The following is a 57671-nucleotide window of genomic DNA, read 5'->3' as shown; positions in this document are numbered from 1 at the left end:
GATGTTCGCAAGCATTGAGCCTGCGTCGACGAGATTATTCAGAAAACTGCCTACCGCATTTGAATCGGCAGTAACCTCTCCGGTTGCCTGCGTCACTGCCTCATCGACTATGTGGCGTACCCCCCACTGGCGATCAATCGAAGAGAAAAAATCTGAATTCAGAAATTGATCGAACTCATGGGGAAAGTCGCTAATAAACTGCACAGTTTGGTTGGCGATTTTAGGAACAACCCAAGAAACTAAGCCCACGACGGCCAGGGCAAATATCGAAACGACGAGAGCAACACCGGCAATGCGAGGTAAGCCCATTTTTTCCAGACGTCGCACCGCCGGATCAAGACCCAGAGCAATGAAAAGTGCGCCAACAATCCACCCGGAGAGAGCCCCCACATTGGTCAGAATATACCAACCCAGCAGAGCAAGACCCACACCGACCGTCAGCATAAAACCTGCAAGAACCGGGTTGCTGAGAGAATAATGTTGAACCGGCTGAGCAGAGAGGCGAGCTTCGTGCTCGGCAGAGTTGCCAGAGAAAGCAAAGTCAGATTCTGCACGTACCGAAGAGTTGGTCGGTGGATCAAACCGCGGCCTAGGCTGGGCACCGGGAATCTGCGGTAGCTTTTGATATTTCTTACGCTGCGCTGCCGCAAGGTGTCTCAGATGGCTCATAAAATTTGAAGCATCAGTTTTTAGCTGGGGCATGGGGCTCATCTCATCGAAAAATATTAGTCTGACATCTACTGTAGCTTTTGAGATTCAGCCCATCGCAAGAATTGATTCTTTTAGCCCATAAAAGAGGGCGGATTTGGCAGGATAACTGAAGAAAGTTCATTCTAAGAGCTCAGATAAGATAGATGAGTTCGTGAGAACTATAAGGAGAATATGATGTCTGAATCACCGCACGAAGCTAACCAAAATATTGACCTCCCCGCCTCTGTACGAAACGCCCCGGATCTCTCAGAATTTTCAACCGCACCAGCAGTTGAAGAAACATCTCAATCTGCAGGCGATGAACCTACCTGGCGATTTGAAGTTGAATCCGGTGAGGATTTTCAAAAATTTGTCCAGCTATCATCGCAGGGCGCAGTAGTCTTCGCAATGTATGCCGAGCATTCTCCGGCGTCGTTAGAGACCGTAGAAAACATGGAAAAGTTGGTGAACTCGGCGCAGGGCAATTTGTTGCTTGCAACCGTTGATATCACCAAGCAACCGGAAATCGGTCAAGCATTTCAGATTCAGGGCGTGCCCGCTGCTGTCGCTGTCATTGCCGGGCAGCCTGCCCCGATGTTTAACTCGCAAGTCACCCTAGAACAACTCACCGACGTCCTGCAACAGCTTTTGCAGATTGCCGCACAACAACAGCTTCCCGGCGGATTTGAACCCAACGTTTCCCAAGAGCAAGAAAAACCGCTTCCTCCCTTGCACCAAGAAGCAGTAGAGGCGATTGACCGGGGAGATTTTTCTGCGGCTGAAACCGCCTACCAAAAAGCTCTCAACGAAAATCCCGGCGATACGGATGCAAAGATTGGGCTAGCACAGGTGGGGTTGCTGTCACGTGTTGCCCACCTTAACCTTCAGGAGGAACGCGAGCGCGCCGCTGAAAACCCCCAGGATGTTCAAGCATCCCTCAACGTTGCTGACCTTGATGTAGCGGGTGGGCATGTGGAGGACGCCTTTAGCCGATTGATTACTTTGTTCAAGGCAGTGGACGCCGAACAGAAGAACGTGGTGCGCGAACGTCTGTTAGAACTGTTTGAAGTAGTGGGCTCTCATGATCCTCGCGTGACTAAGGCGCGCGCCGATTTGATGATGGCTCTGTTCTAAGAAGTACTCCTAGGGGAGGATGCAGTATTCTGCTCAAACTTATACGGTAGAAATATGAGTGAGAACACGCATCTTCCCCGACCATCCATCAGCATGGATGATTCCACTGAACAATCTCTATCCACACCAGTTTCAACCGCTGAGGCGGTGGCTGCTGAAGTTCCTGCAGAAGCCTTACACCGACCCGCACTTGAAATTCAGAATCTTGTGAAGGCTTTCAAAGACAAGATAGCCGTAGACGGTATTAACCTCACTATTCCGAGGGGTTCTTTCTTTGGTCTGGTAGGGCGCAATGGTGCCGGTAAGACGACGTCGTTGTCGATGGCTACTGGCATGCTTCGCCCTACCGCAGGGTCGGTGCTCATCGATGGCATCAATGTGTGGGAGAACCCTCAGAGCGCTAAGAGCAAAATTGGTGTATTACCTGATGGCGTATTTCTTTTTGACAAGCTCACGGGGGAGCAGCTGATTACCTATGCTGGGTTGTTGCACGGACTGGATCGGGCGACTGTAGCTCAGCGCACCGCCGATTTGCTGGCTGCTCTTGATTTGACGGAGGCTGCAGGACGGCGCGTCAGCGACTATTCGGCGGGTATGACTAAAAAGGTGGCTTTGGCTGCCGCTATGATTCATGCCCCATCCTTGTTGGTTCTCGATGAACCGTTCGAGGCGGTGGATCCGGTCTCTGCCTCGAATATTCAGGATATTCTCAGAGCCTACGTACAGGGTGGAGGCACCGTCATATTGTCCTCCCACGTCATGGATCTGGTGCAAAGACTCTGCGACCATGTTGCAATTATGAGCGATGGTCGCATTTTGGCTGCTGGGACAACCGACGAAGTACGCGGTGACTCATCTTTGGAAGACCGCTTCGTAGAACTCGTAGGTGGTCGAAAAATTTCGGAGGGTATTTCATGGTTAAAGTCCTCTTAAATCTGAAATGGCGGTATTTTCTCGCTTCCTTTAAAGGGAATGCCTGGGTGATTGTCGGGACTATTTTCGGTTCTTTGTATCTGCTGGGTGCTCTCGTGGGATGGGGAGTTTTTACCGCGACGCAAGGGGCACACGAAGGTAATGACCCGCAAACAGCTATGTTGCTCGTGGGAGCAGGAGTTCTGCTGGCACTGCTATGGTGGATTCTTCCGATTTTTGCTTCGGGTACCGATGCCACCTTAGATCCCGACCATCTTGCGCCATATCCGCTGAAAACTAAAGATATTCAGCTGGGGCAGTTGCTGGGCGGCTTGATTGGTCTACCCGGTCTTGCGACGGTGCTTTTTAGTGCTGTGACTGCTCTCTTACTCTGGCGGCACCCGGTGTCGCTTGTTGTCTATGTGCTGATGATTCCTCTCGGACTGGCGCTTGTCCTGACTATTTCGCGTATTATTAGCCTTCTCGCCATAGAAATCAGCTCCATTCCAGGGGTAAAACAAGGGCTGATTATCGTAGGGTTCCTACTGATGATGGGCGCTGGTCCCCTGGTTGCGGGGTTAGCTCTGGGGCTAGGCGAAGCCTGGGATGCGCTCCCTTCAGCCATGAAAGTGCTGTCCTGGACCCCACTGGGCGCGCCTTTTGCCGTAGCTAGCGCGGTCTATATGGGGCACTGGGGTAAAGCCCTGCTTTTCCTGGTTCTGAGCCTGATATACCTTGCTTTGTCCTGGGTTATCTGGACGAAACTTCTTAACCGTGCGATGAGCCGCATCGGCGAAATCGGTGGAACCACGGCATCGAAACAAGTTGAGGCCGGAAACACCGGCATCTTCAAACATTTCCCTGCCAGCCCCCGAGGAGCTCTTGCCGCTCGAACCGTGCATATGTTGGTAAAGGATCCGCGCTGTAACCTCAATATCATTATGATTCCAGCGTTCTATGTACTTTTTACTCTCTTTGGACGCGTCTCCATAGGAGAGGAATCAACGGGCAATCCAGTCTTACTCGCGATGGCTGCGGTATTTGTCCCTGCCCTGGCGGGTTACGTGTATTCCTACCTCATTTCTTACGAGAACTCGGCATTTTCCATGAACGTGCTAGCTCCTGTAAGCGGTAAGGACGATCGTTGGGGCAGAGCATGGGGCTTGCTGGTGCTGATGGGGCCGTTAATTATTTTCGGTTCCCTTTTTCTGAGTTGGCGGTTTGATAATTTTGCCTCACTTCCGGCGATTATGGGGTTGGGCGTAGGGCAACTCTTATGCGGTGTCGGGCTGTCTGCCTTTGTCGATATGCTCATCTCAGTTCCCGTACCTCCACCTGGAGGAAGTCCTTTCAAGACCCCCAAACAATCGGATGGCTTTTCTAAAGGTCTGATTCGAGGGTTGATCATGCTGGTGCTCATGGCATTTGCAATTCCCGGCGGAATTCTCTGGATTGTTTATTCTTCAACCTCCAGCCCGTTGTGGATGTGGTTGAGCGGTGCGGTTTCTCTGCTGATTGGCGCCATCGTTTTCTTTATCGGTCTAACCGTGGGAGCTGCACGGTATGACGCTCACTCCGCCGAGACCCTCCAACGCGTGAGCCAATTTCGCTAAGTGAACGTTGTGCCGCGCAGATATTGACCGGCAAGATACAATAGCACCAACACAAACTGAAACCCGTGCGGAAAGAGTTTGCACGGATGACCAGGAGGTCAGCACATGTCATCCATTCCCGGAGTTGAAGATCCGTTCGCTCACGAAACTCAAGGGGGCACCGCCCTCCTTGAACGTGAGGAAACTCAGAACGTAGAACCTGGCGACCACGAACGGTTTAGCCACTACGTTCGTAAAGAAAAAATCATGGAATCCGCGCTGACAGGAAACCCAGTGCGTGCGCTCTGCGGCAAAGTATGGACACCCGGCCGCGATCCTGAGAAGTTCCCCGTGTGCCCGCAGTGCAAGGAAGTTTACGACGGGCTCCGCCCGGGCAAAGACAACGAGGACGATCAATAAACCCTCAGCAGAAACCACCCGAGAATGATGTTATTAATCTTTCATTCTTGGGTGGTTTTTCGTGTATTTGCGCCAGTCGACCGTAACGCCTGTGATATTTCCGGCCTCTGAGCAAAGGAGAAAGTATTAGAATCATCTCTGGTGCGTGGGCAGGAAACGAGTGGCTCACTAGCAAAATCAGAAGGTAGACGACTAAAGGGGAAATGAATGAGTGATTCCGAACAGCCATCGCTTTTTGACGCAGCGCCAACGCCGTCTCCCGATCTTTCTCCTGCCTTCCCTAACCGTGCGGCTTGGGGTACAGCAACCAAACTTCGTGCCTGGCAGGCAGAGGCAATGCACCTCTACTTCACCCAGCGCCCGCGGGATTTTATGGCTGTAGCTACCCCCGGCGCAGGTAAAACCACCTTTGCCCTTACCGTAGCTAAAGAACTTTTTGACCGGGGAGAAGTAAACCGTCTGACGGTTGTCGCCCCTACTGACCACCTGAAGAAGCAGTGGGCAGACGCCGCCGCGCGCGTCGGGCTTTCGATTGACCCTAACTTCAAGAATGCTGACGGTACCCACGGTCGCGAATATCAGGGTGTTGCCCTTACCTACGCCCAGGTAGCGAATAAGCCCATGTTGCACCGTGCTCGCACCGAGAACGCGCGCACCCTGGTGATTATGGACGAAATTCACCACGCTGGTGATGCCCTGTCCTGGGGTGATGGTCTCCGTGAAGCATTTGAACCAGCCCATAAACGTCTGTCTCTGACCGGAACACCGTTTCGTTCAGATGATTCACCGATCCCCTTTGTGACCTATGAGGAGGGTAAAGACGGTATTCGCCGTTCAAAGTCTGACTACTCCTATGGATATGGTCCGGCGCTTAAAGACCATGTGGTGCGCCCGGTTATTTTTATGGCGTACTCCGGGCAGATGCGCTGGCGCACCTCTGCCGGTGAAGAAATGGCGGCAAACCTAGGGGAGGGTTTTACCAAGGACATCACTGCCCAGGCGTGGCGAACTGCTCTTGATCCCAACGGCGAGTGGATTCCCACGGTTCTTTCGGCAGCCGATAAGAGACTCACCGAAGTGCGCCGTACAGTGCCCGACGCCGGTGCGTTGGTCATTGCCACCGACCACCAGGATGCACGTGCCTATGCGGCCCAGCTCGAAAAAATCACGGGGGAAAAACCCACCGTGGTGCTCTCCGATGACAAAACCGCCTCCCGCAAAATTGATGCTTTCTCCGAAGGGGAGCAGCGCTGGATGGTAGCGGTTCGTATGGTGTCTGAAGGCGTGGACGTGCCCCGTCTTGCTGTGGGCGTGTACGCAACATCTACTTCCACACCCCTATTTTTTGCCCAGGCAGTCGGTCGCTTCGTGCGTGCCCGTAAACGAGGAGAAACCGCCTCTGTATTCTTGCCCTCGGTACCGCAGCTCATGCTCCTGGCAAATGAGATGGAAGCCGAACGCGACCATGCCCTCGACCGCAAAGCACCTGGTGATGACATTCCTCAGAATCCCCTTAACGAGGGCCTGGACGATCACCTCATTGAAGAAGCAAACCGTGAGGACCGCGCCTCTGAGGAGCTGACCAAGGGCAAATTTGAGGCGATTGGCTCCCAGGCGTCCTTCCACGGTGTTCTCTTTGATGGCTCAGAATTCGGTGCCGGCGCAGTAGGCATTGGCTCGGAGGAAGAACAAGATTTTTTGGGCATCCCCGGTTTGCTTGATGCCGATCAAGTAGGCACACTATTGCGCGCTCATCAGCAAGAACATGCATCTCGGCGTCCTACCGGTTCCACCCCTCAAGTTGTCGACCACCGCCAACTCAAAGATCTGCGCAATAAATTAGCCAAAAATGTGTCTGCCTACGCGGTGCGCTCGGGCAAACCTCACGGTTCCATCCATAACGAATTGCGGCGCGTATGCGGCGGACCGCCGGTGGCGCAAGCCTCCGCTGAGCAAATTCAAGCCCGACTGGATAAACTCGCGGACTGGTTCGTCGGTCGTAAATAAAAAGAAAGAGGGCGGAAGCTACCGTAGCTTCCGCCCTCACCTGCATTCCCGCGTTATCTGACGACGGTGACGCCGCCGTCCTCCAGTTCCTCCAGAGCGTCTTCGAATCCCTCATCGGAAACAGGCGCGGTGAGCTCTGCCAATACCTGGGTTTCATACCCGGCATCTACAGCATCTAGAGCGGTCGCTTTGACACAGAAATCTGTAGCGATTCCCACGACATCGACTTCGGTGATATCCCGCTCCTGCAACCAATCGTCCAAAGACAGCTTGGGGGTATTGTCTTCAGGATTTTCATGGGCATCGCGCTCGCCGGTCATGACAGTATCCTCCGGCGCCAAAATACCTTCAAAGCCTGAATAAGCGGCCTCGAATTCACCTTTACGGAAGAAAGCCTCGATGTAGTCGGTATCGAGATTCGGGTGAGTTTCCGCCCCGTTCGTCTCTGCTTTGCAGTGTACCGGCCAGGAATTTTTATAGTCGGGGGTTTCTGAGAAATGTGAACCGGGATCTTTATGCCAATCCTGGGTTGCAACAATTGCATCGTAATCAGTGTGGTGCACTTCTACATACTCACTAATTGCTGCGGCGACGTCGGCACCGTTTTCCGTTGCCAGGCTACCACCGGGGCAAAAGTCGTTTTGAACATCGACAATAATCAAAGCTTTAGACATGGTTTTCCTCTACTTTACAGAGAATCGAATTAGATGAATTGGGATGGGATGACAGGCTCGCCTTCAGACAGTCGAGACGCCGCTCGGGGGAGTTCAGCAATCGAACGAGCGTGACGTTCGGCAGCACGACGCACACCTTCAGCCCCGGTGAACCCTTCGAGGATTTTTCCGTCTTTGACGAAATCGACCATCAAGTCGCGATCGTTTGAATCGGAAGGCGCTTTCGCGTCAACCCCAATAACCTCAGCGGTTGCTCTACCCTGTTCATTGATTTTGCGCACCGCATACTTACGACCGCCATAGGACGCTTTACCCGTGGATGCTTTTGCCACAGGTTCCATGACACCCTCATCGTTTTCGCGGGCTACTACTTTGTAGACCATGGACGACGTCGGGGCGCCCGAACCGGTCACCAATTTGGTACCCACACCGTAGGAGTTAACGGGAGCTGCGGCGAGCGAAGCGATAGCATATTCGTCCAGGTCAGAGGTCACAGTAATCTTGGTTTTGGTGTTTCCCAGCTCATCGAGAAGCTGGCGAACCCAGGTAGCCTGAGCAACCAAGTCTCCGGAATCCAAGCGGACGCCCCCTAGCTCGGGACCAGCCAACTCCACCGCGAGGCGCACTGCTTTTTCGACGTCGTAGGTATCCACTAACAAAGTAGTATCCACGCCCAAAGAATCGAGCTGCGCCTGGAAAGCATCGCGCTCAGTATCGTGCAGGAGGGTAAAAGCGTGGGCAGAGGTTCCAATAGTATTCAAACCGTAGCGGCGACCAGCTTCTAGGTTAGAGGTGCCGGTAAAGCCACAAATGATTGCTGCACGTGCTGCCGCTACAGCAGCCTCCTCGTGGGCGCGGCGGCTACCCATCTCTAAACAGGGGCGATTGCCCGCTGCTAGAGACATGCGCGAAGCGGCAGAAGCTACAGCGGAATCGTAATTCAAGATAGAAAGAATGAAAGTTTCAAGTACGCACGCTTCGGCAAAGGTGCTCTCCACCTGCAAGACGGGGGAGTGCGGGAAAAAAACTTCACCCTCGGCATACCCAAAAATGTTGCCGCTGAACGAGAAATTACTCAGATATTCCAGAGTCTCATCGTTCACCACGTGAGTGTTCGCTAAGAAATCTAGTTCTTCTTTTTCGAACTTAAAATTCTTGAGTCCTTCCAGAAACCTGCCGGTTCCGGCTAACACTCCGTACCGGCGTCCGGCAGGGAGCCGACGCGTAAATACTTCAAAGAAGCTATGGCGGTGAGCGGCACCAGACTTCAAAGCGGCCTGGAGCATGGTGAGCTCATAATGATCAGTCAATAATGCTGTTGAGGTAGACACAGGCTATATTTTACGGGTAAAACGCTTAGAGGAATATGTTCAGCGCTTCGTGTGTTGAGAACAGCAGAATAAACTAAACCCTGGCTCAACCGGCAGATGAACAAATAGTGAAAAATAGCTGAGTAAATTCAAGGCAAATTTAGGATAGGCTGAGGGAAAGTGACAGGGTGTGGTCAAAGATGCCCCGCTGAACCAAAGGCTCACGCAAGGGAAAATAAGGAGATTGTTACATGTCAGCTGCACCCCAGGAAGCTCTTGAAGCGGCATTCGCTCAAGAGACAGAATTTGAGGTTGCACCGGGCGTGCCCTGGCAAGTCATTGTTTGGAACGATCCCGTAAATCTGATGAGCTACGTAACCTATGTATTTCGCTCCTATTTTGGATTCAGCAAAGACAAAGCACACCGCCTCATGATGCAGGTGCACGAGCAAGGAAAAACCGTCGTTTTCACCGGTTCCCGCGAAGAAGCTGAAAAGCACACACAAGCAATGCACGGCTGGGGACTCTGGGCAACTTTTGAAAGGGTGAGCGAATAAATGGCGCAAGGATTCAAGAGCGGCCGCAAAGGGCTGACTGCCCGCTTTAATACAGAAGAAGCATCTCTGCTCCAAAAGCTGTTTACCGATGTCGCCACCACCCTCGAACCCGATACTGACGAAGGACAAGACCCGCTAGCGGCGTTGGTAGGTATTTCAGAAAACGTTTCAGCACCTACCGACCCGGCGCTCGCACGAATGCTCCCGGTAGCGAGCGACGACCCAGAAGTTGCCGACGAATACCGCCGTTATACAGAGATTTCACTGCGCCAGGAAAAAATTGGCTACTTGCAACTAGCCGCGATGGATCTAGAAAAACTCGATGTCGTTCTCGACGCTGAGCATGCCCGCGCATGGGCAGCTGCACTCAATGATGTTCGGCTGACACTCGCAGCCCGCCTCAACATCCAGAACGAAAACGATGCTCAGCTCATTGCAGAAAAAACCGACTGGAATGCTGTTGAAGACATCGAAGACTATATGTCGCTAATTTATAACTTTGTCTCTTGGCTTCTCGATACCCTCATGGAAGCCATGTTGGATTCACTGAACTAAATGAATAACACCGTGATATTCGCCCTGAAACATGGGCAAGTAATGCAAATTCCACTGTCTTAGAAATTCTCACTGTATTCTCAGAGATAGCATGTCATACGAAGAAACCGCCACAGTAATGACCCCTTGGGGCTCTCACATTTCCGCGCAGCCTACACCTGCAGCGCCCATCGGCGTTTTTGACTCGGGTGTAGGAGGATTGACCGTAGCTCGCGCAGTGATGGATCAGCTGCCGCACGAAAACATTATTTATGTAGGCGACACAGCCCACGGCCCTTACGGGCCTCTCCCGATAGCTTCGGTGCGCGCTAACGCTCTGCGCATTATGGACGAATTGGTAGATGCCGGAGTGAAAATGCTGGTGATTGCCTGCAATACTGCCTCGGCTGCTGTACTTCGAGACGCCCGAGAACGATACACTCGTGTTTATGGGATTCCCGTCGTCGAGGTAATTCAACCTGCTGCACGCCGGGCAGTATCTGCTACGCGCAATGGAAAAATCGGTGTGATTGCTACCGAAGCAACGGTGACATCACGAGCCTATGAAGACACCTTTACCGTCAGCGGTTATGATATTTTTTCAGTGGCGTGCCCACGCTTTGTGGAGTTCGTAGAACGGGGTATTACCTCCGGCCCAGAGCTTCTAGCCACCGCTGAAGAATATCTGCGTCCCCTCAAAGAGGCTGGAGTAGACACACTGGTGCTCGGGTGTACTCACTACCCGCTTCTCACCGGCGTTATTTCATACATTATGGGTGAATCGGTCACGCTTGTTTCTTCGTCGGAAGAATCTGCAAAAGACGTTTACCGTGCGCTCGTTGCCCATAACATGGAACGCACCGATAACACCCCCACCCATTACGATTTTCTTGCCACCGGGGAAACAGAATCGTTCGAGAAACTAGCACGCCGCTTCTTAGGACCCGAAGTGGCTACCGTGCGTCAAACCGATTCAGTGGCCCAGCAATTCCCCACAGGTTCTTTGGCGACCCTCACCCCAGAGATGTTGAGCAACGCCCAAAAAACCATCGCGCCCGAACTATTTGGCGCACCTGACAATGCCTTGGAACAGGACATAACATGAGATTGACGGTTATCGGATGCTCGGGTTCTTTTCCCAGCTCTATTTCCCCGGCGTCTTGCTATATGATTGCCGCCACGGACGGGTTTGGTCGAACGTGGCGAGTACTAGTTGATATGGGCAATGGTGCCCTCGGCGTACTGCAACGGCATGTTGATCTTTCAGAGATTGATGCCATCTTGATTTCCCATCTTCACCCCGATCACTGCATTGATTTATCTGGTGTACACGTGGCAGTGAAGTGGGATCCACGTGGATGGCCCAAAGGCCCTATCCCGTTGTATGGTCCCACGGATATTCACCAGTACCTTCTTAACACTCATGGGCTGACGATGGAAACCGGTATGCACACCGAGTTTGATTTCCATTCCTGGACCCCCCAGCAAGCCATCAAGATTGGCCCTTTTACGGTAACCCCTTATGAGGTACAGCATCCTGTTAAAGAGCCCTATGCTCTGCGGATTGAATGCGATTCGGAAGAAGGTCACACCGTTCTGACGTATTCGGGCGACACGGATTCCTGCCAGGGGCTGGTGGATGCTGCACGAAACGCAGACCTCTTTCTTTGCGAAGCCGCTTATCAGGAAGGTCGAGATGATCACCTGCGTGGCATCCACCTCAGCGGTAAACGTGCAGGTCTTGCTGCCCAAGAGGCGAACGTCCGCAACCTGTTGCTGACTCACTTACCCATCTGGAATGACCCTGCAGAAATTCTTGCAGAAGCCCAAGAAATGTTCGACGGCGGCATTGGGGTGGCAGAAACCAGCGCCACCTATCAGGTACATCCTCGCCCCGATGACTCGCCGACACAGACCACAACCCTGCAAGTCATCAACAAAACACTTCCCTAAACTTTTCTCGCTTCAATCATTCACAGGAGAATAACCTACTATGGCTCAAGACAACACCACCGTTCAGCGAGCAGACGGACGTGCCACCAATGAACTGCGCCCCATCACCATTACCCGCGGCTGGTCAAAGAACGCCGAGGGGTCGGCGCTCATTGAATTCGGAAACACCCGAGTATTGTGCACCGCTTCCTTCACCGAAGGAGTGCCACGCTGGCTCAAAGGCGAAGGCAAAGGTTGGGTCACCGCTGAATACGCGATGCTTCCTCGGGCAACGAACACCCGCTCCTCCCGAGAATCTGTCAAAGGAAAGATTGGTGGGCGCACTCACGAAATTTCTCGCCTCATCGGCCGCTCGTTGCGCGCCGTCATCGATACCAAAGCGCTTGGTGAGAACACGATTGTGTTGGACTGCGACGTCCTGCAAGCAGATGGAGGAACGCGCACTGCATCCATCACCGGTGCTTATGTAGCGCTTTCGGAAGCAATTCAGTGGGCTAAGAGTCAGGGTATTCTTCGTGCCAAAGCTCAGCCTCTGACCGGCTCAGTTTCCGCTATCTCAGTGGGGATTATCGACGGCGTGCCCATGCTTGATTTGCCCTACGTTGAAGATGTTCGTGCTGAGACCGACATGAACGTGGTGGTGACAGGCGACGGCAAATTCGTGGAGGTGCAGGGAACTGCTGAAGGTGCTCCCTTCGACCGCGAGGAGCTTAACGCGCTCCTCGATCTTGCGCTTGAAGGCACCGCTGAACTCGCTGCCATCCAGCGCCAGGTTCTGGGGGAGTCCTAATGCCTGCCAAAGTTGTTCTTGCCTCGCATAACCAGGGTAAGCTGCGCGAGCTCCGTGACATTTTACGCGGACAAATTCCAGGTCTGAACGTAGATACTGACGTGGTCGATGCCACTGCGGTCAACGCCCCCGACGTAGTTGAGGACGGCGTTACCTTTGCCGAAAACTCCTTCAAAAAGGCGAGGGCAGTATCTGCTGCTACCGGGTTGATTGCTATTGCCGATGATTCTGGGCTTGCAGTTGATGTGCTCGGAGGAGCTCCAGGGATTTTCTCCGCTCGCTGGGCTGGGAACCACGGTGATGATGCGGCAAATATTAATTTGCTCCTGGCACAGCTTTCGGATATTGACGATAGTCACCGCCGGGCAAAATTCTGCTGCGCAGCAACAATGGTGACCCCAGATGGATCCGAAGCTGTGGAATACGGGGAGTTGCCCGGTCGACTCTTGCGCCAGCCCGCAGGTGAAGGCGGCTTCGGTTATGACCCCATTTTGGCTCCATCGGAGCTCACAGGGGAGTATGCTGGAAAATCATGTGCTGAAATACCGGCAGAAGTGAAGAATTCTATGAGCCACCGCGCTCGTGCGTTCACCGCTTTAATCCCGCATCTTCGCCAGGCACTTGAATCGTAAACCGCAAGGTGGCGCCTGACCGGTGCTGCCTGTGGGACTTTCCACAACGTCGTGAGAGTTCTTATTATTTGGGGTTGAGAAAACCATGCATCGAGCTCACCTAGACCAAGCCAATTTTGCGCCTGTGGTGGATGCCGTTATGCGTCAAGCGGGTCTCAACGTTGCCCGCGACCGATGGGACGTGCGCCGAGGAGGGTCAGCCCACTTCGTCATTAACATGGAGGGGCGACTGAGCGTCCGCGTTGCTAAGACTCCTGACACTGGGGCTAAAGTGGCCAGGCGTACGGAAACACTTCGCCGATTACCCACAGGTCTTTCTTTTGCTGTGCCTCATCCGATTACTCGAACCATTACGCGCAATGGAATGACGGCGGTGGGGCTGCACTGGATCAAGGGTGAACCGAAGAATCCGGGCCCGGCTTCGCCGAAAGCTCTATCGCATATGCTTCGAGATTTACACTCGATTGATTACACCGGTATGGAGCCTTACCTGGATCAGCCGCATTGTCACTGGGGTGGTCAGGATTGGGTCGGGACACTCCAAGATGATGTGGTTCCTCAGCTGTTGCGGAGCAACCGCCCATACGCTCACAAGATTATTGAGAACGTTTTAGAGCTGGAGCCAATGAAACCTCGGCTGATTCACAACGATTTAGCCGGTCACAATATCCTGTGGAACGGTGACCGATTGGTGGGCTTGATTGATTGGGATCACGCATGCATAGCTGATCCCGCTTATGACTGGGCTTCGCTGGGAAACTGGTATGGCTGGGATTCGCTCAAGAAATCATTGAGTTCTGTTGAGCTAGAGAGAGCCAAAACTATCTCGCGCAAATTAGCCTTAGAAGCTGTCGCTTATTCTATGCATAATGGCATGGGCGGGGCGATTGTGCGGTTGGCTGTGGAACGAGCCGATAACTGGCTGATGGATCACCGCGAAGAAATCTAAGCTGCTAAGGAACTGGCTCCCACTTGAGCGAAGAAATTCTCCAGTACGCTGTGAATTGCTGGATGGTTGGGCTCTACCTGTTCTGAAGCTGAGAAGGCTTGATTTGGGCGGGCGATGCTGGCGAAGAAAGTCGCCAGCAGACGAGCGCGCACAGTACCAGTGGGAAGAGCTTGAGTGGATTGCTTCGAATCCGGTATTTCAGAGGTACTCAACATAGAAAAAGCCAGGATGATGGATTCCTTCAGTATCGCACCGGCAGTATTGACTGGGGCTGAGCGATCTTGAATCCGAACCTCCGAGGGAGAATTGAGAGCATCTCGCAGAATCTTCTCAATCTCTTCTCCATGGCCAGGGAGCTGGGGAAGCGGCAACCGGACGAACCAATCCGCGGCTGCCTCCAACGCCTGGCTTAGAAGTCCATCTTCGGAGCGCTGCTGACCATCAGTGACACCCGCCAGGAGCGAGCGCACCAGAAGAGCGACTGCAACTGCACTGAATATTTCTTGCTCATGACCGTGGGTCAAGGCCGCTGCGCGAGCGGTCAATACCGCTACGGTGGTGGGATCCTCCACCGGTAGAAAACCCATCATGGCTGAGCGAACGAGCGATCCGCCGTCCTGTGCCTCAGCATTGATGTTCTTCTCCAGGAGCTGCATGTCGTTCTGGTTCAGTGCTTTCATGATGGTCGCATCGATGTGGCCGCTACAGCTGTGCGGAGTCAGGGAGTCGATTGCCCGATCTAAGGCAAAAGGTGCGCCGTCGGGGGAGATACTGTGAACCGTGCGAATCATGCGCAAAAGCGCAAGCCAGATACACGCGGTTTCATCGGCGGCTACGCCCTCGTTGTTCCATTCTAAGACTTCGTTGAGCCCATCTAGCTGATACAGCGCAAACCAGGTTTCATCGGAGGGGATTTTGCTCTGATGCAGCGCCGCATCCGCGCTCGCTAATGCATCAAGCGATGCCGAGCAAGCCTGGGCGAAAGCCGGGTGGGTGATTTGAGGTGCGGGCTGAAAAGTCGAAGTCATGCACCTATCTTATCTTTTTGGCATAGATTAGAACTATGCGTATTTTGCACACCTCTGATTGGCACCTGGGCAGATCTTTTCATGGGCTGTCTCTGCACGACATCAGCGAGAAGTTCTTGATGGAGTTAGTAGAAACCGTGAAAGAGAAAAATATCGATGCGGTCTTGGTGAGCGGTGATGTTTATGATCAGGCGCAACCGCGTACCGAAACCATTGAATTGCTTTCCGCAACCCTGGAAGAATTGAGCGAGCTGGGGTGCGCGGTGGTGCTCAGTAGCGGCAACCATGATTCGGCTGCGCGGCTAGGCTTTGCCTCTAAACTCCTGGCGCGGCAGCGGGTATTTTTTCAAACAGAGGTGGAGCAAAGTAACGAGCCCGTGCTTCTCGAAAAAGGCGGGGTAAGCGTTGCAATTTTTGCCGCTCCCTATCTTGAACCGCGGTCAATGGGCAGACGGCTCGGCGTCGCCCCTACTCACCGCGATGTCCTAGAACATACCTTCAACGCTGCCCGGCAGCGCAAGGAAGAGTTGCCGCAGGATACCGTTAGCATCGCTATGGCTCATTGCTTTACCAGCGGATCTCAACCGACCGAATCGGAACGAAATATCGCCGTCGGAGGTATTGAGACCGTAGATTTTCAGGTGTTCAGGGATTTTGACTACGTTGCTCTAGGCCATATTCATGGTAAGCAAAAGCTAACCGATACTATCCGTTACTCCGGCTCACCTTTGGCTTTCTCTTTCTCTGAGGAAAACCACCGCAAGGGCGCTTGGCTACTCGATATTGAGACCGAGGGCATCGTAGAGATTTCTGAAGTTATCTGGAAAAACAAGCTTTCTCTGAAAACGCTGCGGGGTACGTTGGCTGAGCTATGCACGGAGAAGACCTACACCCCCTTTGAGCAATCCATTTGTCGGATTTATATCACTGACGACGTGCGACCTTTAGGTGCTCTCGAAAAACTTCGGGAACGGTTTGAGACGGTAGCGGAACTATATTTTGATCCGGCGCATCCAGCACAGAGAGATACCCGCGCCTATGCGCAGCGAGTTTCGCAGACCATGAATATCGAAGAAGTCTGTACTGACTTTTTCGGACACGTTCGCGGTAGCGAACTCACACCCGATGAAGTGTCCTATGTACACGACGTGTGCACGGCTGTAGAAGCAGAGGAAGTTTCCGCATGAGAATCCACCACCTGAGGTTGACCGCCTATGGTCCCTTTCCCCATACCGTCGATATTGATTTCGAAGAACTCAATCAGGCTGGAATTTTCTTGCTTAATGGCCCTACCGGTTCGGGAAAATCCTCCATTTTGGATGCCATTTGTTTCGCTCTTTATGGCACTACTTCGCTAGCTCGCCCAGAGCTCAAGAGCCACTTTGCTGCAGATGATGTGGAACCGCGCGTCGAACTTGAATGCACCATCGGTTCAGCTCACCTGCGTATTGAGCGCTCGCCCAAGTGGGAGCGCCCCAAAAAGCGGGGTACAGGAACGCTTACCCAACAGGCCAAAGTGCTTGTGGAGCGTGAAAACCCCGAGCAGCCCGGGCAGTGGGAAACAAAGGCAGAGCGAAACGATGAGGCAGGGAAATACATCACTGAACTCATCGGGTTGAATCGTGAGCAATTTACTCAGGTCATGCTGTTACCCCAAGGCGAATTTGCCCGGTTCCTGACCAGTAAATCGGCTGATCGAGAAGAACTACTCAAACGATTGTTCCCCACTGCTACCTTTGAGCGGGTACAGCAGGAACTTATTCGGCGAGCAAAAGAGAGCGGGTTGAAGGCGGAGAGGGCTCTGCACGATGTAGAGAAAATTGCTGATCGCTCGGAGCAAACCTTAGAGAGCTCTGCCTTAGATGATGTGAAAGAGCGGTTCGAAAGCCAACTGGCGCCGGTAGCGCAGGAACAAGACAAAGCGCGTTTGACAGACTTGCTGTTGGAGAAAATTTCCGCAGAGTACTCTGACCAGGGGCAGAACCCGACGTTGGGGGAGGAGCTGGCTGCATCTGAACACCGAATTAAACAGGCGCTAGATGTGGTGCGCACGGCCCATGGGCTCTCTATAGAAAAGGTGAACACACTTCGCACTGAAGTGCAACGACTCAACGAATCCAAGAGACAGTGGGAAATTTTCGAAGAACTCAGCGCTTCACTCAAACGTCTCAAGAGCCAGGATGAAGGTTTCAAGCAGAAGCGCCATAAGGTGAAACGCGCGCACGCTGCACTGCAGATTTTGCCGCTCTTTGATGCAGCAAACCAAGCAGAGAAGAAGAGAATTCAGGCGGAAAATCATTTCGCACAAGCTCAAGCACCCCTTCTCCACGAAATGCAGCTTAACCCCTGGCTAAAAACGCTTCCCGCGCAGTCAACAGGAGAAAAGCTGCACACGGTAGCAAATGAGGTTTTCACTCCGGATACTTCTGCCGAACTCGAAACGCTCTATGACGATATCAAACAGCGAGCGGGGTTCACCGAACAGCTGATAGAACGGGAAAAGAAGCTTCAACAGGGTGAAGAGCAAGTTCTTCAGCTGCAAGCGCGCCGGAACGACCATGAAAAGCAAGTTCAAGTATTAGAGCAACAAGCAGAACAATCAGCGCAAAAACTTGCCACGACCGAAAAAGAGCAAGAGAGTCTCCATCGGGCAGAAATTGAACTCGCCGAATTCACCGCAGCCTTCGACCGCACTCAAAAAGTAGTAGAACTTTCACGGCAGCTAGACGAGCATCTCAAAAAACTAGAGCGCAAAGTTGTACAAGCCCAAGTCGCCGAACAAAACAGGCAAAAGCTGGCGCACCACGCGGAAGCGCTTCAAAATCTTCGCTACGCACAAGCAGCTCAATCCTTAGCAAACCAACTCGAAGACAACCAACCATGCCCCGTCTGTGGTTCTTGCCAGCACCCACGTCCTGCTGCAGGAGAGGTTACACAAGAACTGGTCGAAGAATCAGAGGTCAAGAATGCCCGAGTCGCGCGAAATGCTGCAGAAGTAGAAGCCCAAGAAACCCAAACTCAACTCACCGCCGCCCGGGCCACAGCAGAAAATCTCCAAGAGGTGGGTGCTATCGACGTCGAACAAGCCCTCGACAACTTCAATAAGGCACAAGCACGTTTAGAAGAACTAAAGCACCGTGCCCACCGTGCTACCGAACTCAAAAACGCAGCAACAAAGCTGAAGGACCAACAAGAGTCCACCGCCCAACAGATGCGACAGAAGGCGCTTGAAATTTCCCGTCTCGAATCAGAAATACAGGTACTCCAAGAACAACATCAGTTAGAACGAACCCACCTTGAAACTCATCGCACCGAATTGTCTTGGGCAAACACTCTGCACAGCCTTCAACGGCTACTGCCTCTGCTCAAAAAATTCCAAAAAACAGGAAATGACTATGTGCACGCTCACCAGGTAGAAGTCGATCAACAAACGCTTTCCCAGGCAAAATTACAGGACTCAATCTTCACAGGGGAGTCAGAAATCCGAGAAAGCGCCCTGCCTGCGGCAACTCTGACCAAGCTCGAAGAAGAAATCACCACCTATAACAACACACTCAGCGGTATCCAAGCACGACTAGATACCCCAGCACAACAAGACATCAAAGAAAACAAAGAAATGGGGATGCAGCCCCCCACCGCTGAAGAATGCGAGCTCCTCACCGAACAACTCGAAAAAACCCAGCACATCGGCGAACAATTCATCCGCTGGGAAACGCAACTCGCCAGTGCCCACCATAGTTTTCAGCAACTGCGGGCAGAACATACACGTATCACGGCCCGCAACGAAAAGCTCATTGAGACCGCTCAGATGCACCGCCGTCTTGCCGATATTGCAGCAGGCAATACAACCGATAACCGTCTTGCTATGTCTCTCACCACCTTTGTGCTGGCAGCGCAACTGGAGGAGGTAGCGCTCGCAGCCACCTTGCATCTGGAAAGCATGACGCATGGCCGCTTCAAGCTGCGCCACACCGATGCCAAAACAGGGCGGGGCAAATCTGGTCTAGAAATCGCCGTTTTCGATAGCTGGCTTGCGAGAGAACGCACTCCCGCTACCCTCTCCGGTGGCGAGACTTTCATGGCCTCATTGGCGCTCGCACTGGGGCTGGCGGACGTCGTCCAACAGCGCAACGGCGGTATCGAAATTGATACGCTATTTGTAGACGAAGGATTCGGTACGCTCGATGAATCCACACTGGAAGAAGTGATGGGTACACTCGATAATTTGCGAGAAGGTGGCCGCGTGATTGGTCTCATTTCGCACGTGGCTGAGATGAAGAATCGAATTCCCTTGCATATTACGCTCAGTACCTCACCGGAAGGATCAACCCTTGAAACACCTCGCCCGTGAGATGACCTCAGATACTCGGCCTGCAGAATCCCCAGCTAATTCCGGCAGTAAAAGACGACGCAGTGAGAAGATTTGGCAAAAGACTCGGGCTATGCGGGAGCAACTGAGGGAGAGCTACCGCCCCGTTGATCGTCAACTTTTGGTCTTTTCTATTTTGATGCGTCTGCCGTCTTTCATGATTGCTCTGTCGGTGCTCCTGGTGATGGCACATCAAACGGGAGAAGTTTCACTGGGTGCCTATGCTGCAGGTTTGGTGGCGCTGAGCTCCGCAGCAACGCAACGAACCTACCGCAATCTCTCTCGCAGGGTCGGGTACCGCCGAGTTCTGATGGTTGCAGCAACACTAAATATTCCAGCCGTGGCTTTCTTGATGATTCAGACCGGCAGGTTTACGACGTCCGGTGCTGGTGGATCAATTATTTTGTTGCTTCTGGCTGCCCTTCTTGCTGGTCTCACGACCGCCCCTCTAGGTTCGATTATGCGTTTGTTTTGGGGTGGTCAGTATAAGGAAGTCAAGTATCGCAACAACCTCATTTATGCTTCAGCGTTTGAATCAATCCTTGACGTGATAGCCCTACCGGTCGCTGCTGCGATTGTGGGTTTGGTGTCCATTTTAGGTGGTGTTCAATCCTCCCTGTTCGCCGTCATCGTCATCAACGTGGTGGGCATGATGTTCGTGTTATGGAAGCCATCAGCGCTGAACCCCCAATCATTAGGTTCTGAAACTTCCGAACCGCGCGTGGAAGATTTAGGAAAAGACAGCCAGCAACTGGGCTGGTTGCCGATGTTGGGGGCAACTTTTCTAGGTATCGCCATCGGGGCAACGCAGTCCGCATTAGTGATTCGGGCAGTACAAACTGAAACCCTAGAAACCGTAGGTATCTATCTGGGGATTATGGGAGTTGCAGGGGCTGTGACCTGCCTTTTCCTGGTGGGAAACCTTCAACGGTTTGCCACATGGGAAGGCTGGTTACTGATTTCCGGCTTATTGGTGATGGCAACTCTGACACTCTCGTTACCGCGTGCGGTTTTCTGGACGATTTTCGTGCTCATCTTCTTTGGCTGCGCTATCGGTGCTGCCCTGATGTGTATGGACACGATTATTACCAGGCTCTCTGCCCGGGGAAACATCGTCTTGTCCCATTCCAGCACTCAATCCACATACATCGGTGGACTATCTCTGGGGTACGTATGGGCAGTGCTGATGAGCAATATGACAGGTCAATCGGCGTCTCTACTGGTTCCACTTGTTGCTGCCACTCTGTTCTTTTGCACCGGGCAACTCTTTGGCTTCCAATGGAGGCGGCGTTATGAAGAGAGACTGCATCTTCTCCAGCTGGAGAGGCCTAAGAATAAATAAGAATAAGCAAGGAGCTCAGCACCATCGTGCTGAGCTCCTTGCTTATTCTCAAAGAAAACGCTGACGGTTAGTGACCGCGCTTGGTCCATTCTTCGACATCGCCGGCTTCTAGTCCGATTCCTGTTTCCTCACCATGACCGGTGAGAACCGCAGTGGAATCAGGTAACACCAGCAATTTTCCCGTAATCGAATTGAGGATAGTGGGGAAATCGCTGAACGAGCGACCAGTTGCTCCGGGACCGCCCTGGAACAGCGTGTCTCCGCTGAAGACGACACCGTCAGAGTTTTCCCAGCTCAAATCTGGCGCGTAAAAACATACCGAGCCAGGGGAGTGACCGGGTGTCTCAAGCACTCGAAGTTCAGTATCACCAATGCTCAGAAGAGTTCCTTCGGCGAGATCTTCGTCAAAATCCCAGCTGGGGTACACCATTTCCCAGAGTTGCCGATCTGCTGAATTGAGGTAGACCGGTGCTTCAAAACGGTCTGCGGCTTCTTTGGCTGAACCAATGTGGTCATCATGGGCGTGGGTAAGCAGAATCTTTTCAACGTTTCGACCGTCCACTGCTTTCGAAATTTTATCGACGTCGTGAGCGGGATCTATGATAATCACCGATTTCTCGTTGCCTACAATCCAGACGTTATTTTCAACGTCCCAGATTCCGCCATCGAGTGAAAAGGTTCCCGTCGTTACAACTTTTTCAATTTTTTCACTCATTGTTGTCTCCTAAAGTTCCACAACCGAACGAAGCACCTTGCCGGTCTTCATGGTCTCAAAGGCATCATTGACATCCTCGAGAGAAATTCGCTCGGTCACGAACTGATCGAGGGGCAAACGACCTAGTTGGTACTGGTCGACGAACATGGGGAAATCACGCGAAGGCAGAGTATCCCCATACCATGCTGATTTGATGGATCCCCCACGGCCGAAGACGTCGTCGAGGGGAATATCCCAGGAGGTACCGGGGGAGGGAACGCCCACCAGTACGACTCGTCCGGCGAGGTCACGGGCATAGAACGCCTGCTGGAAGGTCTCTTTGATGCCGACGGCGTCAATGACCAAGTCAGCGCCATAGCCATCGGTCAGTTCACGAATTTTCTCTACCGGATCGGTTGAGGTTGAGTTGATGGTATGGGTGGCGCCGAGATCCTTGGCGCGGGCGAGCTTAGTGTCGTCCACATCCACAGCGATGATGGTGGTAGCGCCCCCTAGCTTGGCACCGGCAATAGCTGCAACACCGACGCCGCCACAACCAATTACAGCAACCGATTCACCGCGTTTGAGCTCGCCGGTGTTGAGTACCGCCCCCACACCGGCGGTAATACCGCAACCTAGAAGACCAATTGCCGCATAATCTTTTTCGTCAATATCGGCATCAATCTTGGTGCACTGTCCACCAGCAACCAGGGTTTTCTCCGCAAAGGACCCAATTCCTAGAGCTGCTTCTAGTTCAGTGCCATCTTCAAGAGTCATTTTTTGAGTAGCATTATGGGTATTGAAGCAGTACTGCAACTGCCCTTTCTTACAGGCGCGGCATTCGCCGCATACCGCACGCCAGTTGAGGATGACGAGGTCACCGGGTTCTACGTGGGTGACACCTTCGCCCACTGACTCTACAACAGCGGTTGATTCATGGCCCAGCAGGTAGGGAAAGTTGTCTCCTACGCCGCCTTCGATGTAGTGGTGGTCCGTTTGGCAGACGCCGCAGGATTTGACCTGAACGAGTACTTCACCGGGGCCGGGATCTGGAACATTGATTGTGGTAACGGTGGCAGGTTCATTCTTTGCCATAACGACTACTGCTTTAACCTGATGCATTAATCATCCTTTCATGGAGCAAACATAAAGATTTTTTCAATCGTATCTAATCCTCAGCATTCTGATAAGTTCAGTTCACGCGAAGAGGAATGATTTACGGCTCAAATTCTTGAATCCACTGCATCACGGCTTTCTTGAATATGCCGCTGGTGAGCGCATTAATGTGATCCCGTCCGGAGAGAATTTCTCTGCGGTGGGGGACATCAGTTATCTCTAGTGCCTCATACAGCCAATCTCCGTTTCCAGAGACTGTATCTGCTGTGCCACCCACAACAAGGGTCGGGACTTTGGGGTGATGCTGGGCAGGGTCAAATTCGCCTTCGTGGGGTGCTGAGACGAACTGCAATAGCCCCTCGGTGGTAATGGGCGAGTGGTCAATGAGTTCGCGAAAAACGGTGTCAATCGCTTCATGCTGACGTCCGCTGAGGTAATTCTTTAAGTCCTCGATATGGTTTTTTTGGGGGAACCCAGCCACGGTGACAGTTCTGACGTTCTCGGGGTGATTAATGGCAAATTCCCAGGCGATACGAGCCCCTGCTGAGAACCCCACCACATGCAGGGGATGCCCGACTTGTTGACTCAACCGAAAAAGAGCACCTTCAACTGCGGCTGTATACGTTTTACCTTTGGCGGGGAGCGCAGACTTTTCGAAGCCCTGCGCGGTGCTGGCTGACCGCGCGTCGTCCCGCAAAAAGTCCTGCCCATGGTACGGCAAACCCACGGTGATGCAGTGCAAACCCTGAGCTTGTAACTTGCGAATCCAACCGGTCTTGATCCAGACCTGCTCGGCGGTTGCGGCAAATCCGTGAATCAGGACGACAAACGGAGCGCCCTGCTGGGGCAAAGGATAGCTGATGTACTCCACAGGAGGAAACGTAGTCATGTTCCCAACTCTAATAGAAAAGGTGGGCTCCCCGGCTAGGGGGAACCCACCTCATCTGGTTAAAGACCTGATAGAAAAGAACTGTTTACTTTTCAGAATCTTCTAAATCTTTTGCCTTTTGCTCAAAGTCAACACCGTTATTCTCCAACCGGATGGCGCGTGCTTCTTCAACCAGCTTGTCCTGCTTTTCGATGTTCTTCAAAGCCATGGTGTCTGAGCGAGGCTCTAAAGTAAGAGTTTCTTCAGCACGGATACCTGCGCGAAGTTCACGGACACGCTCAATTTCGGCATCAATCTGTGCACCGAAGAGCAAGACATTGTTCATAATCCAGAGGAAGAGTAACAGAACGATGACGCCGCCGATCATTCCGTAGGTGGCATTGTATTTGCCAAAGTTGGTCACGTAGAAAGTGAAGCCAACTCCTGCAATGCCCATGGTAATCAAAGCAATAAGTGCGCCGGGGGAGAGCCAGTGGAACTTAGGCTGCTTGATATTAGGAGTGCCGTAGTAGAGCAACGCAATGAGCGCTACCGCGATGGCGAAGATAACGGGCCAGCGAACCCATAGCCATACCGCTGTAAAGCCCGAAAGATCGACGCCGGGAATGATGTTGTTGAGGAAATCAAGGGCTGATCCGCTGAGTAGCAGAACAAGCATCATGAGAACAACGAGCAGAACTAACCCTGCGGTGACCAGTAGATTCCAGGGGCGAAGTACCCAAATGGGGCGTCCTTCGGTGACTCGGTAGATCTTATTCATCGCACGACCAAAGGCACCCACGTAACCTGACGCGGTCCAGAGGGCACCCACGATACCGATAATTAGAGCAAACCCTGCACCGCTACCGGAGGAGAGGTTTCGAATAGGTTCTTCCACCAGAGGCATGATGTCCTTGGGTGCAAAATCGCCGAGGAACTTAAGAATTGCGTTAGCGGTGGCGTCGCCCTGCCCAAACACACCCAAGGTTGAAACAATAGCCAGTAGCGCAGGGAAAATGGAGAGCACTGCAAAGTAGGTGAGGGCTGCAGCTAGGTCGGTGGAGCCGTCCGCCAAGAACTTATTAAAAGATCGTTTAAAAATGTAGCCCCAGTTTGAAGCTGAGACGCTGGAGAGCTTGTCTGATTTGCTCTGGGTAGATTCGTGATCCGTTTGAGCTCTCTTGACAGTTTGCTCATCAAGGGTTGCCATAAAATCCTCTTCATTAAGTACAGGAGCTGGTGAGTACTAAGTTAGCTTACCCTATGTATTCACCGTGAATTCTGAAGCGCGGGTAGAAGAATATCAATGATTTTATTTGGGAAAGAACAGGTCCGAAACGCTTCAGTGTTTCGGACCTGTCATGATGGGCTCTCAATGGAGTAGGTTCTCCGGCGCTTAGTTGTTGATTCCAAGTACACGAGCAGTGTGGCTCATGATTTCATCGGCAAGTTGGGGGTTATCGTTGAGCTTGGTTCCGAAGGCAGGGACCAATTCTTTAATACGGGGTTCCCAGGTGCTAAAGCGATCAGGGAAGCATTGCTGTACCAAGCGGAGCATGATGGGAACAGCAGTCGAAGCACCGGGGGAAGCACCTAAGAGAGCTGCAATAGAACCATCCGCAGAAGAGATGAGCTCAGTGCCGAACTGGAGCACACCGCCCTTTTGGGCGTCTTTCTTCATGACCTGCACGCGCTGACCGGCGGTGATGAGCTCCCACTCTCCGCCCACTGCCTCGGGGTAATATTCGCGCAGAGAACGCACCCGCGACTCTTGATTCTTCAACAACTCACCGATGAGGTACTTTGTGAGGTCCATGTTATCCAAGCCAGCCTTCATCATGGGGTAGAGGTTATCCAGGCGTAGCGAGCGGGGTAGGTCAAGCAAGGAACCCTGCTTGAGGAAGTTCGTTTTGAAACCGGCGTAGGGGCCGAACAATAGGGAGCGCTTGCCGTTAACGTAGCGGGTGTCGAGGTGCGGTACGGACATGGGAGGTGCGCCCACAGATGCCTGACCGTAGACCTTGGCGTTGTGCAGATCTGCCGTTGTCTCGTTGGTGTTGCGTAGGAAAAGACCGGATACAGGGAACCCGCCAAATCCTTTTCCCTCTTTGATGCCTGACTTCTGAAGTAGATGGAGAGCGCCACCACCGGCACCGAGGAAGAGGAACTTCGCACGAATCGTGGAAGAATCACCTTTACGCAAACGGTTCTGTACGTCGATAGTCCAGGACTTATCGCTTTCCTGGGTGACGTTGGTGACTTCCTGACCGTAGCGCACCTCGATGCCCTGCGATACAAGGTAGTTCACGAGGTTCTGGGTAAGTGCACCGAAATCCACGTCGGTACCCTCGGGTGACCAGCTGGCAGCTACAGAAACAGAAGGGTCGCGACCTTCCATCGTCAGCGGAGCCCACTGGCGAATTTGCTCAGGGTCGGTGGAGAACTGCATACGCTCAAATAACTTTTCTGCTTTAAATGCTTCATTGCGCGCAGCAAGGTACTTTGAGTGAGCATCGCCAAATACTAAGGACATATGCGGAACGGGGTTAATCCACTGTGTGTCTTTGAGTTTTTTCTCTTCAACCAAAGTTGCCCAGAATTGGCGGGATACCTGGAACTGCTCGTTAATGCCCAAGGCTTTGGCTGTGTTGACAGTGCCATCTGTTGCGGCAGGAGCATAGTTCAGCTCGCACAGAGCGGAGTGTCCGGTACCGGCGTTGTTCCAGGGATTAGACGATTCCTGGGCGACCTGATCGAGGCGTTCCAGGAGCACAATATTCCAGGAAGGTTCTAGTTCTTTGAGCAACACACCCAGTGTCGCGCTCATGATGCCGCCACCTACAAGGACGACGTCGGTGGTTTCGTAGTTAGCCACGCTAAACTCCCATAATTTCGTCTGCGGCGCCATCAGGCACCGATGTTGCGTGATTCAGCACGCCTTTATTTTTAGACTAACTCGTTCTATGGCGTGGAGGAAATAAGAGGCAGACTTATGAAGCTCGATTTTGGATATTGTTTAGGATTTGACGTTTGCTAAGGCAAATTCTGAGACCGCGGTAGCACTCAGCGGGTAGTAGTTAACGCGCTGGCCCAAAGCTACTGCGGATACGGGATAGCACAGCGGAAAAGCGGGCATGAGCTGGGCAACCTTCAGATTGATGGCTGTGTAAGCTTCTTTCCGTTCCTGGTCATCAATCAGCTGGTCAGCGTTGCGAATCGCTTCGAGTATTTCGCGGTAGCTCACTACCAGTTCTTCCCGGTCTTTTTCTACTGCTGAGGGTGTGGGTACAGGCAAGGGGCTAGCTTCAACATCGACATCGGGTGCCACTGCTTTAGTCTTCTCTGCCTGAGAAATAATTTCCGACGTCGGAGCCAGTACGCGCGAGAGGAAGGCATTGGGGTCGCGGTAGGAGCCAACAAACCCAGTCAGTGCTAAACCTCGTGTTTCGCTGGGTTTGCTGATGATATCGAGATACCCATCGGTCCACGGCACCGGCTTAGGCGTAATATTGATGCCTGCTTTGACAAGGTCAGCTGAGATAGATGCAAAAATAACTTCGGGTGAAATCATCCACGGCAGAGAAACATCGGTGGGGTAGTAGAACTCAATGGGCTCCCCCTTGTAGCCTGCCTCTTTCAGGCGGTCTGCAGTGATATCGGTTTTATGCGTGTAATACGCCGAGGTGTCTTCGTTCTTCATCATGAACAAGGACGGCAGAAAATCTACTGCAACGTTTGTACCCTGGGGGAAATACTTCTTGACCAAGAAATTTCGGTCGACGGCGTGAGCGATGGCTGAGCGCATTTCCCGGCTAGAGAGAATCTTGTTTTGCAGGTTAAAGCTAATGTAGCAGATGGAGTAGGGGTCTCTTGGCTGGGTGAGTTTGCCGTGGCGGGCTAGTTCCACGTAGTTATCTCCACCTACCAGGTCGTAGCCGTCTACTTCGTCGTTCAGCATTGCCACAAAACGTTTTTCCGCATCGGGAATGGCGGTGAAGATAATACGTTCTACGGTGGGTTTGTCGCCCCTAAATCCGGTGTAGTAGTCGAGCTGGGCGGCGCGGCCATCCCACGAGGTCACGGTATAAGCGCCGGTGCCCACAGGAAATTTTTTGAGCGAGAGATTTTTGGTGAGGGCAGATGGCGCGCAGATGCCGAATGCTGGCTGAGTGAGTGCACGGAGGAAAGAAGCCGATGGGCGGGAAAGAGTGAAGATTACTTTCCCCTCGTGTTCCTGGCAATCGGTGACTAGCGGTGTTTTGCCATCCTTGGAATTGAGAGAGCTCAGTATTTGCAGATATTCGATGTGGGAGTTTGATGCGGTGTCCTGGGAGACAGAGACCCATCGCTGGTAATTTTTGACGACTGCAGCGGCATTGAAATCTGTGCCGTCCTGAAACTTCACTCCAGAGACCAGCGTGAAAGTGTAGGTGCGGTAATCGTCTGAAACAGACCAGTCAGAGGCAAGTGAAGCTTCGGGTTCACCGGTGTTGATGTTCGCACGCACGAGCGGTTCTAAAATTTGCGCGGAAATTCGCGCTGTTTCTAAGGTGCCCGAGGTTCCGACGTCCAGACTGGATGTTTCTGCGGCATTAGCAAAACGGAAGGTTACCGGATGGGCAGATGTAGGGCTATCGGCGGAGGAATTTTCGGAGGAGCAGGCGCTCAAACTGATTCCTGCGGTGAGGAGACCGCTTAGCTGCAACATACGACGCCGCGTAAAATGCTGACCCAACTTTTTCACCTTTCAGGCATGATCGGCTTGGTGCACTGTTCCACCGATGATGAGAGCGGAAAAATCTGCATACTTCATTGTATATAAAGCAAAAGAGCCCATCCGCTCTGGATGGGCTCTTCAAAACTTGGTGCGCAAGGAGGGACTTGAACCCTCACGCCGTAAGGCACAGGAACCTAAATCCTGCGTGTCTGCCAATTTCACCACTCGCGCATTTCTTCGGGCGAAACCGAAGTACCTAAGAGATACTACAGCATAGCTAGAGACTCTTCAAACCCGAAGACGAGATAGTTTGCACATGGTCGAAGAACTGAATCTAGCGTGGATCAATTGCTAAATCTTTGCGCAGCTTAGATACATGACCTTTGGCGCGCACATTGTACTGAGCTAGTTCTATATCACTGTTTTCATCGATGACGAATGTGGATCGGATAAGCCCCACATAAGTCTTACCGTAGTTCTTTTTCTCGCCCCACGCGCCGTATGCTTCGGCAACGCTGTGATCTTCATCGGAAAGTAGCGGGAAATTGAGGTCATTCTCTGTTCGAAATTTTTCCAGGGCTGCGGGGGCATCTGGTGATATGCCTAAAATTTGATAGCCGTGGGATGCTAACGAGGCAATATTATCTCGGAAATCACAGGCTTGAGTGGTGCAGCCGGGAGTGGAAGCTTTGGGGTAAAAATAAAGAATTACCTTCTGTCCCTTGAACTGACTGAGGGTATGAAGTTTGTTTTCGGCATCATAGAGGGAAAAATCGGGGGCGGGAGTGCCTGGGGTTAGGTGCGTCATTAACATTTCTCCATCGAGAACAGGTTGCATATCGAGACTTATTTTATCGATTGATTTCTCGCGCGCCCATATATTTTTTCTCCAGAGCCCCTCTGATTGTCGTGAAAAACATAAATTTTGAATAAAAAAGCTCCGCTTGCTTACTATTTTTAGTTGTGTGTCCTTATAATGTTGCCATGCCTGATATTGGTAATTGGTCAATAAATCGTTTGTTATCTACTGCAGCACGAATGCTGGAGCATAGCTGGAATAACCAGCTGAAAGAACTCGGTCTCACACATGCGGGTGTCACCGCTTTGGGAGTTATTTCCAAGGCAGGGACCATTTCGCAGGTGAATGTGGCGTCTATTGTGGGCGTTCAAGCACAGACAATGGGCAAAACTCTTGCCCGGTTGGAATCTCACGGTCACATTTATCGAACCCGCAATACCGTAGATCGACGGGGTTATCTCTTGGGGATTACTCCCCAGGGTAAGGAGGTCTTGGAACGAGCAGAGAATATCGATACAACGCTGTCGGGGACGGCAGGGCTTGCCGACCCTAAGTTTCGCGAGATGTTGCTCAATATTGTGCACGAGCTGTCGAGGCAGGAAGGCGCGAACGCCATTTTGCGAGACGAGCGCAATACTGCTTTAAAGTCAACCGGTCTTGATTCTGAGGGATCTGAAGTGCAGATGGAACCTAAGGATGGTCCCATCACTGCAGTTCTCGATGTGATTACCCCAGAGATGCTAGCGTCGGCTCGGGCAAGCAACTTTGAAGAATAAACCCGGAAACCTGTGGCCTTGGCAACATGGAATGAGCCTGAGTTGCCAAGACTAAAATACCTGTGTAGAGTATCTATTCGTTGCAAGGCAACAGGCAAGCGCCTCTAGCTCAATTGGCAGAGCAATTGACTCTTAATCAATGGGTTCTCGGTTCAAGTCCGAGGGGGCGCACCACATAAAAAGACCGGTTCGAAAGAACCGGTTTTTTTGTATTTTCTACTCTTTGATGAAGTTAATTCATGTGATGCATCTTGCATGAATTCAATTTGCGCTGTAGCGCATGTTCTCTGTATAGTTTTTATTCGTTGCAAGGCAACAGGTAAGCGCCTCTAGCTCAATTGGCAGAGCAATTGACTCTTAATCAATGGGTTCTCGGTTCAAGTCCGAGGGGGCGCACCACATAAAAAGACCGGTTCGAAAGAACCGGTCTTTTTTATGCAAATTTTCTTTACCCTATGACCGCATTAGTCTTCAAACGGTTCTAGCCATGAAGTTTCGAGAAATTTGAAGAAATCTTCAATGTCGAGGCGCTGGTCGAGGATGCCCGAACCCGCCGACGTCGTAACCTCCATTTTTTCTTGAAAGCGAAGAAAGAACGATGTGCCGTTGGTCGATTCCAGACCTAAGCTGCGGGGCCCAACTGCATAGGCTCGCAACGCATTGGTGTTGTCAATCGACGTGGGGGAGCCTGCTGCAGAGACGGCTGGAAGTTCAACCGGGGCAACAATAACTTCTTGGGGAAGTTCCCGGTAGCCAATGAGGAAATGGTTTTGCTCGGGTTTCTGCCCGGCGGCGATATCTGGATTTCGATAGATAGCCGACCCTGTGGCAAAGACGAGGTTGTAGGCGCCGTAATTGATAATTTGGGTGTCAAAAACGGGGTGGAGGGACTTCCCGACCTCTTCGTTAGTGAGTAATGGCTCGTTCATGGGTGCCAGTCTACCTTTTGGAATAAGAAGCCTAACGACTATTACGCCGCGAGAACATATGACGTCACCTCGTCCTCATATCCTGGCTGCAAAATAAAGTTTACGCAGATCAGAGCAATGACTTTCTGAAAAATGAACATCGGGTGTACTACACCTGGTCAATCTTGAACTGTGAGACACCTTTGACACTTGTGGCGTGCCCCACCAGTATTAAAACTATGAAAATGCTAGTTGCTACTCACCAAATCATTAACCTTCTAGTGATTGCCTAGGGGCGCCTAGAGGTCATTTTTGATGCCAACTTGCGCACCCCTTCGCTCCCCAGAGTAAAGGGGTTTTTTATTATCCAAATAACCGAAGACCCGAGAAACAGTAGAAGAAAACCAAACCTTTGCTATGGGTTCAACGCTCATGGCCAACCCCAGAGGAACGTGTATGACCACGGGAAACTCCACTTCTCCCCACGAATCAAGTTCGTCGCAGCCTAGCAACCAGCAGGAAACCATTACAGCAGGTTCAGCAGATCCCATCCGAATGACAGGTTCGCAGGCGATTGTGCGCTCGCTGGAGCTGTTGGGCGTCACCGATATTTTTGGTCTACCGGGCGGGGCGATTCTTCCTACCTATGATCCACTGTTTGATTCGGAAAAATTGAACCATATTCTCGTACGCCATGAGCAAGGAGCGGGTCACGCCGCCCAGGGATACGCTATTGCAACGGGCAACGTCGGCGTTTGCATAGCGACATCGGGCCCCGGTGCTACAAACCTGTTGACTCCCTTGGCAGATGCCAACATGGACTCTGTTCCGATGGTTGCGATTACGGGACAGGTTGCATCTTCAGTCATCGGTACCGATGCTTTCCAGGAAGCTGACATTGTGGGTATGACTATGCCCATCACCAAACATTCTTTTATGGTGCGCGATGCACAAGAAATCCCACGTTGCATAGCAACTGCCTTCCATATTGCGCGCACCGGACGCCCCGGTCCCGTCTTGGTCGATATCACCAAGGATGCGCAGCAGGGCATGATGGATTTCACCTGGCCGCCGAAGACTGAAGTACGAGGGTATAAGCCCGTTACCCAGGGACATATCAAGCAGATTCGTGAGGCCGCACGTCTGATTGCAGAAGCGCAACGTCCGGTTTTCTACGTGGGCGGCGGTCTGACTAAGGCAAATGCTTCTGAAGAATTGATGAGCTTGGCAGAAACGATTAAGGCTCCAGTCGTTACTACCTTGACGGCCCGAGGTGCTTTCCCCGACTCCCACGAACAAAATCTTGGAATGCCAGGCATGCACGGCACCGTACCTGCAGTAACAGCCCTGCAGAAATCAGATTTGCTGATTACTCTGGGAGCCCGATTTGATGACCGTGTGACCGGCGTCCTAGATTCGTTTGCGCCCGGCGCCAAGGTCATCCACATCGATATTGACCCTGCGGAAATATCCAAGAACCGCTATGCGGACGTGCCCATCGTGGGGGACTTGAAAAACGTCCTGCCAGATTTGGCTGAAATCCTAGCCAAAGATTACAGCAACTCCTTACCCGATCTTTCCGGTTGGTGGACCTATCTCAATAAGATTCGAACGGACTACCCACTGGGCTATGTGAAAACCGAAGATGGGCTGGGTTCACCGCAATACGTTCTGGAAAGAATCTCTGCGTTAACCGGACCGGATGCCATTTATGTCTCCGGCGTGGGGCAGCACCAAATGTGGAGCGCGCACTTCATCAAACATGAGAAACCCCGCCACTTCATCAACTCCGCAGGCCTTGGAACCATGGGGTATTCGGTACCTGCAGCAATGGGAGCCCAGGTAGGAGAACCAGAAAAAGTTGTATGGGCAATTGACGGTGATGGCTGCTTCCAGATGACCAACCAGGAGCTAGCAACCTGCGTACAAAACAACATCCCCATCAAGGTAGCGATTATCAATAACTCCTCGCTTGGAATGGTGCGCCAGTGGCAAAACCTGTTCTATGACGGACGGTACTCCAACACCCACCTGAAAACCGGGCACGGGACCGAACGAATCCCTGATTTCGTCAAACTTGCCGAAGCTTATGGCTGCGCGGCGTTACGTTGCGAATCGGACGACGACGTCGATGACACCATCCGCCAGGCGCTTGAGATCAATGACCGCCCGGTGGTTGTGGACTTCACCGTAAGCCCCGATGCGATGGTATGGCCAATGGTTCCCGCCGGTGTTTCAAACGACCTTATTCAAATTGCCAAGAACACCTCACCCGATTTTGGAGACGCCGCATAATGAACCGACACACTCTTTCAGTTCTGGTAGAAGATAAACCAGGTGTTCTCGCCCGCGTATCTGGTTTGTTCGCACGGCGTATGTTCAACATCGATTCGTTGGCGGTAGGTCCCACTGAAATTTCGGGTATCTCGCGCATCACCATCGTGTTGGACGCCGAGAAGCAGGTTCTTGAGCAGGTCACCAAACAGCTCAACAAGCTAATTCACGTGCTCAAAATAGTCGAACTCCCGGCAGAGACATCAGTTCAACGTGATCACATCATGATTAAGGTGCGAGCCGACGCTCAGGCGCGTTTGCAGGTGACTCAAGCGGCTGATTTGTTCCGCGCGTCCATCGTTGATGTTTCCCCCGAATCGGTGGTGATTGAAGCAACCGGTTCGGCAGAGAAGCTTGGTGCTCTGCTCGATGTACTGGCGCCCTTTGGCATCCGCGAAATTGTGCGTGCGGGAACCCTTGGGCTGTCCCGCGGCCCGCGGTCGATGAGCGAAAAGGCAACCCGCCACTAAAAAGTTTTGAGTGGGTAGAATACTTCACTCGATAAGATCTTCACCTTAAACAGAGGTGAACCGCTTTTCCACAAAAGAAGGAGTAACTGCATCATGGCAGCAACTATTTATTACAACGACGACGCCGATTTGGGCTTGCTCTCCGATCAGACAGTTGCAATCATCGGCTACGGCTCTCAGGGCCACGCCCACGCACTGAACTTGCGCGATTCTGGTATTGATGTTGTTGTAGGTCTCTCTGAAGGCTCAAAGTCCCGTGAAAAGGCCGAAGCCCAGGGTCTGCGCGTTGCAAGTGTTGCTGAAGCAGCTGAAGAAGCAGACATCATCATGATTCTGACACCTGACCAGGTTCAGGCAGAAGTCTTCAAGAATGAGATTGAGCCCCACCTGACCGAAGGTAACGCTCTGTTCTTCGCCCACGGTTTCAATATTCGTTTTGGTTACATCACAGCTCCTTCCGGCGTTGACGTAGCTATGGTTGCCCCCAAGGGCCCCGGCCATACCGTACGCCGTGAATTTGAAGCAGGACGCGGCGTGCCCGCCCTCGTTGCTGTTGAAGTAGACGCTTCGGGCAACGCCAAGAACCGTGCGCTCGCCTACGCAAAGGGCTTGGGCGCTACCCGCGCTGGCGTCATCGAAACCACCTTCACTGAGGAAACCGAATCGGATCTCTTCGGTGAGCAGGCTGTGCTATGCGGCGGTACCTCCCAACTGGTTCAGTACGGCTTTGAAACTCTTACTGAAGCGGGCTACCAGCCTGAAATCGCTTACTTTGAAGTTCTGCACGAGCTGAAGTTAATTGTTGATTTGATGATTGAAGGCGGCATTGCCAAGCAGCGCTGGTCTATTTCAGATACAGCAGAGTTCGGCGACTATGTATCCGGTCCCCGCGTGATTTCCCCAGAGGTCAAGGAGAACATGAAGGCTGTTCTCTCTGATATTCAGGATGGCACTTTTGCTAAGCGATTTATGGAAGATCAGGCTGCAGGTGGCACCGAATTCAAGAAATTGCGTGCCAAGGGCGAAGCTCATCCAATTGAAAAGACCGGTCGTGAACTGCGCAAGCTCTTCTCCTGGAACAAAGCTGAAGATGATTACACCGAAGGCAATGTTGCTCGCTAAATGTGCGTGCGCATAACTGCCGCTCAGCGGTGAGAAAACCGCCTTCGCGCGCATAGCCGAGGGCGGTTTTCATCCTCGCATCCTACTTCAAGACCCCCACCATCTAAGGAAACGTGTCACCGTGACGAACAAGCCTGTAGTACTCATCGCAGAAGAACTCTCACCCGCCACCGTCGAAGCTTTGGGGTCTGACTTCGAGATTAGACACTGCGACGGCGCCAACCGCTCCGAACTACTTCCCGCTTTGGCTGAGGCGGACGCCGTCATGATTCGTTCTGCCACTCAGCTCAATGGAGAAGCCATTGCCGCAGGCACTCGCCTGAAAGTCATTGCTCGCGCTGGGGTAGGGCTAGATAATGTTGATATTAAAGCTGCCACTGCAGCTGGCGTCATGGTGGTCAATGCTCCCACCTCAAACGTGATTTCTGCCGCTGAACTCACGGTAGCCCATATTTTGGGAATCGCTCGCAATGTAGCTCCTGCAGATGCCTCTATGAAACAGGGGGAGTGGAAGCGTTCAAGCTTTACCGGGGTGGAGCTCTATGAAAAGAAAATCGGCATTATCGGCTTGGGCAGAATCGGTGGATTGGTTGCCGAACGCCTCAAAGCCTTTGGCACAGAAATCATTGCTTATGATCCCTTTGTGACTTCCTCTCGTGCGGCATCCTTAGGAGCGAAACTAGTCGAGCTCGATGAGCTGATTTCTGAAGCAGATTTCATAACCATCCACATGCCGCGTACCCCTGAGACCGTGGGGATGATTAACGCCAAATCGTTCAAGAAGATGAAGAACAGTGCCTTTGTAGTGAACGTGGCGCGCGGTGGGTTGATCGATGAAGCTGATTTGGACGCGGCGCTACGCAGCGGCGAGATCGCAGGGGCGGCAATCGACGTCTTCGTCAAAGAGCCGGCAGAGAACGTGCCCTTTATCGAATTACCCAACGTGGTCACCACCCCTCATCTGGGTGCATCCACAGCTGAGGCACAGGAAAAGGCCGGTATTTCGGTAGCCAAATCGGTGCGTTTGGCGTTGAGCGGGGATCTGGTTCCCGATGCCGTCAACGTTGCGGGCGGCGCTATCGATAAGGACGTACGACCTGGCGTTCCGTTAGCAGAAAATCTCGGTCGTATTCTGACCGCAATGACTCAGGGCGAGGCCATGACCCGCATCGAAGTCAAAGTGGTCGGTGAGATAGCTGATAAGGATGTTTGGGCACTCAAACTTTCTGCGCTCAAAGGTGTGTTCACCGATATTGTTTCCGATAAGGTTTCCTACGTCAACGCCCCGGTTTTGGCTGAGCAGCGGGGCATCGACGTCGATTTGGCTACCAGCAGCGAAACGGAATATTTCCGTAACGAGACGATTCTTTCAGCCACGCTCAATAGCGGCAACACGATTTCAGTTGCGGGCACTGTAACCGGCCCCAAGCACATCCAAAAAATTACGAATGTGACTGGGTACGACCTCGAAATCCCCATCACGGACCATCTGCTGATTCTTGAGTACAAAGACAAACCCGGCATGATTGCGGCAATGTCCACGGTACTGGGAACCTCCTCCATCAACATTGCTGGAATGCAGGTATCCCGCCGGGACGATAAGAGCGCAGCCGTCGCCGTCTACGCCCTCGATTCGGCACCGAATGCCGAAGTGGTCGAATCGGTCAAACAAATTGTTGCAGCCGATCGCGCAGCCAGCGTGGATCTCTCTGAATAAACCAATCTGATCCCTCAGCTGAAATCCAGCATCGTCCCTGGCAAAATTCCCCAAAATCCCGCTACCGCGCTAAGGTTATACGTATGACATCAACCCCGTTTTACATCACTACTGCTATCGCGTACCCCAACGGCGACCCCCATATCGGTCACGCCTATGAACACATCGCAACCGATGTTATGGCGCGTTTCAAACGACTAGACGGCTATGACGTACGTTTTATGACCGGTACTGATGAACACGGGCAGAAAATGCAGACCACAGCAGAAAAGCTGGGCATGACGGCGAAGGAACTGGCAGATAAGAACGCTGCCCGATTTCGTGCCATGGACGATGCTCTGGATATCTCTTACGACCGCTACATTCGCACGACCGATGAAGATCATTACGCGGCTTCGCAGGCTATCTGGAAGCGCATGGAAGCTAACGGCGATATCTACCTCGATAAGTACGCCGGTTGGTACTCAGTGCGCGATGAAGCCTACTACGCAGAAGACGAGACCGAAGTTCGAGACGGTCAACGCTTTGCGATTTCCACCGGTACTGAAGTGACCTGGACCGAAGAAGAATCCTACTTCTTCCGCCTCTCTAAATACCAGGATCGCCTGCTTGCCCTCTACGAGCAGGAAGGCTTCCTCTTCCCCGAATCCCGCCGCAACGAAATCGCCTCTTTTGTGCGCGGGGGACTTAACGACCTCTCGATTTCTCGCACCACCTTTGACTGGGGTGTTCCCGTTCCCGGCAATGAGAAGCACGTGATGTACGTGTGGGTGGATGCCCTCACCAACTACATCACCGGTCTAGGTTTCCCCGACACCGACAGCGAGCTGTTCCAGAAGTACTGGCCCGTAGATGTACACATGATCGGTAAAGATATTTCTCGATTCCATGCTATCTACTGGCCCGCTTTCCTCTGGTCAGCAGGTTTGGAATTACCTCAGCGAATCTTTGCCCACGGCTTCCTCCTGGTCGACGGCGAAAAGATGTCCAAGTCGGTAGGCAACGTTGTCGACCCCGAAGATTTGGTGAGCTCCTTCGGACTGGATCCGCTACGTTTCTTCTTGCTTCGTGAAGTCTCTTTCGGGCAGGACGGCTCTTACTCCGCCGAAGGCATCAAAAACCGCATCAATTCAGATTTGGCGAACGACTTGGGCAACCTGGCGCAGCGCTCGCTATCTATGATTGCCAAGAATTGCGGGGGAGTAGTGCCCGAGCACGGCGAATTCACCGCTGAAGATCAAAAGATGCTTGACGACGCCGCAGCTCTGCTGGAACCCGTCCGCGTAGATTTCGATCAGCAAGCATTCCATAAAGCATTAGAGCGCATTTGGCATGTGATTGCAGATTGTAACCGCTACTTCACTGCCCAGGAACCGTGGAAGCTGAAAAAGACTGATGAAGAGCGAATGAAGACCGTTCTCTTTGTGACTGCTGAGACTATCCGCCAGGTGGCGCTGCTGGTTCAGCCGGTGATGCCTTCTTCAATGGGTAAGATGCTCGATTTGCTTGCTGTTGCAGACGATGACCGTCAGTTCTCATCCATGGATAAGACACTGACTCCCGGCACTGAATTACCGCAGCCGGCGCCCGTCTTCCCTCGTTATGAAGAGCCAAAAACGGATTCCTAAAATGTGTAAGGTATAGCCCGGTGGCTTTCCGCTTTGAGCAGGCTACAAAGAAGTGCTCCCTCAACAGAGGGAGCACTTCTTTGTATTAAACGCCGCGGTATTCTTAGACGAACCAGCCTAGTTCGTTAATTTTTGCTTCTAACATGCGGGAGAGCGCTAAATATCCCCAGCCGTTGAGGTGGATGCCGTCTGATGCGTACAGTGTGCGTGGAATCTTGCCATTTTTAGCGTCTTCGGCATCGGTCTTTTTATCCCACACACCGGAACCGGATAAATCGCCATACCTCAGCCAGGTCTGCTGAGTATTTTCAATAATCCACTTCTCAGGATCAATGAATTTATCCCCAAAAGTTTTGGCAGCCCAGGCGTTATAGGAGATGACCTGCTTCGCTCGATCGGAATCAGATGCGTCGTCTTTATATCTAAAGTGGCCCATGACCAGTGATTTCTTCGGAGCCATGTCAAAACACTGTTGCGTGTTCTTACGAATGAGATCCTGCAAATTCAGATTATTTCGACCAATTTGAATAACGTGGTGGGAGGATTTGCTCACCAGATATTGTTGGGAAACAAAATCGGCGGCGCCCGTTTCATGCGGGGCATAGCGTGCTTTGCCCTCTTGGGACCGTGTGAAAGTGTAGTATCCCTCTGAATTCCCCAGGGAGCTAATCACACCGGGAATATCCTGGATAAAACCGGGAAAATAGGTGGCGTTATTCCACGCAATTTTGGGGTTGGTGAGTTTCACCGTGATGGGTTCAGACGAGGCAGGAATAAGGTTCTTGGAAAACCCCAGAACCGTCTCATACCCTGCTACACCTCGACGCGCGGCGATATTGGTGGAGGACTCTCCACCGCGACCGAATTTGAGGACGGGTACCCCCAGATAGGCATTGAGGCGAACATCTAGGCGTGCATCCAAACCAGAGGGAACGTTTTCAGTCACCCGTGCGTCGTCAAAGGAAGAACTGCCCCAAAGCGTCAAGGAAGGTCCGGTAACTTCTGGGTAAGAAAAGTCTGCGGGGAATAGGGAAGCTGATTCTGCTTGGGCAGAGGCAACAGCTATGGCACTGAGCCCTGCCGCCGATCCAACTGCCGCCATGCGCATGAGGGAACGACGGGACGTACCGGTGAGAGGGTGTGGTTCTGGCATTCTCATCTTTCACGGTATGGGTTTGTCCACAGTTATGTAGATTATTTTCCTCCCACTATAGTTGAGACAAACCCTTCAGAGAACCACCGGAGCGTTAGTGTGAACCACACCCACCTTAGATCCCTATGTTTGGGGAGCAGTCTCTTGCTGTTATTGGGGGTGACAGCGTGCGCCCCCGCAGAAAATTTCGATAATCTTGAGTCCGAAAAAGCGTCTTCAAAACATCTTGACCAGCTTCAATCGTGGGCTCTACCCTCAACCGAAGCTGAGGACGCTCGTCGTGCCTTTGTGAGCCGCTGTGTGAGCGCACGAGGCGGCAAATATAGCGAAGCGCAGAAGGACTATTCGCTTCAAACATCGTTGCGCAACGGGGTAGATACAGACCAGCTCAAAGAACATGGTTATCTTCCTGCTCCCACCAAGGAGAAAAAGACCCCTACCTATGATGCTCGCGGTCTCAAAGCGTACACGGGGAATCCTGCCCACGGTACAAAATCTGTGCATTTTATGGAACTTGATTCGGGTGAAATAGCAGTCGATGGTTGCTTTGCTGAAAGCCTGCAATATATCTACGGTTCGGTGGAAGACGGACTCAAAGTGGCAGTGTTAGCACCCCAAATACTGCAGTCGGTGGGTGAAAATGTTCGAGAAGACCCGGCATACAAAGAGGTAGAGAATTCTTGGGGCACCTGCATGAAAGACCACCTAGATACCGACTTCACCACTTTCGAATCGGCGTCTGATTACGCGCTTACCCTTCCGCAATCGCAAAGAGTAAAGGTTGCCCAAACCGACGCTGAATGCCGCGAATCTAATAATGTTGATTCACACGTGCATGATATTGAAAACACCTATTTCGAGGCTGTTTATCAAAGAGTCAAGCGTTTTGCAGATGACTTTGAGAAGATTCAACAGCGATCTCAAGAAAACGTGGTGAAAGATCGCGAAAATCCACAAAAATCATCCCCTGTGGAACAAGCTCAGCCGACAGATGCCACATCGACTTCTTAGGTGCTGGCAGAGGGATAAAGCCCACATGGTGGGCGCAGATGCCCCTTCACCCCGACACAGGATAACCTAGGACTATGCAATACATCTCCACGCGCGATTCCTCGCAAACTCCGTTTTCTTTCTGCGATATTCTTCTTGCTGGTCTAGCTGCGGACGGCGGACTTTACCTGCCCGTTGAATACCCGGTGCTCAATGATGCACAACTGACGAAGTGGCGTTCTGTTCTGGAGCAGGAGGGCTATCACGCTCTTGCCGCTGAGGTATTGGAATTGTTCGTGGATGATATTCCCAAGAACGATCTCAAGGGTATTTGTGCGCGAGCCTATAACACGCCCAAATTTGCGCATGAAGATATTGTTCCGGTGAGCCAGCTGGAAGAGGGTATCTTTATTGCTCATCTTTCGGAAGGCCCCACCGCTGCGTTCAAAGATATGGCGATGCAGCTTTTGGGCGAGCTTTTTGAATATGAGCTTGAACGCCGCCAAGACACGCTGACCATTGTGGGCGCGACATCGGGTGATACGGGATCCTCTGCCGAATACGCGATGCGCGGTCGCGACGGAATTCGAGTCTTTATGCTGACTCCAAAAGACCGCATGACTCCTTTCCAGCAAGCTCAGATGTTTGGTCTGGACGATCCCAACATTTTCAATATTGCGCTCGATGGTATGTTCGATGATTGCCAGGACGTCGTCAAAGCGATTTCAGCAGATGCAGACTTCAAACGGGAGCACCGCATTGGTGCCGTCAATTCCATCAACTGGGCGAGACTGATGGCGCAGGTGGTCTACTACATTTCAACTTGGATTCGTACGACTGACTCGAACGAGGAAAAAGTATCTTTCTGCGTTCCGACCGGCAATTTTGGCGATATTTGTGCAGGACATATTGCCCGGCAAATGGGTCTCCCGATTGACCGGCTGATTGTGGCAACCAATGAGAATGACGTGTTGGACGAATTCTTCAAGACGGGCGATTACCGGGTACGTAGCTCGGCGGATACTTTCGTGACGTCCAGCCCGTCGATGGATATTTCCCGCGCGTCCAACTTTGAACGCTTTGTTTTCGATGCACTGGGTCGCGACGCCGACCGCGTGCGCGAACTCTTTGGAGAGAAAGTCAAAACCGGTGGCTTTGACCTATCAGCGGACGACGTTTTCTCCACTCTGGCAGATCGCTACGGTTTCATGTCTGGAAAGTCGACTCATGCGGATCGCGTTCAGACAATTCGCGATTGCTCAGAAAAGAACGGGGTGCTGATTGACCCTCATACTGCTGATGGCGTGAAGGTAGCCCGCGATGTACGTAACCAGGTGGATACGCCCATTGTGTGTTTGGAAACCGCTCTGCCGGTGAAATTCGCTGAGACCATCAACGAAGCTATCGGTAAAGACCCCGAGATCCCCTCTCGTTTTGCAGAGATTATGGATGCCGACCGTTTTGTGGTCGATATGCCCAATGATGCCGAAGCGGTAAAGAAATACATCGCTGAAAACGCAACCGAATAAACAAGTAAGAGCCGGCCCCCGCAAACGCGGGGGCCGGCTCTTTGGTGTTTAGCGGGTATGCTGTAGGGCTTCTATGGGTGAAATTTTTGCGGCTTGTTGTGCGGGTGTAAGGGCTGCCAACCAGCTCAGCAAAATTGCAGTACATATCATTGCAAGAATCTCTATCCAGGGGAAAGAATACTTCACCGCTAAATCTTCAACCGCTAAGATTTGCAATCCCATCGCACAGATAGAGACCCCCACCAGCGATCCAAGTACTGCCGCAACAAGAGAAATCATCAGGATTTCTGTTGAGATGAGTTGTTGAAGTCTTTGACTGGGCATTCCAATGGTTCGGAACAGAGCGTTATCTTGAGATCGTTGGATAGTGCTGAGAGTGGTTGAGTTTGCTACTCCTGCGCAGGAGATAAGAATGGTTGCAGCGAGCAAGATAAAGCATGCCATCAAGACTTTATTGAGGTTTTCTTCCATAGAATTCCTTTCGAGTGCACCACCACTGAGGGCTTGAAAAGGAATCCCCAAAGTCTGGGCGATGACATTCATATCTTCCTGAATCGCAGAGAATCCTGCGCCGGGCGTTGTCTTGAAGAAAACCGTAGGATAAACATTATTCTTTGAAAATAATTCTTGTGTGGGATGACCTAGCTCCTGCTGGGTTTTCGAAGAAATGAGTGGAAATGGGATGTTTGCAGAGGTAAACCTCACCGTGAAATTTGCATTCGATTCTGTTCCTTGCACCGAGATCTTTTCGCCATCGTGAACGTTATTTGCCTCAGCAAAATCCTTATTAATGACGATTGTATGAGTGTCTTGAAGTAACTCACTGACAACCGGTACGGTTTGTTGCAAGTGAGTCCAGTCAGCCGCGTACGCCACTGGTAAGAAACCAGGTTGAGCTGGGGAATCTAATAGTAATGTACCTGCGGGGCTAACGACCTGGGCTGATTCAACCGTGGGAAGATTCTCTAACTGAATCACCTTTTGGGAAAGGTTTTGTACTTCCTTGCTGACTGAAGAGTAGGTGAGTGAGGGGGTTGTTCTATCTGGGCTCATGGTGGCTGTTAGCGAAACAGGTGACCATTCATCCAGCGCAGTGAAAATTGTAGTTTTCATGGAGGAATACCCCATCAGCACCGCTCCTATCAGCACTGTGGATAAAAATATCATGCGCCCGGTAGCTGCAGTGCGTGTTGCCGAATGCACAGCGTTCTGAGAAGCCAAAGCACGATTTGAAAAGGGAGATGCTCCCCACTTGAAAGTCTGAATAATCCAGCGAAGGATGAGAGGGAAGAGCAACACCCATCCCAGCATCAGGGAAAAACAGCCTGCGAGAATCAATAGTGTTTGGTCGCTGGTATTTCCTCCTACAAATAACCCGGTTCCTAATATGCTGAGTAGCAATCCTAAGAGTGCCACGCGAGGCGAGATAGCTCGTTCAGAACTGCGAGCACTGACGGAAGTAAACATCGCCAGGGGAGAGATCTTGAAGACTTTCCAGGTGGGCAGCAAATTTGCTAGAAGCGTCATCGAAACCCCTACCAAAAATCCGATGAGTCCAGCACTGGCAGAGAAATCAATGGTGAAATCTTGAAAAATCTTGCTGAGGCAAAACGCTAAAACATATGCCAGTAAAACCCCTACTGCTGAGAACACTGCACCTAATATCAGACTTTCAAGCATGAGAAGCCAAAATACAGTGGTGCTGGATGCCCCCAACGTACGGAGTAGAGCTAGCTGAGGAACTCGTTGAGCTGCCAGAGCATGAAAAGTATTGGCAATTACAAAGGCAGACATCAATAAAGCTAATCCACCAAAGACGAGCAACACATACAGTTGGACGTTGACGCCCTGGCTCTGGTTGCGTACTGCTTGTTGGATTTGAGCCTCAACTGATGAAAGTACCGGACGTTGCTTAGACTCAATATTTGCCCATAAGGAGTTAAGTACTTCGGCAGATTTATCGTGTGGATCCTGTAGCTCAAGAAGAACCTGACGAGTTCCAGAGGCATCTCTTGCCCCAGCACTATCAAGAGCCAATTTATCTAGATTCTTTTGGAAAGCTGAACCGCCTTCGAATACTGACCGAGCCGCAGAGGAATTAGGTTGCTTTACCTGAAAGATACCCACGATTGTTCGTTCTGAATCTTTCACTTCCCCTGTTTCAGAATTGAGCGCAAGGTCAGTCATTGGAAAATGATTGCCTACCTTCAGCCCGTATTCTTCAGCGGTTTGAGAGGAAATCAAAACCTCATTGGAAGCAGTAGGCGCACGTCCATCAATAGACCAGGGAAATATTGAGGAATCTTCAGGAAAATTGGAACGCGTCATGATTGCAGTCTTATTTTCTACCAGTTGCAGGCTTTCTTCTCGTTTATAGAGAGGCCAACTTGATTTCACCACTGGTGAATCAGCAATATCTCGGAGTACTTGCTCCGACAGAAAATCCTCGCCTTTATCAGTGTCCCCATAAAAACTTCCCGGCGCTTGAGCTACATAATCGGAATTTTTATAGAGAGAAGTTGCATCTTCTTCAAGAGCTGCAGTTGTAGATTGATTGACAATAAAAATCCCCGTCAGAAAAAGAACAGCCAGAGTAATGCCTAACGCGGTCAAAGATAGTTTCGAGCGCTCGCTGACGAGCTGCGATACAGCTACGGTTCTCAATGAAGTAACTTGTGATTTCACTGTTCTTCTCCCAACTCGGTAAGAGCGTCCAGCACGGATTCTCGGGTGGGATTATCAACCTGGTTGACCAGCGCGCCGTCCTTCATCAGCACTACACAATCTGCGTAGGAGGCAGCCTGAGGGTCATGGGTCACCATGAGAATGGTTTGCCCATATTTCTGACTAGCTTCTCGGAGAAGTTCAAGCACTTCTCGGCTTGAATGAGTATCAAGATTTCCTGTGGGTTCGTCTGCAAAGACAACGGCAGGGCGGGTAAGTAGTGCTCTGCAGATAGCAACGCGCTGCTGTTGTCCACCTGATAATTCTGCAGGTTTATGGGCGAGTCGCTCACTGAGCCCCAGCGAACGAATGAGTTGATTCTTCCAGAGAGTGTCAACGCTTTGTCCAGATAATCCTGCTGGCAACTCGATATTCTGCTCAGCGGTCAGAGTGGGAATGAGATTGAATGCCTGAAAAATGAAGCCAATCTTTTCGCTACGAAACCGGGACAGTTCCGCATCTTTCTTACCGTACAGTTCGTTGCCATCAATCATTATTGATGTTTTGGTATCTTCATCAGCAGTATCAAGGGTGGAAAGCACATGAAGGAGGGTAGATTTACCTGAACCAGAAGCTCCCATGATGGCGGTAAATTGCCCTTGTGGGAAGGCAACATCGAGATTGTTGAGAACCCGAACGTTATTTCCGCTAGCTCCATAGGTTTTACTGAGATTCTTTGCCACCACGGAATATTCAACGGACTGAGGAATTGAACTAGGGGGACGAGAGGAGAAGTCTGAAGATGAGTGAGCTGTCATACTTTTAATAATGAACTAGCTGGTCAGGGAACACATCGCACTCTAGTCTGAAGCTTAAGGTTTAAATATTTTTTGAAAGTCATTCTCTAGTATGATGACGGCCTCTCTCTGGCTAGTTTTTCATCAGCCCAGCTTCATACGCCATAACCACAGCTTGTACTCTGTCCCGAGCTCCCAGCTTGGCAAGGATATGTGAAACATGTGTTTTAACGGTTGCTTCACTCAGAAACAGAAATTCACAGAGCTCCTTATTTGTCATGCCCCGTGCCATGAGTAGCAGAAGCTCATGTTCTCGACCGGTGAGTGAAGCAATACGCTCCAGATGAGGGGTCGTGGTGCTATCTGACGGCTTGGTTATTAGGGGTACCATTTTCTCCATGAGCCGTTTGGTTGCGGATGGGGCAATGACGCCGTCGCCCCGGTGAACTGTGCGTATAGCGGTGAGTAGTTCTTCCGGTGGAGCATCCTTGAGGAGAAAACCACTTGCTCCCAGACGGATCGCCTCAAAGACATAGTCGTCTATATCAAAAGTAGTCAGCATAATAATTCTGGCGCGGGTTGAGCTCCGGAGAATATGCGCGGTAGCTTCCAGCCCATTCATCTGGGGCATTCGAACGTCCATCATTACAATGTGGGGCTCACGATTCTCCTGCTGTAATTGGAGAAACTGAGAAAGGGCATCCTCGCCGTCGGAAGCTTCAGCTACAACGTGGAAATCCGGTTGAGAATTAATGAGCATGCTAAGCCCATTTCGTACCAAGAACTGGTCATCAACGAGCATAATTTTCAAGGAATCATTCATGGGTGAACCTCTTTGCCTTTAATAAAATCAGTTTCTTCATTACCGAATGAGAGTTGGAATAGTTGCCTCCAAGACGAATCCGCCGTCTGCGAGCTCACCGTAATGCAGGGTGCCCTGATACAAATTGATTCTCTCTCGCATGCCCAAGAGACCCCGGCGGGATCCTGGTAGCGATTCATCGGTTTGGGCTGGAGGTGAATTTTTAATACGTATTGTCAACGACTCATGGTAAGCGGAGAGCGTCACCTCAACTTTGTCTGCTGATGCCGCATGTTTTCTGATATTCGTCAATGATTCTTGAACCACTCGGTAGGCAACCAATTCGGCTCCTGAGGGGAGAAGGTCAGCAATTTCTGATTCACTGATGGTATCGCTAAATGCCACGTTGAATCCGGCAGCTCGCATCTGTTCTATTAATTGGGGAATATTTCTCAGGGCTGGCAATGGCTCCAATCTCGTTCCCTCAGTGGTTCTCAGAACTCCAAGAAGTTGACGCATTTGCCCCAATGATTCTCGAGCCGTGGAAGAAATCGTTTCAAGGGCGCGGATCTCTACGGATTCGGTCGGCGGATAGGATGAAATCTTCTGAGTTTCTTCTGAGTTGGAAGAAGTCGTGGATTCAGCCTGAGCTGCGTATCGTGCTCCATCTGCCTGGGTAATAATGCTCGATAACGAGTGCGCTACGATATCGTGCATTTCGCGTGCGATGCGAGCACGTTCGTCTTGCGCTGCCAACTGTCTTTCTTGTTCTCGCTCGTACTCCAGCTGTCTGGTTCTTTCTTCTAGCTGCAGTTGCCGTATTTCGCTCAGTCGCAAAGTATTTCCTACCAGCCAGGGGATGAGTACTAATGCCAGACAAACAAAAGTTCCTACTGCGGTAAAGAGAATGTGCTCTAGCGGCGTCCATCCATAGCCGTTGACGAGTTTCAAGAGGGTTAGACCGCCCAGGAATGAAGCAAGAATTGCTCCCGCTAAAATAAGACGGCGTTGCTTGAGTCGACCATGTCTGGCGAAATGGTAGACCATGACGGGCGCTGGCCACCAGGTCGTAAAAACGGGATAGGCGAGAAACATCGAGAATGCCATGGAAAACACCACTGCTATGAGCGCGAGTTTAGCCCTGCTGTACCGGAAATATAAGGCAGTAGTTGCAACGAAAAATAGGGCAACGCCCCACACCGTTTGGTTGGTAGAAGCGACGATGGCAAATGCCGGGGGCATGGTAAGACACTGCATGACAGCGATGAACACTGCATTCAGGGCAGTACGATGGCGGTAGAAAAAATCAGAGCGAAGGGCAGGACTCGACACCTCTCTAGTCTAGGAAAACGCTTAAGGTGAAAAGACGGGACACTACGCCAAATACAAAAAGTTCATACTCGGGTATGAATATTCATATGGTGAGACGCCTCTGCTCGGAAGTGTCAACGCTAATCGACCGCGTAATAATGTGGAAACATGACTGACTCTCGAACACTCAATCTTGCGATTATTCCCGGTGATGGTATTGGTCCCGAAGTTGTGGCTGAAGCCGTCAAGGTGCTGGACGCCGTCGCCTCTCGGCAGGGATTCAGCATCCAGAAAAAACACTATGCCTTGGGGGCAGAACACTGGCTGGAAGCGGGGGAGACCCTCAGCGACGAAGTGCTCAATCAGCTGAAAGACCACGATGCAATCCTCTTTGGTGCGGTAGGAGCTGACCCTCGCTCATCCACCATTCCTTCTGGTTTGATTGAGCGTGAAATTTTGCTGAAGCTTCGTTTTGCTTTCGATCACTTCATCAATCTACGCCCCTCCCGGCTTTTCCCCGGCGCTGTTTCTCCTCTAAGCAACCCCGGTGATATCGATTTCGTGGTCGTCCGTGAAGGCACCGAAGGCCCCTATGCAGGTAACGGGGGAGTGCTGCGCCAGGGCACGGAAGTAGAAATCGCCACCGAAGTTTCGGTCAACACCGCTTATGGCGTGGAGCGTCTCATCCGCTACGCCTTCGAACTGGCGAATTCGCGGGCGCGAAAGAAGCTCACCCTGATTCATAAGATCAATGTGTTGACCAATTCAGGTCAGCTTTATACCCGCATCTTCGATCGGGTGGCCGCAGAGTATCCCGAGGTCAGCACCGATTATTGCCATATTGATGCGGCGACCATCTACCTGACTACCGAGCCTTCCCGCTTTGACGTTATCGTGACCGATAATCTGTTTGGGGACATCCTGACCGATCAGGCAGGTGCTGTCACCGGAGGAATAGGTCTCGCTGCCTGCGGCAATATCAATGCCAGCCGCCAATTTCCCTCCATGTTTGAGCCGGTTCACGGGTCAGCACCCGATATCGCGGGTCAAGAGAAAGCGAACCCCACTGCCTCCATCCTTGCCTCTGCCATGTTGTTGCGCCATGTTGGTGAAGAAGAGAGCGCGCAGATAATTGAAGCTGCCGTGGAAAAAGATCTGAAAGAAAACGCTACTCACGAGCGAACCACCGGCGATATCGGCTCAAGCATCGTTACATTGGTAGAGAACGCCTAAGAGGAGATTGAATATGACTCACGAATTTACTATCACCAAAAACCCCAATCCGGCATCAGAAGAGAAGCTGGCAGAAATTTTTGCGAATCCAGGTTTCGGCAACCACTTTACTGACCACATGATTACTATCGAGTGGAATGGCAATTATGAGGACGGCGGTGAATGGTCGAACGCTCAGGTGGTGCCCTATGGTCCACTTTCGCTGGATCCCGCGGCTGCAGTTTTCCATTACGGCCAGGAAATTTTTGAGGGTATCAAAGCGTACCGTCACAGCGACGGGAGCGTCTATACCTTCCGTGCCGAGGAGAACGCACGACGTCTAAACCAGTCCGCTCGTCGTCTAGCTCTGCCTGAACTGCCCGAAGAACTCTTTGTAGAGGCACTCAAACAGCTGGTAGCTATTGACGAGCGTTGGGTTCCTAACGGTGAAGGCGAGGCACTCTACCTTCGCCCCTTTATGATCGCTACCGAAGCGTACCTGGGTGTGCGCCCGGCGCATCAGGTAAAGTTCCTCGTTATTGCTTCACCTGCGGGTAACTATTTTGGTTCCCCCGAGCCAGTTGATATTTGGCTCTCCACCAAGTATGCGCGTGCTGGCGTGGGCGGAACCGGTTTCGCAAAGTGCGGTGGTAACTATGCCGCTGCGATGATGGGTCAAATTGAAGCTGAAGAACACGGTTGCAAGCAAGTAATCTTCAAAGATCCCAACCGCGACGACGCCATTGAGGAGCTGGGCGGAATGAACGTTTTCTTTGTCTTCGGCAAAGAAAACAAGATTGTGACTCCTGAGCTCACCGGTACGATTCTCAGCGGCATCACCCGTAAGTCTCTGTTGCAGCTGGCTAAGGATCGCGGGCTCACCGTGGAGGAGCGTAAATTTACGCTGGCGGAGTGGAAGGACGCCGCAGCATCCGGTGATCTGACCGAAGTTGCCGCGTGCGGTACTGCCGCAGTGGTGGCGCCTTTTGGCACTTTGAAGGCTGAAGATTTCGAGATTCCCGCTGTGTCCGAGGGCTTCGGTGAGATTTCTAAATCTCTCCGTGACGAGTTGGTGGGAATTCAAACCGGCGCTGTGGAAGATCCGCACGGCTGGCTGACTAAGCTGGTCTAATTTTTCTCGAAAACGGGGGAGGGGCGCGTGTGCCTTCTTCCCCGTTTTTTGCACTGTGGCATCATGGGAGGAAAAACCAGCGTGTGAATTTGCATCGATTCGGGGAGCTGTTGAGCATTCCACGGTGCACCCTCACGCTTCACGCGGTAGCCTAGTGGTATGCGAATTGCTCGATTTACTGTAGAAGATCAACTTCATTTTGGCCTGGTTGAAGGCGGGGACGGCGAAGAGACGCTGACCGTTCTTGCTGGCGACCCTTTTTATATGGGGGTTCAACAGACTGAAAAAACATATAAGTTGGACGAAGTCCGTTTGCTTTCACCGATTATTCCTCGCTCCAAGGTGATTGGTGTAGCCCGCAACTGGAGCGATCACGCTTCTGAGCTGGGCAATGAGGCACCGACTAGCCCGCAGTACTTTATCAAGCCCAACACCTCGGTGGTTGGTCCCGGCGATCCTATTAGCTTGCCTGAATGGTCCGAGGAAGTTTCCTTCGAGGGCGAGCTCGCGGTGGTGATTGGTCGGATTGCTAAGTCTGTGCCTGTTGAGCGCGTGGATGAAATCATCTTCGGCTACACGGTGGCCAACGATTTGACTGCCCGCGACGCGCAGAGAACCGACTTGCAGTGGACTCGCGCCAAGGGCTTTGACGGTGCGTGCCCGCTGGGTCCGTGGATTCAGACTGAACTGGATACCGATGATTTGGAAATCAAAACCTGGGTGGACGGTGACCTCAAGCAAGATGGCACTACCTCAGACATGATTTTCTCTGTAGCTGAGCTGGTAGCGGCAATCTCCGAAGGCTTCACCCTTCTGCCCGGCGACGTCATTCTGACCGGCACTCCCGCAGGCGTTGGGCTGCTCAAACCCGGTAACGAGGTGGAGATCGAGGTCGAGGGAATCGGCGCTCTGGTCAACACCATTCGCGGCTAAGTCCGCCCCTTCAAATTTTTATTCAACCTAAAGAAAGAGTCGTGATTTTTCGGTATGACCGATAAGACTGTAGAGCTCACTGATCCGAGCCAGACCCGCGTTCGTTTCTGCCCTTCACCTACCGGTACCCCTCACGTGGGTATGGTGCGTACCGCCCTGTTTAACTGGGCTTACGCTCGTCACACCGGTGGCAAACTGATTTTCCGTATCGAGGATACCGACGCTGCTCGTGACTCCGAAGAGTCCTTCCAGCAGGTTTTGGATTCTTTGCATTGGTTGGGCATTGAGTGGGACGAAGGCGTGGGCGTTGGTGGCCCTCATGAGCCTTACCGCCAGTCGCAGCGCGGCGATAAATACCAGGACGTTATCGAAAAGCTGGTTGCCGGCGGCTATGTGTATGAAGATTTCTCTACCCCCGCTGAGGTGGAGGAGCGTCATAAGGCTAAGGGCGAGGACCCCAAGCTGGGTTATGACAACTTCGACCGCGATCTCACTGAGGAGCAGAAAGAAGCGTTCCGCGCTGAGGGTCGTGAGCCTGTTCTTCGTTTGCGTATGCCTGATGAAGACATCACTTTTACCGACCTGGTACGTGGGGAAATCACGTTCAAGGCTGGTAGTGTTCCAGACTTCGTCGTCGTTCGTGCCAACGGTAAGCCGCTGTACACGCTGGTTAACCCTGTAGACGATGCTCTCATGGGCATTACCCACGTTCTGCGCGGTGAGGACTTGCTGTCTTCAACTCCCCGTCAGATTGCGCTGTACCGCGCGCTGGTTGAGGTGGGCGTGGCTGAGTTTATCCCTCAGTTCGGCCACCTGCCATACGTGATGGGCCAGGGTAATAAGAAGCTTTCGAAGCGTGACCCTGAGTCGAATCTCTTCCTACTTCAAGAAGCTGGTTTCATCAAGGAAGGTTTGCTCAACTACCTTTCCTTGCTCGGTTGGTCGCTGTCCCATGACCAGGATATTTTCTCCATTAATGATTTGGTGGAGCACTTTGATGTCAAGGACGTTCTGGCGAACCCCGCGCGTTTTGACGTGAAGAAGGCTGAGGCTATCAACGGCACTCACATCCGCATGCTGGAGGCTGAGGATTTCCGCAACCGCCTGGTTCACTATTTGAAGGCTGCTGAGCTGGTTTCTGCTGAGACTTTTGACGAGTTGACCGCGCGTGAGCAGGAAATTCTGACCGAAGCTGCCCCCTTGGTGCAAGAACGTATGCAGTTGCTGGGCGAAGCCCCGGGACTATTGGGATTCTTGTTCAAGGAAGATTCAGAGATCGTCATTGCCGACGACGCGCGGAAGCAGCTCAAGGAGTCTGCCCCGCAGGTTCTGCAGGCAGCTCTTGATGTTCTTGAGCCCTTGGATGATTTCACCGCTGAGCTGATTCAGAATGCGCTTCGCGAGGCAATCGTTGAGGGTCTTGAAATCAAGCCCCGCCTGGCGTTTGGTCCGATTCGTACGGCGATGTCCGGTGCTAAGGTGAGCCCGCCGCTCTTTGAGTCCATGGAGATTCTGGGCAAGGAGTCTTCACTCAACCGGTTGAAGAGCCTTCTGGTTGATTTACAGAGCTAATCAGTAGGGGAGAGGCGCGCCGCTTGCATGAAGAGCCGGTGCGCCCTTCCGCTCTCTTTTACCCACTGTGATGCACCTCTACCTCTTTCGATTTGCACACGACTCAATCCTCGTATAGAGTTATTACTCGTTGCACAGGTCAAAGAAGAAAAATCTGAAGCCTAAACAACACATTGGGATATGGTGTAATTGGCAACACTACGGTTTCTGGTACCGTCATTCTAGGTTCGAGTCCTGGTATCCCAGCGAACATCTTTTGAAGATGTTTATGGCCCCATCGTATAGCGGCCTAGTACTCCGCCCTCTCACGGCGGCAACACCGGTTCAAATCCGGTTGGGGTCACAGGCTAAAATCCCTCGCAGAAATGCGGGGGATTTTTTTGTTTAATGATGTTGAATGAATGCATCAATTACTTGGGTTCAAACTCCGTAACTTTGGGTGGCGGATATTCTGCCGACACGCCGACACTAACTGCGATAAGTCTTGCGTTGTGCCCAACTATGGAAAACTGAAAGAAAAGTGATTCATTTTACAGTTGATGAGAAATGGCGATGGACGTGAAATTGAGTTTGCGGGTGGGAGCTGGGGTTTTGGTAGGTGCTCTGGCGTTGACGGGTTGTTCTCACAGTGATGTTGATGTTGCTGGTGGTACGGCTAGTTCATCAACGCTGGCAGCGGATTCACCTGCTGAGGTTAATCAGGATTTTGAGCAGGCGGTATTGGGTACAGTTGAAGCATCAGATATGCCGGTTGACGAGTGGAGATATGCGGGAGGAAAGCAATTTGATTCTGAATATTTTCACCGCCGTGTTCCGCAAATGAGTACTTATTGCGGGAAAAAAGAAGATGGTACAGAGCTGTACAACAAAGATTTGCGCCTTGAAGCAGAGCATCGCTTCACAAAGGAAGATTATCTCAAGAAGAGTAGTGAGATGCGGGCGTATTGGGAGTCTCAGGGGTTCAAACCTTTTGTGGTGGGTGCAGACGAGGAATCAAAGAAAATTGCTTATAAGACTGAAGGCGGTGCTCTGATTCAGTTTGATGCTGGTGAGAATGGGCTGATGATTTTTGCGGATTCTGCGTGTGTTTTGCCGGGTGAGGCTGATCCCTTGGCATCTTGATCTACACATATATGAAAGGTCTTGTGGTGCGGAAATCCGTAATTGGGTGGCTAGTCCTGGGCATGATGGTGTGTTCTGGGTGTTCTATGCAGTTCGAAGATGGCGCGGTGAGTTCGGTTTCGGAGTCTGAAACGAAGGTTGAAGCTGTGCAGGATGATTTTCGCACTGCGGTTCAAGAGACAGTCAATGCGACGGAATTAGGATCCGACCGTTTTGAATGGAATGAGCGGAAACCATATTCTCAAGTTTCTTTTGAACCAGGGCAGTATCGAGCTACTAGGTGTGGCGGTAACGCTAAAGACGGGTTTGAGTATCATTATGCTGCTGTTATCGAGGGAGACAAAAAGTATTCTGCTGATGAGTGGGAGCCTCAGTCTGAGAAGATACGAGCTAAATGGGAATCTTTGGGGTGGGAAGTGAAAAATGTTGCTCCGGGGACCAAAGACGCTCCGGGGATTACGATTGGGGCTTCGACTCCTGCTGGGGTGACTGTTTTGTATTCGGTGAGTGAGGGCGGAGTAGATTATGTTCGTGTGTCTTCGCCGTGTTCTGGTGAGATTCCTGTGCCGTCGTCCTCTGCTTCAGCCTCATAGTTATTTGTTTTTCTGGGTTTTCGGGGAAAGGTTTTTTGATGTTTTTCTCTTCTGAGTCCCGTCGTTTGTTGAGTGTTCGCGCGGCTGTGTTCGTGGCGGTGTTGGTGTTGTCCGGATGTGGTTCTGTTGAGCCGAGTGCTAATGAGGTTTTTAAGGATTATTATTCTGCGTTGACGGGGACGATGTCTGCTAGCGTGCATCGGGACGATTTTCAGTGGCGTGATGGTTATGAGAAGTTTCCTTATCCTAATGAAGCTAAATGGACTGATTTCAATCTCTATATAACTAACTGTAATAATGAGGATATTGCCCGATTGGACGGTATGTACGATACCTATAAGCTGAATTTGGGCTATAAGAATCCTCAGGAGGCAACCGATAAGGTTGCTGCGTATTGGGAGTCTCAGGGGTGGGAAGTGAAAGATATTACCAGTGAGAAAGAGCCCGATATGCGTCAAATTCTCACGGTGACTGATACCGATGTCAATTTGTTGTATACCGCAAGTTCTCGTGGTGAGGCTATTGAGGCTACCTCCAAGTGTATTTCTGAGTTCTATCACGAGGATTCTCCTGCGGAGGACCCGGTAGTTTATTCAGCTCAAAAATAGTTCCGATGTTTCATTCTCTCTTTTTGATATTTTTCTCGGTGCCCCCTCGTTTTTTCAATATCTCTATGGCATTAGCAATGGGTATGCTCGTGCTTACAGGATGCGGTTCTGTGGATCAGAAGAATGAGGCTGTTGAGCCTGGTGCTAATGAGATTTTTAAAGAGATGTACTCTGCGGTGACTGTTGCTACTAGTGCTAATGGGAATGACAAATAGCTAATGAATCATAAGATTTAGGGCGACAAATACCGGTCCCAATGTACTGCTCGCGAGCAAATCTTGGATGCGAAATTATTCTGGTTCCTTTAAGTAGTGCTTTTGTTCCTGCAAGCATTCTTAGATGAGAGCTTCAAAAATAAAGCCCAGGATGTAGATGATAAAGGGCAGAAAAAATACCAGATCAAGGAAGATGACCACTATCGCCATGTCACCTCCTAAGCGGTTATATACCGTCGTCGACTTCCGTTCAGCTCTACTGAGTTTATAAGCCTTAAAAGCCAAGAATAAACTTGTTACCCATAAGAGAGGAGCAGCAACCCCAAAGAGAGTTATCAGTAAAATAGAAAAACTCGCAGTACTATTTGAAGCAAAACCCCCTATGAACAGTACTGGAGTAGCAATTATCATAATGAGAGCAATTGCTGGGCCACATAACGCTGCTTTGTTAGCCAAATCCTTAGACGGGGCATTCTCAATCATTTTATCTTCCATAGTTAGATGATAAACACAGCCCACTCATAAAACCGGTGTTCAAAAACACAAGCCCCCACCTTGTTCGGGCATATAAACCTGGGGTAAGCTAAATCTCGTTGTCTTCGCGGCAATAGTGACGGCCCCATCGTATAGCGGCCTAGTACTCCGCCCTCTCACGGCGGCAACACCGGTTCAAATCCGGTTGGGGTCACAACCCAAAAATGCTCTTCACAATGAAGAGCATTTTTTGTTTAAAAATAGATTGCGCCGCAGGGATAAAACCCATAGATATGCAAGAATACAGACTGTGGACGAACAAACAACACCTCTGGCACCCCAACCCATCGAAATTGACGCTGAACTGCGCACCGTGCAAACAGCTCGCTCAACCATCAACGCGGTTACTCTCCCTCTAGAAACAGCAGAGGTCGAAGAGTCACGGACCACGGTTGCACGCACGCTCACGCAGCTCGATGACTACGTGCTACCCCGCCTTGCCTCGCTCGACGCGCCGCTCACCGTCGTCGTCGGCGGCTCCACTGGCGCCGGTAAATCAACCCTGGTCAACACCTTACTGGGGGAGCCCATTACCCGCTCGGGCGCGATTCGCCCCACCACCCGGCAGCCCGTGCTTTTGCACCGCCCTGAAGATATTGATGCGTTATCACCTGCGCGTATTCTGCCCCACTTAGAACGCATCAAGCACGAAGGTAAAGGTCCGCTCGTCGGTGCCGAATTTGGCTCGACCGACCAGCTCATTACAGTAGCTACTGACTCCATTCCCGCAGGCATTGCACTTATTGATGCCCCAGACGTCGACTCGGTCAGCGAAGATAACCGCCGCCTCGCCAAACAACTGCTCGAAGCCGCTGATCTCTGGCTCTTCGTCACCACCGCAAACCGCTATGCCGATGCCGTGCCGTGGGAACTCCTGCACCAAGCTGCCCGCCGCGACATCACAGTAGCCGTGGTCCTCAACCGCGTACCAGAGGGCTCAGAAGAAGAAATCGAAGATGATCTCCGCCGTATGCTCTACGAGGCAGGAATTGACCCCGCCCTGCTACTCACCGTCACCGAACAAGAGACCGACGAGCGCGGAATGCTGCCCTCGGTTGCTCTTGTTCCGCTCGTTTTTTGGCTCAGAGAACTGGGTGCTAACACCGATGAACGCTCGCGCATCGCCCGCCAAACGCTAGAAGGTTCAATTCGCTCCGTTGCAGACAGAATTGAGCAAATCTCACGGGCACAAGAAACCCAGTACGCAACCTTCGACCGGTTGGCATCGGCAGTTGATAGTTCCTACAACCGCGCTGCCCACAACATCATCGACTCTACCCAAGACGGCTCCTTGCTCCGCGGCGAAGTTCTCTCCCGTTGGCAGGATTTCGTGGGAACAGGCGAATTTTTCCGCTCCATTGAAACGGGCATTGGCCGCCTTCGCGACCGGGTAGCCGGTTTCTTCAAGGGGCAACCATCGCAGGCAGTCGAAGTCGAACAGGCGCTGGAAGTCGGTTTACACTCGGTCATCGTTGAAGAAGCCGCTAAAGCTGCTGAAAGCACTCAGCGCCAGTGGCTCGACGAACGAGCCGGGCGCACCCTGCTAGCTGGCTTTGATGCCGGTCGTCTCGATGAAGATTTCCCCGCCCGTGTTGCCGAAGGTATTCGTGCCTGGCAAGAAGACGTAATGGATATGATTCGAGAAGAAGGCGCCGATAAGCGCCAGCGCGCTCGTTTCATGTCGCTGGGCGTGAACGCCGCAGCCGTCATCTTGATGGTCGCAGTGTTCTCCATGACCGGCGGTCTCACCGGGCTAGAAGTCGGGATTGCCGGCGGTTCCGGCGTAGTAGGCACCAAACTCCTCGAAGCAGTCTTTGGTGAAGACGCCGTTCGCCGCATGGCTCTCGGTGCACGAACCAACCTAGAAACCCGCATCAAAGAAATGCTAGAAGACCACTCCGCCCTGTTCTACGAGCGTCTGGACGCGATTGATAAAGGCCCTGCACCCGAACTCATTGCCCGCAACGCTCAGGAAGTTTCCGCAATCGCCAGCGCCCTCAAAGGAGGTCACCAGTAATGTCACCAGCTCACCGCAACGCTGAACAGTCGCTGACCCACCTGGCGCAGCGCGTTGACTCCCTCAATACCGCAGTGGAGCTGGGGGAAGGGCGCGTAGATGCTGACTCCATGGACCACGTGCAGAAAATTCTTGAGCGCACCTCCCGCCGGCGGGAACTCTCCGCCGAGCACACCGTCATTGGCTTCTTTGGCGCAACAGGTTCAGGCAAGTCCTCACTGTTCAACGCGGTCATTGGGCAAAAAGTTGCCCAAAGTGCCGCCCGTCGTCCTACCACCTCCAAAGCGCAAGCTGCGGTCTGGGGCAGAGAAGGCAGCGAAGAACTCCTTGACTGGCTCGATGTTGAAAATCGCGTCTATTTTGACGACGACGGCGAAAACGCAGCGCAGTCGCTCAACCGCGCAGAAGTTCCGCAAACCGACGGCATGTGGAACCGCATGAAGAA

51 protein-coding genes and 6 tRNA genes (2 of these 57 running past the window's edge) are annotated in these 57671 nt (G+C 51.9%); 38 read left to right on the top strand and 19 right to left on the bottom strand.

Features of this window, described 5'->3' with window-relative positions:
- Window positions 1-702, bottom strand: partial view of an AI-2E family transporter gene (locus tag A7E48_RS05145; protein WP_233125990.1) — the 5' portion only. It extends 573 nt beyond the left edge of the window; only the first 702 of its 1275 coding nucleotides appear in the window; the start codon lies at window positions 700-702; the stop codon falls past the left edge of the window.
- Between the two features lie 183 nt (window positions 703-885).
- Between A7E48_RS05145 and A7E48_RS05140 the strand changes: the two genes are divergently transcribed.
- The 5 genes from A7E48_RS05140 (at window position 886) to A7E48_RS05120 (ending at window position 6755) form a co-directional block, all read left to right on the top strand.
- Window positions 886-1824, top strand: coding sequence for a tetratricopeptide repeat protein (locus tag A7E48_RS05140; protein ID WP_233125989.1), 939 nt, complete (start codon window positions 886-888; stop codon window positions 1822-1824).
- 93 nt (window positions 1825-1917) lie between these two features.
- Window positions 1918-2757, top strand: a complete 840-nt coding sequence (locus A7E48_RS05135) for an ABC transporter ATP-binding protein (RefSeq protein ID WP_068170331.1) — start codon at window positions 1918-1920, stop codon at window positions 2755-2757.
- Window positions 2758-2804: 47 nt separating this feature from the next.
- A complete protein-coding gene (locus A7E48_RS05130; RefSeq protein WP_068170329.1) occupies window positions 2805-4349 on the top strand; it encodes a hypothetical protein in 1545 nt (514 codons plus the stop codon).
- A 105-nt stretch (window positions 4350-4454) separates the two neighbouring features.
- Window positions 4455-4748: a DUF3039 domain-containing protein gene (locus A7E48_RS05125; protein WP_068170328.1), complete on the top strand. Its 294-nt coding sequence runs from the start codon at window positions 4455-4457 to the stop codon at window positions 4746-4748.
- A gap of 207 nt (window positions 4749-4955) precedes the next feature.
- On the top strand, window positions 4956-6755 hold the full coding sequence (locus A7E48_RS05120) for a DEAD/DEAH box helicase (RefSeq protein ID WP_068170326.1): 1800 nt from the start codon (window positions 4956-4958) through the stop codon (window positions 6753-6755).
- A gap of 53 nt (window positions 6756-6808) precedes the next feature.
- Here A7E48_RS05120 and A7E48_RS05115 read toward each other — a convergent pair whose 3' ends face one another.
- Window positions 6809-7429, bottom strand: a complete 621-nt coding sequence (locus tag A7E48_RS05115; RefSeq protein ID WP_068170324.1) for an isochorismatase family protein — start codon at window positions 7427-7429, stop codon at window positions 6809-6811.
- Window positions 7430-7458: 29 nt separating this feature from the next.
- On the bottom strand, window positions 7459-8760 hold the full coding sequence (locus A7E48_RS05110; RefSeq protein WP_255376900.1) for a nicotinate phosphoribosyltransferase: 1302 nt from the start codon (window positions 8758-8760) through the stop codon (window positions 7459-7461).
- Window positions 8761-8990: 230 nt separating this feature from the next.
- Here A7E48_RS05110 and clpS point away from each other — a divergent pair, with 230 nt between their 5' ends.
- The 7 genes from clpS (at window position 8991) to A7E48_RS05075 (ending at window position 14154) form a co-directional block, all read left to right on the top strand.
- Entirely contained in the window at window positions 8991-9296 is a 306-nt protein-coding gene (gene clpS, locus A7E48_RS05105) for an ATP-dependent Clp protease adapter ClpS (protein ID WP_068170322.1), read from the top strand.
- A complete protein-coding gene (locus A7E48_RS05100; protein WP_068170320.1) occupies window positions 9297-9851 on the top strand; it encodes a DUF2017 domain-containing protein in 555 nt (184 codons plus the stop codon). It abuts the gene before it with no gap.
- A 118-nt stretch (window positions 9852-9969) separates the two neighbouring features.
- Window positions 9970-10935, top strand: coding sequence for a glutamate racemase (gene murI, locus A7E48_RS05095; protein ID WP_198924124.1), 966 nt, complete (start codon window positions 9970-9972; stop codon window positions 10933-10935).
- Complete coding sequence (locus tag A7E48_RS05090) at window positions 10932-11783, top strand: MBL fold metallo-hydrolase (protein ID WP_068170316.1); 852 nt, start codon at window positions 10932-10934, stop codon at window positions 11781-11783. The genes murI and A7E48_RS05090 overlap by 4 nt, the downstream gene beginning before the upstream one ends.
- 40 nt (window positions 11784-11823) lie before the next feature.
- Complete coding sequence (gene rph / locus A7E48_RS05085) at window positions 11824-12573, top strand: ribonuclease PH (RefSeq protein ID WP_068170315.1); 750 nt, start codon at window positions 11824-11826, stop codon at window positions 12571-12573.
- Window positions 12573-13205: a non-canonical purine NTP pyrophosphatase gene (locus A7E48_RS05080; protein WP_068170313.1), complete on the top strand. Its 633-nt coding sequence runs from the start codon at window positions 12573-12575 to the stop codon at window positions 13203-13205. Before rph ends, A7E48_RS05080 begins: the two co-directional genes overlap by 1 nt.
- Window positions 13206-13290: 85 nt before the next feature.
- Complete coding sequence (locus A7E48_RS05075; protein ID WP_068170312.1) at window positions 13291-14154, top strand: phosphotransferase; 864 nt, start codon at window positions 13291-13293, stop codon at window positions 14152-14154.
- Here the strand turns inward: A7E48_RS05075 and A7E48_RS05070 are convergent.
- Window positions 14151-15182 carry an ADP-ribosylglycohydrolase family protein gene (locus A7E48_RS05070; protein WP_068170310.1) on the bottom strand — a complete coding sequence of 344 codons (1032 nt, stop codon included), beginning with the start codon at window positions 15180-15182 and terminating at the stop codon, window positions 14151-14153. The genes A7E48_RS05075 and A7E48_RS05070 overlap by 4 nt on opposite strands.
- A gap of 35 nt (window positions 15183-15217) precedes the next feature.
- On the opposite strand from A7E48_RS05070, the gene A7E48_RS05065 reads away from it, so the two are divergent.
- Genes A7E48_RS05065 through A7E48_RS05055 form a run of 3 tightly spaced genes read left to right on the top strand, consistent with a single transcriptional unit; the run spans window position 15218 to window position 20893 of the window.
- Window positions 15218-16369: an exonuclease subunit SbcD gene (locus tag A7E48_RS05065; protein WP_068170308.1), complete on the top strand. Its 1152-nt coding sequence runs from the start codon at window positions 15218-15220 to the stop codon at window positions 16367-16369.
- Window positions 16366-19533 (top strand): AAA family ATPase, encoded by a 3168-nt coding sequence (locus A7E48_RS05060; RefSeq protein ID WP_068170305.1) that lies wholly within the window; start codon window positions 16366-16368, stop codon window positions 19531-19533. Before A7E48_RS05065 ends, A7E48_RS05060 begins: the two co-directional genes overlap by 4 nt.
- Entirely contained in the window at window positions 19514-20893 is a 1380-nt protein-coding gene (locus tag A7E48_RS05055; RefSeq protein WP_141669378.1) for an MFS transporter, read from the top strand. Before A7E48_RS05060 ends, A7E48_RS05055 begins: the two co-directional genes overlap by 20 nt.
- Before the next feature lie 67 nt (window positions 20894-20960).
- On the opposite strand, the gene A7E48_RS05050 is transcribed toward A7E48_RS05055, so the two are convergent.
- The 8 genes from A7E48_RS05050 to bcp form a co-directional block, all read right to left on the bottom strand.
- Complete coding sequence (locus A7E48_RS05050; protein ID WP_068170293.1) at window positions 20961-21608, bottom strand: MBL fold metallo-hydrolase; 648 nt, start codon at window positions 21606-21608, stop codon at window positions 20961-20963.
- 9 nt (window positions 21609-21617) lie between these two features.
- A complete protein-coding gene (locus A7E48_RS05045; protein ID WP_068170292.1) occupies window positions 21618-22709 on the bottom strand; it encodes an S-(hydroxymethyl)mycothiol dehydrogenase in 1092 nt (363 codons plus the stop codon).
- Between the two features lie 94 nt (window positions 22710-22803).
- Complete coding sequence (locus tag A7E48_RS05040) at window positions 22804-23592, bottom strand: alpha/beta fold hydrolase (protein ID WP_068170291.1); 789 nt, start codon at window positions 23590-23592, stop codon at window positions 22804-22806.
- 85 nt (window positions 23593-23677) lie between these two features.
- Window positions 23678-24781 (bottom strand): YihY/virulence factor BrkB family protein, encoded by a 1104-nt coding sequence (locus A7E48_RS05035; RefSeq protein WP_068170290.1) that lies wholly within the window; start codon window positions 24779-24781, stop codon window positions 23678-23680.
- Between the two features lie 186 nt (window positions 24782-24967).
- Window positions 24968-26479 (bottom strand): malate:quinone oxidoreductase, encoded by a 1512-nt coding sequence (locus tag A7E48_RS05030; protein WP_068170287.1) that lies wholly within the window; start codon window positions 26477-26479, stop codon window positions 24968-24970.
- Between the two features lie 108 nt (window positions 26480-26587).
- Window positions 26588-28306 (bottom strand): ABC transporter substrate-binding protein, encoded by a 1719-nt coding sequence (locus tag A7E48_RS05025; protein WP_141669377.1) that lies wholly within the window; start codon window positions 28304-28306, stop codon window positions 26588-26590.
- 128 nt (window positions 28307-28434) lie between these two features.
- Window positions 28435-28519, bottom strand: a tRNA-Leu gene (locus tag A7E48_RS05020).
- Window positions 28520-28622: 103 nt separating this feature from the next.
- Entirely contained in the window at window positions 28623-29102 is a 480-nt protein-coding gene (gene bcp, locus A7E48_RS05015; RefSeq protein ID WP_068170401.1) for a thioredoxin-dependent thiol peroxidase, read from the bottom strand.
- A 224-nt stretch (window positions 29103-29326) separates the two neighbouring features.
- Between bcp and A7E48_RS05010 the strand changes: the two genes are divergently transcribed.
- The 3 genes from A7E48_RS05010 to A7E48_RS05000 all read left to right on the top strand — a co-directional run bounded on the left by A7E48_RS05010 (window position 29327) and on the right by A7E48_RS05000 (window position 30262).
- Window positions 29327-29863 carry a MarR family winged helix-turn-helix transcriptional regulator gene (locus A7E48_RS05010; protein WP_068170283.1) on the top strand — a complete coding sequence of 179 codons (537 nt, stop codon included), beginning with the start codon at window positions 29327-29329 and terminating at the stop codon, window positions 29861-29863.
- A 98-nt stretch (window positions 29864-29961) separates the two neighbouring features.
- A tRNA-Lys gene (locus A7E48_RS05005) sits at window positions 29962-30037 on the top strand.
- 149 nt (window positions 30038-30186) lie between these two features.
- Window positions 30187-30262, top strand: a tRNA-Lys gene (locus A7E48_RS05000).
- A 65-nt stretch (window positions 30263-30327) separates the two neighbouring features.
- Here the strand turns inward: A7E48_RS05000 and A7E48_RS04995 are convergent.
- Entirely contained in the window at window positions 30328-30792 is a 465-nt protein-coding gene (locus A7E48_RS04995; RefSeq protein WP_068170280.1) for a hypothetical protein, read from the bottom strand.
- A gap of 435 nt (window positions 30793-31227) precedes the next feature.
- On the opposite strand from A7E48_RS04995, the gene A7E48_RS04990 reads away from it, so the two are divergent.
- From A7E48_RS04990 to metG, 5 genes are all read left to right on the top strand, one after another.
- Complete coding sequence (locus A7E48_RS04990) at window positions 31228-33066, top strand: acetolactate synthase large subunit (RefSeq protein ID WP_068170277.1); 1839 nt, start codon at window positions 31228-31230, stop codon at window positions 33064-33066.
- Window positions 33066-33575, top strand: coding sequence for an acetolactate synthase small subunit (ilvN, locus tag A7E48_RS04985; RefSeq protein ID WP_068170274.1), 510 nt, complete (start codon window positions 33066-33068; stop codon window positions 33573-33575). The genes A7E48_RS04990 and ilvN overlap by 1 nt, the downstream gene beginning before the upstream one ends.
- A 93-nt stretch (window positions 33576-33668) precedes the next feature.
- A complete protein-coding gene (gene ilvC / locus A7E48_RS04980) occupies window positions 33669-34697 on the top strand; it encodes a ketol-acid reductoisomerase (RefSeq protein ID WP_068170273.1) in 1029 nt (342 codons plus the stop codon).
- A gap of 121 nt (window positions 34698-34818) precedes the next feature.
- Entirely contained in the window at window positions 34819-36414 is a 1596-nt protein-coding gene (gene serA, locus A7E48_RS04975; protein WP_068170272.1) for a phosphoglycerate dehydrogenase, read from the top strand.
- 83 nt (window positions 36415-36497) lie between these two features.
- Entirely contained in the window at window positions 36498-38042 is a 1545-nt protein-coding gene (gene metG / locus A7E48_RS04970; protein ID WP_068170271.1) for a methionine--tRNA ligase, read from the top strand.
- 103 nt (window positions 38043-38145) lie between these two features.
- On the opposite strand, the gene A7E48_RS04965 is transcribed toward metG, so the two are convergent.
- A complete protein-coding gene (locus tag A7E48_RS04965; RefSeq protein ID WP_068170269.1) occupies window positions 38146-39195 on the bottom strand; it encodes a hypothetical protein in 1050 nt (349 codons plus the stop codon).
- A 144-nt stretch (window positions 39196-39339) separates the two neighbouring features.
- On the opposite strand from A7E48_RS04965, the gene A7E48_RS04960 reads away from it, so the two are divergent.
- Together A7E48_RS04960 and thrC are read left to right on the top strand one after the other, a co-directional pair.
- Complete coding sequence (locus A7E48_RS04960; protein ID WP_068170265.1) at window positions 39340-40206, top strand: hypothetical protein; 867 nt, start codon at window positions 39340-39342, stop codon at window positions 40204-40206.
- Between the two features lie 74 nt (window positions 40207-40280).
- Window positions 40281-41714 carry a threonine synthase gene (gene thrC / locus A7E48_RS04955; protein ID WP_068170262.1) on the top strand — a complete coding sequence of 478 codons (1434 nt, stop codon included), beginning with the start codon at window positions 40281-40283 and terminating at the stop codon, window positions 41712-41714.
- A gap of 48 nt (window positions 41715-41762) precedes the next feature.
- Here thrC and A7E48_RS04950 read toward each other — a convergent pair whose 3' ends face one another.
- From A7E48_RS04950 to A7E48_RS04935, 4 genes are all read right to left on the bottom strand, one after another.
- Window positions 41763-44399: an FtsX-like permease family protein gene (locus A7E48_RS04950; protein WP_068170260.1), complete on the bottom strand. Its 2637-nt coding sequence runs from the start codon at window positions 44397-44399 to the stop codon at window positions 41763-41765.
- Window positions 44396-45196 (bottom strand): ABC transporter ATP-binding protein, encoded by an 801-nt coding sequence (locus A7E48_RS04945; RefSeq protein ID WP_068170259.1) that lies wholly within the window; start codon window positions 45194-45196, stop codon window positions 44396-44398. The genes A7E48_RS04950 and A7E48_RS04945 overlap by 4 nt, the downstream gene beginning before the upstream one ends.
- A gap of 112 nt (window positions 45197-45308) precedes the next feature.
- The gene (locus tag A7E48_RS04940) at window positions 45309-45998 is read right to left on the bottom strand and encodes a response regulator transcription factor (RefSeq protein ID WP_068170258.1); all 690 of its coding nucleotides are present in this window, start codon (window positions 45996-45998) and stop codon (window positions 45309-45311) included.
- A gap of 39 nt (window positions 45999-46037) precedes the next feature.
- The gene (locus A7E48_RS04935) at window positions 46038-47309 is read right to left on the bottom strand and encodes a sensor histidine kinase (RefSeq protein ID WP_083147204.1); all 1272 of its coding nucleotides are present in this window, start codon (window positions 47307-47309) and stop codon (window positions 46038-46040) included.
- A gap of 147 nt (window positions 47310-47456) precedes the next feature.
- Between A7E48_RS04935 and A7E48_RS04930 the strand changes: the two genes are divergently transcribed.
- The 10 genes from A7E48_RS04930 to A7E48_RS11120 all read left to right on the top strand — a co-directional run bounded on the left by A7E48_RS04930 (window position 47457) and on the right by A7E48_RS11120 (window position 54675).
- Complete coding sequence (locus A7E48_RS04930; protein WP_068170257.1) at window positions 47457-48521, top strand: 3-isopropylmalate dehydrogenase; 1065 nt, start codon at window positions 47457-47459, stop codon at window positions 48519-48521.
- A 13-nt stretch (window positions 48522-48534) separates the two neighbouring features.
- Window positions 48535-49632 carry a branched-chain amino acid aminotransferase gene (locus A7E48_RS04925; protein WP_068170256.1) on the top strand — a complete coding sequence of 366 codons (1098 nt, stop codon included), beginning with the start codon at window positions 48535-48537 and terminating at the stop codon, window positions 49630-49632.
- 159 nt (window positions 49633-49791) lie between these two features.
- Window positions 49792-50565 (top strand): fumarylacetoacetate hydrolase family protein, encoded by a 774-nt coding sequence (locus tag A7E48_RS04920; RefSeq protein WP_068170248.1) that lies wholly within the window; start codon window positions 49792-49794, stop codon window positions 50563-50565.
- A 54-nt stretch (window positions 50566-50619) separates the two neighbouring features.
- The gene (gltX, locus tag A7E48_RS04915) at window positions 50620-52137 is read left to right on the top strand and encodes a glutamate--tRNA ligase (protein ID WP_068170246.1); all 1518 of its coding nucleotides are present in this window, start codon (window positions 50620-50622) and stop codon (window positions 52135-52137) included.
- A gap of 174 nt (window positions 52138-52311) precedes the next feature.
- Window positions 52312-52383 (top strand) — tRNA-Gln (locus A7E48_RS04910).
- 24 nt (window positions 52384-52407) lie between these two features.
- A tRNA-Glu gene (locus A7E48_RS04905) sits at window positions 52408-52480 on the top strand.
- 209 nt (window positions 52481-52689) lie between these two features.
- Window positions 52690-53259 carry a hypothetical protein gene (locus A7E48_RS04900; RefSeq protein ID WP_068170244.1) on the top strand — a complete coding sequence of 190 codons (570 nt, stop codon included), beginning with the start codon at window positions 52690-52692 and terminating at the stop codon, window positions 53257-53259.
- A 26-nt stretch (window positions 53260-53285) separates the two neighbouring features.
- On the top strand, window positions 53286-53852 hold the full coding sequence (locus A7E48_RS04895; protein ID WP_141669376.1) for a hypothetical protein: 567 nt from the start codon (window positions 53286-53288) through the stop codon (window positions 53850-53852).
- 38 nt (window positions 53853-53890) lie between these two features.
- Window positions 53891-54460 (top strand): hypothetical protein, encoded by a 570-nt coding sequence (locus tag A7E48_RS04890; RefSeq protein WP_068170237.1) that lies wholly within the window; start codon window positions 53891-53893, stop codon window positions 54458-54460.
- 5 nt (window positions 54461-54465) lie between these two features.
- Window positions 54466-54675 (top strand): hypothetical protein, encoded by a 210-nt coding sequence (locus tag A7E48_RS11120; protein WP_068170235.1) that lies wholly within the window; start codon window positions 54466-54468, stop codon window positions 54673-54675.
- 120 nt (window positions 54676-54795) lie between these two features.
- On the opposite strand, the gene A7E48_RS04880 is transcribed toward A7E48_RS11120, so the two are convergent.
- Window positions 54796-55158 (bottom strand): hypothetical protein, encoded by a 363-nt coding sequence (locus tag A7E48_RS04880; protein WP_068170230.1) that lies wholly within the window; start codon window positions 55156-55158, stop codon window positions 54796-54798.
- Between the two features lie 132 nt (window positions 55159-55290).
- Here A7E48_RS04880 and A7E48_RS04875 point away from each other — a divergent pair.
- From A7E48_RS04875 to A7E48_RS04865, 3 genes are all read left to right on the top strand, one after another.
- Window positions 55291-55363 (top strand) — tRNA-Glu (locus A7E48_RS04875).
- Between the two features lie 96 nt (window positions 55364-55459).
- Window positions 55460-57226, top strand: coding sequence for a dynamin family protein (locus A7E48_RS04870; RefSeq protein ID WP_233125988.1), 1767 nt, complete (start codon window positions 55460-55462; stop codon window positions 57224-57226).
- On the top strand, window positions 57226-57671 hold the beginning of the coding sequence (locus A7E48_RS04865) for a dynamin family protein (RefSeq protein WP_068170228.1). It continues 1276 nt past the right edge of the window; the window shows 446 of its 1722 coding nt (coding positions 1-446); it begins with the start codon at window positions 57226-57228; the stop codon falls past the right edge of the window. The genes A7E48_RS04870 and A7E48_RS04865 overlap by 1 nt, the downstream gene beginning before the upstream one ends.

Origin of the sequence: Rothia sp. ND6WE1A (assembly GCF_001683935.1) — a bacterium.
Lineage (GTDB): Bacteria > Actinomycetota > Actinomycetes > Actinomycetales > Micrococcaceae > Rothia > Rothia amarae.
Note: the sequence above shows the minus strand (reverse complement) of the source record. Positions and strands in the feature narration are given on the sequence as shown.

Coding starts and splice junctions, on each gene's coding strand:
- A7E48_RS05140 (WP_233125989.1), top strand. CDS start 886: ATGTCTGAATCACCGCACGAAGCTAACCAAAATATTGACCTCCCCGCC.
- A7E48_RS05135 (WP_068170331.1), top strand. CDS start 1,918: ATGGATGATTCCACTGAACAATCTCTATCCACACCAGTTTCAACCGCT.
- A7E48_RS05125 (WP_068170328.1), top strand. CDS start 4,455: ATGTCATCCATTCCCGGAGTTGAAGATCCGTTCGCTCACGAAACTCAA.
- A7E48_RS05120 (WP_068170326.1), top strand. CDS start 4,956: ATGAGTGATTCCGAACAGCCATCGCTTTTTGACGCAGCGCCAACGCCG.
- A7E48_RS05115 (WP_068170324.1), bottom strand. CDS start 7,429: ATGTCTAAAGCTTTGATTATTGTCGATGTTCAAAACGACTTTTGCCCC.
- clpS (WP_068170322.1), top strand. CDS start 8,991: ATGTCAGCTGCACCCCAGGAAGCTCTTGAAGCGGCATTCGCTCAAGAG.
- A7E48_RS05100 (WP_068170320.1), top strand. CDS start 9,297: ATGGCGCAAGGATTCAAGAGCGGCCGCAAAGGGCTGACTGCCCGCTTT.
- murI (WP_198924124.1), top strand. CDS start 9,970: ATGACCCCTTGGGGCTCTCACATTTCCGCGCAGCCTACACCTGCAGCG.
- A7E48_RS05090 (WP_068170316.1), top strand. CDS start 10,932: ATGAGATTGACGGTTATCGGATGCTCGGGTTCTTTTCCCAGCTCTATT.
- rph (WP_068170315.1), top strand. CDS start 11,824: ATGGCTCAAGACAACACCACCGTTCAGCGAGCAGACGGACGTGCCACC.
- A7E48_RS05080 (WP_068170313.1), top strand. CDS start 12,573: ATGCCTGCCAAAGTTGTTCTTGCCTCGCATAACCAGGGTAAGCTGCGC.
- A7E48_RS05075 (WP_068170312.1), top strand. CDS start 13,291: ATGCATCGAGCTCACCTAGACCAAGCCAATTTTGCGCCTGTGGTGGAT.
- A7E48_RS05070 (WP_068170310.1), bottom strand. CDS start 15,182: ATGACTTCGACTTTTCAGCCCGCACCTCAAATCACCCACCCGGCTTTC.
- A7E48_RS05065 (WP_068170308.1), top strand. CDS start 15,218: ATGCGTATTTTGCACACCTCTGATTGGCACCTGGGCAGATCTTTTCAT.
- A7E48_RS05060 (WP_068170305.1), top strand. CDS start 16,366: ATGAGAATCCACCACCTGAGGTTGACCGCCTATGGTCCCTTTCCCCAT.
- A7E48_RS05050 (WP_068170293.1), bottom strand. CDS start 21,608: ATGAGTGAAAAAATTGAAAAAGTTGTAACGACGGGAACCTTTTCACTC.
- A7E48_RS05045 (WP_068170292.1), bottom strand. CDS start 22,709: ATGCATCAGGTTAAAGCAGTAGTCGTTATGGCAAAGAATGAACCTGCC.
- A7E48_RS05040 (WP_068170291.1), bottom strand. CDS start 23,592: ATGACTACGTTTCCTCCTGTGGAGTACATCAGCTATCCTTTGCCCCAG.
- A7E48_RS05035 (WP_068170290.1), bottom strand. CDS start 24,781: ATGGCAACCCTTGATGAGCAAACTGTCAAGAGAGCTCAAACGGATCAC.
- A7E48_RS05030 (WP_068170287.1), bottom strand. CDS start 26,479: ATGGCGCCGCAGACGAAATTATGGGAGTTTAGCGTGGCTAACTACGAA.
- bcp (WP_068170401.1), bottom strand. CDS start 29,102: ATGTTAATGACGCACCTAACCCCAGGCACTCCCGCCCCCGATTTTTCC.
- A7E48_RS05010 (WP_068170283.1), top strand. CDS start 29,327: ATGCTGGAGCATAGCTGGAATAACCAGCTGAAAGAACTCGGTCTCACA.
- A7E48_RS04995 (WP_068170280.1), bottom strand. CDS start 30,792: ATGAACGAGCCATTACTCACTAACGAAGAGGTCGGGAAGTCCCTCCAC.
- A7E48_RS04990 (WP_068170277.1), top strand. CDS start 31,228: ATGACCACGGGAAACTCCACTTCTCCCCACGAATCAAGTTCGTCGCAG.
- ilvN (WP_068170274.1), top strand. CDS start 33,066: ATGAACCGACACACTCTTTCAGTTCTGGTAGAAGATAAACCAGGTGTT.
- ilvC (WP_068170273.1), top strand. CDS start 33,669: ATGGCAGCAACTATTTATTACAACGACGACGCCGATTTGGGCTTGCTC.
- metG (WP_068170271.1), top strand. CDS start 36,498: ATGACATCAACCCCGTTTTACATCACTACTGCTATCGCGTACCCCAAC.
- A7E48_RS04965 (WP_068170269.1), bottom strand. CDS start 39,195: ATGCCAGAACCACACCCTCTCACCGGTACGTCCCGTCGTTCCCTCATG.
- thrC (WP_068170262.1), top strand. CDS start 40,281: ATGCAATACATCTCCACGCGCGATTCCTCGCAAACTCCGTTTTCTTTC.
- A7E48_RS04945 (WP_068170259.1), bottom strand. CDS start 45,196: ATGACAGCTCACTCATCTTCAGACTTCTCCTCTCGTCCCCCTAGTTCA.
- A7E48_RS04940 (WP_068170258.1), bottom strand. CDS start 45,998: ATGAATGATTCCTTGAAAATTATGCTCGTTGATGACCAGTTCTTGGTA.
- A7E48_RS04930 (WP_068170257.1), top strand. CDS start 47,457: ATGACTGACTCTCGAACACTCAATCTTGCGATTATTCCCGGTGATGGT.
- A7E48_RS04925 (WP_068170256.1), top strand. CDS start 48,535: ATGACTCACGAATTTACTATCACCAAAAACCCCAATCCGGCATCAGAA.
- A7E48_RS04920 (WP_068170248.1), top strand. CDS start 49,792: ATGCGAATTGCTCGATTTACTGTAGAAGATCAACTTCATTTTGGCCTG.
- gltX (WP_068170246.1), top strand. CDS start 50,620: ATGACCGATAAGACTGTAGAGCTCACTGATCCGAGCCAGACCCGCGTT.
- A7E48_RS04900 (WP_068170244.1), top strand. CDS start 52,690: ATGGACGTGAAATTGAGTTTGCGGGTGGGAGCTGGGGTTTTGGTAGGT.
- A7E48_RS04890 (WP_068170237.1), top strand. CDS start 53,891: ATGTTTTTCTCTTCTGAGTCCCGTCGTTTGTTGAGTGTTCGCGCGGCT.
- A7E48_RS11120 (WP_068170235.1), top strand. CDS start 54,466: ATGTTTCATTCTCTCTTTTTGATATTTTTCTCGGTGCCCCCTCGTTTT.
- A7E48_RS04880 (WP_068170230.1), bottom strand. CDS start 55,158: ATGATTGAGAATGCCCCGTCTAAGGATTTGGCTAACAAAGCAGCGTTA.